This is a genomic window from Deinococcus metallilatus (genome assembly GCF_004758605.1).
Classification (GTDB): domain Bacteria; phylum Deinococcota; class Deinococci; order Deinococcales; family Deinococcaceae; genus Deinococcus; species Deinococcus metallilatus.
In genome coordinates, this window is record NZ_CP038512.1 from 1 (window position 1) to 56,965 (window position 56,965).

48 protein-coding genes (1 of these 48 cut by a window edge) are annotated in these 56,965 nt (G+C 71.1%); 28 read left to right on the forward strand and 20 right to left on the reverse strand.

Annotation, left to right across the window (positions count from 1 at the left end):
* The 4 genes from dnaA (at window position 1) to pyk (ending at window position 5,743) form a co-directional block, all read left to right on the forward strand.
* Window positions 1-1,368 carry a chromosomal replication initiator protein DnaA gene (dnaA, locus tag E5F05_RS05875; RefSeq protein ID WP_146719921.1) on the forward strand — a complete coding sequence of 456 codons (1,368 nt, stop codon included), beginning with the start codon at window positions 1-3 and terminating at the stop codon, window positions 1,366-1,368.
* Window positions 1,369-1,728: 360 nt separating this feature from the next.
* Window positions 1,729-2,811, forward strand: coding sequence for a DNA polymerase III subunit beta (gene dnaN, locus E5F05_RS05880; protein WP_129117702.1), 1,083 nt, complete (start codon window positions 1,729-1,731; stop codon window positions 2,809-2,811).
* Window positions 2,812-2,942: 131 nt separating this feature from the next.
* The gene (eno, locus tag E5F05_RS05885; protein WP_129117703.1) at window positions 2,943-4,211 is read left to right on the forward strand and encodes a phosphopyruvate hydratase; all 1,269 of its coding nucleotides are present in this window, start codon (window positions 2,943-2,945) and stop codon (window positions 4,209-4,211) included.
* An 83-nt stretch (window positions 4,212-4,294) separates the two neighbouring features.
* Window positions 4,295-5,743, forward strand: coding sequence for a pyruvate kinase (gene pyk, locus E5F05_RS05890; protein ID WP_129117704.1), 1,449 nt, complete (start codon window positions 4,295-4,297; stop codon window positions 5,741-5,743).
* A 256-nt stretch (window positions 5,744-5,999) separates the two neighbouring features.
* On the opposite strand, the gene tyrS is transcribed toward pyk, so the two are convergent.
* Window positions 6,000-7,238, reverse strand: coding sequence for a tyrosine--tRNA ligase (gene tyrS, locus E5F05_RS05895; RefSeq protein WP_129117705.1), 1,239 nt, complete (start codon window positions 7,236-7,238; stop codon window positions 6,000-6,002).
* A 174-nt stretch (window positions 7,239-7,412) separates the two neighbouring features.
* Between tyrS and E5F05_RS05900 the strand changes: the two genes are divergently transcribed.
* The 7 genes from E5F05_RS05900 (at window position 7,413) to E5F05_RS05930 (ending at window position 13,748) form a co-directional block, all read left to right on the forward strand.
* Window positions 7,413-7,985, forward strand: a complete 573-nt coding sequence (locus E5F05_RS05900; RefSeq protein ID WP_129117706.1) for an MOSC domain-containing protein — start codon at window positions 7,413-7,415, stop codon at window positions 7,983-7,985.
* A 15-nt stretch (window positions 7,986-8,000) separates the two neighbouring features.
* On the forward strand, window positions 8,001-8,558 hold the full coding sequence (locus E5F05_RS05905; protein ID WP_129117707.1) for a YqhA family protein: 558 nt from the start codon (window positions 8,001-8,003) through the stop codon (window positions 8,556-8,558).
* Window positions 8,539-9,228, forward strand: coding sequence for a tRNA (adenine(22)-N(1))-methyltransferase TrmK (locus E5F05_RS05910; protein ID WP_129117708.1), 690 nt, complete (start codon window positions 8,539-8,541; stop codon window positions 9,226-9,228). The genes E5F05_RS05905 and E5F05_RS05910 overlap by 20 nt, the downstream gene beginning before the upstream one ends.
* Before the next feature lie 83 nt (window positions 9,229-9,311).
* On the forward strand, window positions 9,312-10,004 hold the full coding sequence (gene ddrC / locus E5F05_RS05915; protein ID WP_129117709.1) for a DNA damage response protein DdrC: 693 nt from the start codon (window positions 9,312-9,314) through the stop codon (window positions 10,002-10,004).
* 101 nt (window positions 10,005-10,105) lie between these two features.
* Window positions 10,106-11,161, forward strand: a complete 1,056-nt coding sequence (locus E5F05_RS05920; RefSeq protein WP_129117710.1) for an LptF/LptG family permease — start codon at window positions 10,106-10,108, stop codon at window positions 11,159-11,161.
* A gap of 10 nt (window positions 11,162-11,171) precedes the next feature.
* Window positions 11,172-12,278 carry an LptF/LptG family permease gene (locus E5F05_RS05925; protein WP_129117711.1) on the forward strand — a complete coding sequence of 369 codons (1,107 nt, stop codon included), beginning with the start codon at window positions 11,172-11,174 and terminating at the stop codon, window positions 12,276-12,278.
* 60 nt (window positions 12,279-12,338) lie between these two features.
* Complete coding sequence (locus E5F05_RS05930; protein WP_129117712.1) at window positions 12,339-13,748, forward strand: SAM-dependent methyltransferase; 1,410 nt, start codon at window positions 12,339-12,341, stop codon at window positions 13,746-13,748.
* A gap of 80 nt (window positions 13,749-13,828) precedes the next feature.
* Here the strand turns inward: E5F05_RS05930 and pta are convergent, their stop codons facing one another.
* The 6 genes from pta to E5F05_RS05960 all read right to left on the reverse strand — a co-directional run bounded on the left by pta (window position 13,829) and on the right by E5F05_RS05960 (window position 22,112).
* Window positions 13,829-15,931 carry a phosphate acetyltransferase gene (pta, locus tag E5F05_RS05935; RefSeq protein WP_129117713.1) on the reverse strand — a complete coding sequence of 701 codons (2,103 nt, stop codon included), beginning with the start codon at window positions 15,929-15,931 and terminating at the stop codon, window positions 13,829-13,831.
* A 191-nt stretch (window positions 15,932-16,122) separates the two neighbouring features.
* Window positions 16,123-17,307: an acetate kinase gene (locus tag E5F05_RS05940; RefSeq protein WP_129117714.1), complete on the reverse strand. Its 1,185-nt coding sequence runs from the start codon at window positions 17,305-17,307 to the stop codon at window positions 16,123-16,125.
* Window positions 17,308-17,375: 68 nt separating this feature from the next.
* On the reverse strand, window positions 17,376-17,825 hold the full coding sequence (gene tsaE, locus E5F05_RS05945; RefSeq protein ID WP_129117715.1) for a tRNA (adenosine(37)-N6)-threonylcarbamoyltransferase complex ATPase subunit type 1 TsaE: 450 nt from the start codon (window positions 17,823-17,825) through the stop codon (window positions 17,376-17,378).
* Window positions 17,826-17,834: 9 nt separating this feature from the next.
* A complete protein-coding gene (locus E5F05_RS05950) occupies window positions 17,835-19,769 on the reverse strand; it encodes a hypothetical protein (RefSeq protein ID WP_129117716.1) in 1,935 nt (644 codons plus the stop codon).
* Between the two features lie 28 nt (window positions 19,770-19,797).
* Window positions 19,798-21,402, reverse strand: a complete 1,605-nt coding sequence (locus E5F05_RS05955) for a superantigen-like protein SSL4 (protein ID WP_129117717.1) — start codon at window positions 21,400-21,402, stop codon at window positions 19,798-19,800.
* On the reverse strand, window positions 21,399-22,112 hold the full coding sequence (locus E5F05_RS05960) for a roadblock/LC7 domain-containing protein (protein ID WP_129117718.1): 714 nt from the start codon (window positions 22,110-22,112) through the stop codon (window positions 21,399-21,401). Before E5F05_RS05960 ends, E5F05_RS05955 begins: the two co-directional genes overlap by 4 nt.
* A gap of 90 nt (window positions 22,113-22,202) precedes the next feature.
* Between E5F05_RS05960 and E5F05_RS05965 the strand changes: the two genes are divergently transcribed.
* Genes E5F05_RS05965 through ubiE form a run of 3 tightly spaced genes read left to right on the forward strand, consistent with a single transcriptional unit; the run spans window position 22,203 to window position 24,561 of the window.
* A complete protein-coding gene (locus E5F05_RS05965) occupies window positions 22,203-23,393 on the forward strand; it encodes a glycine C-acetyltransferase (protein WP_129117719.1) in 1,191 nt (396 codons plus the stop codon).
* Window positions 23,386-23,781: a GNAT family N-acetyltransferase gene (locus tag E5F05_RS05970; RefSeq protein WP_206732988.1), complete on the forward strand. Its 396-nt coding sequence runs from the start codon at window positions 23,386-23,388 to the stop codon at window positions 23,779-23,781. The genes E5F05_RS05965 and E5F05_RS05970 overlap by 8 nt, the downstream gene beginning before the upstream one ends.
* A 57-nt stretch (window positions 23,782-23,838) precedes the next feature.
* Complete coding sequence (gene ubiE, locus E5F05_RS05975; protein ID WP_129117954.1) at window positions 23,839-24,561, forward strand: bifunctional demethylmenaquinone methyltransferase/2-methoxy-6-polyprenyl-1,4-benzoquinol methylase UbiE; 723 nt, start codon at window positions 23,839-23,841, stop codon at window positions 24,559-24,561.
* A 100-nt stretch (window positions 24,562-24,661) separates the two neighbouring features.
* Here the strand turns inward: ubiE and rpmF are convergent, their stop codons facing one another.
* Window positions 24,662-24,844, reverse strand: coding sequence for a 50S ribosomal protein L32 (gene rpmF / locus E5F05_RS05980; RefSeq protein ID WP_046843905.1), 183 nt, complete (start codon window positions 24,842-24,844; stop codon window positions 24,662-24,664).
* 166 nt (window positions 24,845-25,010) lie between these two features.
* On the opposite strand from rpmF, the gene E5F05_RS05985 reads away from it, so the two are divergent.
* From E5F05_RS05985 to glmS, 3 genes are all read left to right on the forward strand, one after another.
* A complete protein-coding gene (locus E5F05_RS05985; RefSeq protein WP_129117720.1) occupies window positions 25,011-25,661 on the forward strand; it encodes a trimeric intracellular cation channel family protein in 651 nt (216 codons plus the stop codon).
* Window positions 25,662-25,688: 27 nt separating this feature from the next.
* Complete coding sequence (locus tag E5F05_RS05990) at window positions 25,689-26,894, forward strand: trans-sulfuration enzyme family protein (RefSeq protein ID WP_375791555.1); 1,206 nt, start codon at window positions 25,689-25,691, stop codon at window positions 26,892-26,894.
* Window positions 26,895-27,266: 372 nt separating this feature from the next.
* Complete coding sequence (gene glmS, locus E5F05_RS05995; protein WP_129117722.1) at window positions 27,267-29,087, forward strand: glutamine--fructose-6-phosphate transaminase (isomerizing); 1,821 nt, start codon at window positions 27,267-27,269, stop codon at window positions 29,085-29,087.
* A 52-nt stretch (window positions 29,088-29,139) separates the two neighbouring features.
* On the opposite strand, the gene E5F05_RS06000 is transcribed toward glmS, so the two are convergent.
* The gene (locus E5F05_RS06000) at window positions 29,140-29,895 is read right to left on the reverse strand and encodes a polysaccharide deacetylase family protein (RefSeq protein WP_164973369.1); all 756 of its coding nucleotides are present in this window, start codon (window positions 29,893-29,895) and stop codon (window positions 29,140-29,142) included.
* Between the two features lie 255 nt (window positions 29,896-30,150).
* Here E5F05_RS06000 and E5F05_RS06005 point away from each other — a divergent pair, with 255 nt between their 5' ends.
* On the forward strand, window positions 30,151-30,825 hold the full coding sequence (locus tag E5F05_RS06005; RefSeq protein WP_129117724.1) for a YqhA family protein: 675 nt from the start codon (window positions 30,151-30,153) through the stop codon (window positions 30,823-30,825).
* 14 nt (window positions 30,826-30,839) lie between these two features.
* On the opposite strand, the gene E5F05_RS06010 is transcribed toward E5F05_RS06005, so the two are convergent.
* The 9 genes from E5F05_RS06010 to E5F05_RS06050 all read right to left on the reverse strand — a co-directional run bounded on the left by E5F05_RS06010 (window position 30,840) and on the right by E5F05_RS06050 (window position 41,993).
* Window positions 30,840-31,274 (reverse strand): response regulator, encoded by a 435-nt coding sequence (locus E5F05_RS06010; protein ID WP_129117725.1) that lies wholly within the window; start codon window positions 31,272-31,274, stop codon window positions 30,840-30,842.
* A 256-nt stretch (window positions 31,275-31,530) separates the two neighbouring features.
* On the reverse strand, window positions 31,531-35,553 hold the full coding sequence (locus E5F05_RS06015) for a VWA domain-containing protein (protein ID WP_129117726.1): 4,023 nt from the start codon (window positions 35,551-35,553) through the stop codon (window positions 31,531-31,533).
* On the reverse strand, window positions 35,550-36,437 hold the full coding sequence (locus E5F05_RS06020) for a DUF58 domain-containing protein (protein ID WP_129117727.1): 888 nt from the start codon (window positions 36,435-36,437) through the stop codon (window positions 35,550-35,552). Before E5F05_RS06020 ends, E5F05_RS06015 begins: the two co-directional genes overlap by 4 nt.
* A 1-nt stretch (window position 36,438) precedes the next feature.
* Complete coding sequence (locus E5F05_RS06025; protein ID WP_129117728.1) at window positions 36,439-37,437, reverse strand: AAA family ATPase; 999 nt, start codon at window positions 37,435-37,437, stop codon at window positions 36,439-36,441.
* A complete protein-coding gene (locus tag E5F05_RS06030; protein WP_129117729.1) occupies window positions 37,434-38,861 on the reverse strand; it encodes a hypothetical protein in 1,428 nt (475 codons plus the stop codon). The genes E5F05_RS06025 and E5F05_RS06030 overlap by 4 nt, the downstream gene beginning before the upstream one ends.
* A complete protein-coding gene (locus E5F05_RS06035) occupies window positions 38,858-39,490 on the reverse strand; it encodes a hypothetical protein (protein ID WP_129117730.1) in 633 nt (210 codons plus the stop codon). The genes E5F05_RS06030 and E5F05_RS06035 overlap by 4 nt, the downstream gene beginning before the upstream one ends.
* A complete protein-coding gene (locus E5F05_RS06040) occupies window positions 39,487-40,203 on the reverse strand; it encodes an ABC transporter ATP-binding protein (protein ID WP_164973370.1) in 717 nt (238 codons plus the stop codon). The genes E5F05_RS06035 and E5F05_RS06040 overlap by 4 nt, the downstream gene beginning before the upstream one ends.
* Window positions 40,200-40,994: an ABC transporter permease gene (locus E5F05_RS06045; protein WP_129117732.1), complete on the reverse strand. Its 795-nt coding sequence runs from the start codon at window positions 40,992-40,994 to the stop codon at window positions 40,200-40,202. The genes E5F05_RS06040 and E5F05_RS06045 overlap by 4 nt, the downstream gene beginning before the upstream one ends.
* A gap of 3 nt (window positions 40,995-40,997) precedes the next feature.
* Window positions 40,998-41,993, reverse strand: a complete 996-nt coding sequence (locus E5F05_RS06050; protein WP_206732989.1) for an ABC transporter substrate-binding protein — start codon at window positions 41,991-41,993, stop codon at window positions 40,998-41,000.
* A gap of 246 nt (window positions 41,994-42,239) precedes the next feature.
* Here E5F05_RS06050 and E5F05_RS06055 point away from each other — a divergent pair, with 246 nt between their 5' ends.
* From E5F05_RS06055 to E5F05_RS06090, 8 genes are all read left to right on the forward strand, one after another.
* Window positions 42,240-43,433 carry a helix-turn-helix domain-containing protein gene (locus tag E5F05_RS06055; protein ID WP_129117733.1) on the forward strand — a complete coding sequence of 398 codons (1,194 nt, stop codon included), beginning with the start codon at window positions 42,240-42,242 and terminating at the stop codon, window positions 43,431-43,433.
* A gap of 277 nt (window positions 43,434-43,710) precedes the next feature.
* Window positions 43,711-44,937 (forward strand): MFS transporter, encoded by a 1,227-nt coding sequence (locus tag E5F05_RS06060; RefSeq protein WP_129117734.1) that lies wholly within the window; start codon window positions 43,711-43,713, stop codon window positions 44,935-44,937.
* Between the two features lie 279 nt (window positions 44,938-45,216).
* Complete coding sequence (locus E5F05_RS06065; RefSeq protein ID WP_129117735.1) at window positions 45,217-45,807, forward strand: QcrA and Rieske domain-containing protein; 591 nt, start codon at window positions 45,217-45,219, stop codon at window positions 45,805-45,807.
* Window positions 45,808-45,910: 103 nt separating this feature from the next.
* The gene (locus tag E5F05_RS06070; protein ID WP_129117736.1) at window positions 45,911-47,575 is read left to right on the forward strand and encodes a PQQ-dependent dehydrogenase, methanol/ethanol family; all 1,665 of its coding nucleotides are present in this window, start codon (window positions 45,911-45,913) and stop codon (window positions 47,573-47,575) included.
* A 102-nt stretch (window positions 47,576-47,677) separates the two neighbouring features.
* Window positions 47,678-48,559, forward strand: a complete 882-nt coding sequence (locus tag E5F05_RS06075; protein ID WP_129117737.1) for a substrate-binding periplasmic protein — start codon at window positions 47,678-47,680, stop codon at window positions 48,557-48,559.
* The gene (locus E5F05_RS06080) at window positions 48,549-49,571 is read left to right on the forward strand and encodes an ABC transporter ATP-binding protein (protein WP_129117738.1); all 1,023 of its coding nucleotides are present in this window, start codon (window positions 48,549-48,551) and stop codon (window positions 49,569-49,571) included. Before E5F05_RS06075 ends, E5F05_RS06080 begins: the two co-directional genes overlap by 11 nt.
* Window positions 49,568-50,401: an ABC transporter permease gene (locus E5F05_RS06085; RefSeq protein WP_129117739.1), complete on the forward strand. Its 834-nt coding sequence runs from the start codon at window positions 49,568-49,570 to the stop codon at window positions 50,399-50,401. The genes E5F05_RS06080 and E5F05_RS06085 overlap by 4 nt, the downstream gene beginning before the upstream one ends.
* Window positions 50,398-51,174 (forward strand): type 2 periplasmic-binding domain-containing protein, encoded by a 777-nt coding sequence (locus E5F05_RS06090; protein WP_129117740.1) that lies wholly within the window; start codon window positions 50,398-50,400, stop codon window positions 51,172-51,174. The genes E5F05_RS06085 and E5F05_RS06090 overlap by 4 nt, the downstream gene beginning before the upstream one ends.
* 24 nt (window positions 51,175-51,198) lie before the next feature.
* Here E5F05_RS06090 and E5F05_RS06095 read toward each other — a convergent pair whose 3' ends face one another.
* The gene (locus E5F05_RS06095) at window positions 51,199-53,175 is read right to left on the reverse strand and encodes an AfsR/SARP family transcriptional regulator (protein WP_129117741.1); all 1,977 of its coding nucleotides are present in this window, start codon (window positions 53,173-53,175) and stop codon (window positions 51,199-51,201) included.
* Window positions 53,176-53,284: 109 nt separating this feature from the next.
* Between E5F05_RS06095 and E5F05_RS21875 the strand changes: the two genes are divergently transcribed.
* Both E5F05_RS21875 and E5F05_RS06100 read left to right on the forward strand, forming a co-directional pair.
* A complete protein-coding gene (locus E5F05_RS21875; RefSeq protein WP_260177130.1) occupies window positions 53,285-53,407 on the forward strand; it encodes a hypothetical protein in 123 nt (40 codons plus the stop codon).
* An 89-nt stretch (window positions 53,408-53,496) separates the two neighbouring features.
* Entirely contained in the window at window positions 53,497-54,390 is an 894-nt protein-coding gene (locus tag E5F05_RS06100; protein ID WP_129117742.1) for an AfsR/SARP family transcriptional regulator, read from the forward strand.
* Window positions 54,391-54,714: 324 nt separating this feature from the next.
* Here the strand turns inward: E5F05_RS06100 and E5F05_RS06105 are convergent, their stop codons facing one another.
* A protein-coding gene (locus E5F05_RS06105; RefSeq protein WP_129117743.1) for a peptidoglycan DD-metalloendopeptidase family protein crosses the window boundary here: on the reverse strand, window positions 54,715-56,965 show its 3' portion. It continues 503 nt past the right edge of the window; only the last 2,251 of its 2,754 coding nucleotides appear in the window; its start codon lies off the right edge, out of view; the stop codon is at window positions 54,715-54,717.

Below are 56,965 nucleotides of genomic sequence, written 5' to 3' on the forward strand. Positions count from 1 at the left end.
GTGCTGGGGTACGTCCGCAAAAACATCTCGGAAGTCGAGTATCACACCTGGTTCGCGCCGGTGAAGAATCTGGGCGTGCAGGACGGGGCGCTGGTGATCGGCGTGCGGAACTCCTTCGCGCAGGAGTGGTTCCGCAAACACTACCTGGAGCTGCTGGAAGATGCCCTCCGCGCGCTGGGGGCCCAGAACCCGCAGGTGAGTTTTCAGGTGCTGCCCGCCGCGCAGGACGCCCTGCTGCTGCCCAGCGACCCGCCGCCCGCCCCACCGGGCAGACCCCCCGGACGGCCCCCGGCAGGCGGCCCACCCACGGGCCTGCCCACCGAGAACCGCAAGACCCTGAACCCGAAGTACACCTTCGAGAACTTCGTGGTCGGCCCCAACAACAACCTCGCGCACGCGGCGGCGCTGGCGGTGGCCGAGTCGCCCGGCAAGGCGTACAACCCCCTGTTTATCTACGGGGACGTGGGGCTGGGCAAGACGCACCTGATGCACGCGGTCGGGCACTACATCATGGAACGCTTTCCCGAAAAGCGCATCGAGTACGTCTCCACCGAGTCCTTTACCAACGAGCTGATCAACGCGATCCGTGACGACAAGACCACCCAGTTCCGCAACCGCTACCGTTCGGTGGACCTGCTGCTGGTGGACGACATCCAGTTTCTGGCGGGCAAGGAGCGCACCCAGGAGGAGTTCTTCCACACCTTCAACGCGCTGTACGAGAACCACAAGCAGATCATCCTGAGTTCGGACCGCCCGCCCAAGGACATCCAGACGCTCGAAGGCCGCCTCCGCAGCCGCTTCGAGTGGGGCCTGATCACCGACATCCAGTCCCCCGAGTTCGAGACGCGCGTGGCGATCCTGAAGATGAACGCCGAACACAACCGCATCGACATTCCCCAGGAAGTGCTGGAACTGATCGCCCGGCAGGTCACCAGCAACATCCGCGAGCTGGAGGGGGCGCTGATGCGCGTCGTGGCCTTTGCCAGCCTCAACAGCGTGCCGTTTTCGCGCGCGGTGGCGGCCAAGGCGCTCAGCAACGTGTTCGCGCCGCAGGAAGTCAAGGTCGAGATGATGGACGTGCTGCGCTCGACCGCCGCGCACTTCAACATGCCGCCGGACGTGATTCGCGGCTCGGGCCGCGTCCGCGAGGTGGTCGTGCCCCGGCAGGTGGCGATGTACCTGATCCGCGAGCTGACCGACCACTCGCTGCCGGAGATCGGGCAGTTTTTCGGCCGCGACCATTCCACGGTGATGCACGCCGTCTCCAAAGTGACGGAACAACTGGGCAAAGACCCCAACTTGACGGCCTCGGTCGATGCCCTTCGGCGCCACCTTCAGGATGTGGAAGATGAGGAAAATGATACGTAACCTCATCAACATTTCTTTTGGTGGCAGAATAAGTTCCAAATTCCGTTCCAAATCCGTGTGCAAACTTTCACTTTCTGTGGATAACCCTGTGGATAACCTGTGGAAAACCCCGTTTTTCCTGTGGATAAAATTGTGGATAACCGGGTGGTCATTTGGGCCTGTGGAAAACCCCCCGAGTTATCCACAGGTTATCCACAGGGTTTGTTACTTATCCACAACCCCCCTGGGGATAACTTTTCCCTTTCTACACGGCGTCTAGGGCACTTTTCCACAGTTTCCACAGGCCCTACTACTACTACTACTATCTTTTTTAGTTTTAAGAACAGGTAAAAGATAGGGACAAACCCAGAGAGGGGAACCATGAGAGCGCATGTCACCAAGAAAACCCTGAGTGAAGGCCTCGGCCTTCTGGAACGTGTCATCCCCAGCCGCAGCAGCAATCCCCTCTTGACCGCCCTGAAGGTGGAGCCCTCGGAAGCCGGGCTGACCCTCAGCGGGACCAACCTCGAAATCGACCTGTCGTGCTTCGTTCCGGCGGAAGTGCAGGACCCCCAGAGCTTCGTGGTGCCCGCCCACCTGTTCGCGCAGATCGTGCGGAATCTGGGAGGGGAACTGGTCGAACTCGAAATCACCGGGAACGAACTCTCGGTGCGGTCGGGCGGCAGCGATTTCAAGCTCCAGACCGGGGACCTGGAAGCGTACCCGCCGCTCTCCTTCCCCGCGCACGCCGACGTGAGCCTCGACGCCGCCGAACTGGCCCGTGCCTTCAGCAGCGTGCGCTATGCGGCCAGCAACGAGGCTTTTCAGGCAGTCTTTCGCGGCATCAAGCTGGAACACCGGCCCGACTCGGCCCGCGTGGTCGCCTCGGACGGCTACCGGGTCGCCATCCGCGACTTTCCGGCCAGCGGCGACGGCAGGAACCTGATCGTCCCGGCCCGCAGCGCCGACGAACTGATCCGCGTGCTGAGGGACGGCGAGGCCCGCTTCACCTATGGCGAGGGCCTGCTCAGCGTGACGACCGACCGCGTCCGCATGAACCTCAAGCTGCTCGACGGCGAGTTTCCGGACTACGAGCGCGTGATCCCCAAGGACATCAAGCTCCAGGTCACGCTGCCAGCCACCGCGCTGAAGGAAGCGGTGGGCCGCGTGGCCGTGCTGGCCGACAAGAACGCGAACAACCGGGTCGAGTTCCTCGTCAGCGAGGGCAAGCTGCGCCTGGCCGCCGAGGGCGATTACGGGCGCGCGCAGGACACGCTGGACGTGACGCAGGGTGGCCCCGAACCGGCGATGAGCCTGGCCTTCAACGCGCGGCACGTGCTGGATGCCCTGGGTCCCATCGAGGGCGACGCCGAGTTGCTCTTCTCCGGCTCCACCAGCCCCGCCATCTTCCGCGCGAGCGGGGGGGGCGGGTACATGGCCGTGATGGTCACGCTGCGCGTTTAAGGGGCCAATCCGGCGCCGCACGGGCCATCCTCGCGCCTGGCTTAGACCGGATGCATCGACATCTGACCTGGGCCGCTTATAGTGTCCGGGCTACACCTACTGCCGTGGGTTTGAATTCTGGGAGGCAAAGCATGAACATCGAGAAAGTCATCGCCCGTGAAGTGCTGGACTCGCGTGGGAATCCGACCGTGGAGGCCGAGGTGTTCCTCGACAGCGGCTTCTCCGGCCGCGCCATCGTGCCCAGCGGCGCCAGCACCGGCAGCCACGAGGCGCTGGAACTGCGTGACGGCGGCGAGCGGTACGGCGGCAAGGGTGTCTTGAAGGCCGTTCAGAACGTGAACGAGGTCCTGGGTCCCGCCGTGGTGGGCCTGGACGCTTCCGACCAGGGGGCAGTGGACGCCGCGATGCTCGAAGTCGACGGCACGCCCAACAAGGGCCGCCTGGGCGGGAACGCCATCCTGGCGGTCAGCCTCGCCACCGCGCGCGCGGCCGCCAACGAACTCGGCGTGCCGCTCTACCGCTACCTGGGCGGGAGCAACGCCAAGACGCTGCCGGTGCCGATGATGAACGTGATCAACGGCGGCGCCCACGCCGACAACAACGTGGACTTTCAGGAGTTCATGGTGATGCCGGTCGGTGCCCCCACCTTCCGCGAGGCGCTGCGCTACGGCGCGGAGACCTTCCACGCCCTGAAAAAAGTCCTCTCGGGGCGCGGCTACAACACCAACGTGGGCGACGAGGGCGGCTTCGCGCCGGACCTCAAGAGCAACGAGGAGGCGCTGGAAGTCCTGCTCGAAGCGATCCAGAAGGCCGGGTACGAGCCGGGCCGGGACATCGCCATCGCGCTGGACCCCGCCGTGACCGAGCTTTACAAAGGCGGCCAGTACCACCTGGAGAGCGAGGGGCGGACCCTCTCGACCGCCGAGATGGTGGACTTCTGGGCTGACTGGACCAGCCGTTATCCCATCGTGAGCATCGAGGACGGCCTCGCTGAGGACGACTGGGACGGCTGGCAGCTCCTCACGCAGCGCCTGGGCGACCGCGTGCAGCTCGTGGGCGACGACCTGTTCGTGACCAACCCCGAGCGCCTGGCGCGCGGCATCGAGACGGGCGTGGGGAACGCGATCCTGGTGAAGGTGAACCAGATCGGCACCCTGACCGAATCGATGGACGCCATCGAACTCGCCAAGCGCAGCCGCTACGGCACCGTCATCAGCCACCGCTCCGGCGAGTCGGAAGACGCCTTCATCGCGGACCTCGCCGTCGCCACCAACGCCGGACAGATCAAGACCGGCAGCGCCAGCCGCTCCGACCGCATCGCCAAGTACAACCAACTCCTGCGGATCGAGGACCAGCTCGGTGACCGGGCGGTGTACCCGGGCCGCAAGGTGCTGAGGTAGGAAGCGATCAGCCGTCAGCCATCAGCAAAACCTGAAAGCTGACGGCTGACCCCTGCAAGCTTCTTTGGAAGGGATTCCAACACATGAAACACTTTGACCGAGCAACCAAGATCGTCGCCACCATCGGCCCGGCGAGCCGCGACCCCCAGACGCTGGGGCGGATGATCGACGCGGGGCTGAACGTGGTCCGGATGAATTTCAGCCACGGGGAACCCGAGGACCACCGCCAGACGGTGCAGATGGTGCGGGAACTGGCGGCGCGCAAGGGCGTGACCATCGGCATCCTGCAAGACCTCCAGGGGCCGAAAATCCGGGTGGGCCGCTTTCAGGAAGGCTCGACCACGCTGGAGGCCGGGCAGAAGTTCACCATCACGATGGACGACGTGGAGGGGGACAACTCGCGCGTCAGCAGCACCTACAAGGGCCTCGCGCTGGACGTGCATCCCGGCATGATCCTGCTGCTCGACGACGGCAACCTGGCCCTCAAGGTCGATCAGGTGCGCGGCCAGGACATCCTGACCACCGTGGGGATCGGCGGCGTGCTGAAGAACAACAAGGGTATCAACGTGCCCCAGGCCGACCTCGCCGTGCCCGCCCTGTCCGAGAAGGACGTGCAGGACATGGAATTCGGCGCGCAACTGGGCGTGGACTGGGTGGCCCTGTCGTTCGTGCGCTCGCGGGACGACCTGCTGCTGGCCCGGCACTACCTGGCCCGCTTCGGCAGCCGCGCCAAGCTGATGGCCAAGATCGAGAAGCCGCAGGCGGTGGACCGCTTCGAGGACATCCTCCGGGAAGTGGACGGCGTCATGGTGGCGCGCGGTGATCTGGGCGTGGAGATGCGGCCCGAGCAGGTGCCGACCATCCAGAAGCGCCTGATCCGCCTGTGCCGCGAGGCCGGGAAGCCGGTGATCACCGCCACGCAGATGCTGGAGAGCATGATCAACCTGCCCCGCCCCACCCGCGCCGAGGCGTCCGACGTGGCCAACGCGATCTACGACGGCACCGACGCCGTGATGCTCAGCGCCGAGTCGGCCGCCGGGCACTACCCGGTCGAGGCGGTCGCGATGATGGACCGCATCGCGCGGGAGGCCGAGGCCAGTGAACACTACGTGTTGATGCAGCGGCAACTGGTCGTGGAAACCGAACTGGCGCAGGACGCCATCGCCTTCGCGGCCTGCTCCATCGGGGAGAAGCTGGAGGCCTCCGCCATCGTGACCTTTACCAGCACCGGTGGCGCGGCGGCCCGCGTGGCGAAGTACCGCCCGCCCCTCGCCATCCTGGCCCTGACGCCCAACGAGCAGACCCGCAACCAGATGGCCCTGCTGTGGGGCGTCGTGCCGATGCTCAGCGAGGACCCGCGCGACACCGACGACATGGTCCGCATCGCCAACGACGATCTGAAAAAGAGCGGCCTCGCGGATGTGGGCGACCGGTACGTGATCACCGCTGGCGTCCCCTTCGGTGTGCGCGGCACCACCAACATGCTGCGTGTCGAACGGCTCCGTGAGGAAGACCTGAGCGACCGGGTTTAATTCTTCACCGGACCTTTAAAAGAAACGGCCCCTCGCCTTCATGTGAGTGGCCTTCCTCGTTTTTATCCACAGGGAGCGGATTTTTCCACACCCGGAATGTGGATAACTTCGGGCGGCGACGAGATGGAATGACGTTCAGCACGTTATCCACAGAGGTCAGGGTTATCCACAGTCGCCTGTGTAAAACTTCTCCACTTGTTGAGCGGACAGCGGGCGACAGCAGCCCCGGGAAGGCCCCGCCCACGGACCGGATGGGTCAGGACCCCAGGACCAGCCTCGCGAAGCGGTCCTTGCCCTTCTGGAGGACCGCGCCGCCCTCTCCGGTGAAGTCTTCCTGACGGAGCAGGCCCTGCGGCTCGGTGTACGTCTCGCCGTTCAGCTTCAGGCCCCGGTTCTGGATCAGCTTGCGGGCCGCGCCGTTGCTGGGTTCGAGGCCCGCCAGCACCACCAGCCGCGCCATGCTGACGCCGTTCTCGCCCAGTTCCTCCCTCGGCACCGTCACGGTGGGGAGGTTTTCGGGAATGCCGCCCTTCGCCACGGCCCTGAAGCGTTCCTCGGCGGCGTCCAGGTCCGCTTCGGGGTGCAGCCAGGCGACCACCTGGCGGGCGAGTTCGCGGTGCGCGGCGACCGGGTGCCCGGCCAGCAGTTCCTGAATGCGTTCCTGCGGCAGGTCGGTCAGCAGGGTGAAGTAGTTTTCGAGCAGCGGGTCGGGCACCTTCATCAGCCTGGCGAACATCAGCTCCGGCGCGTCGGTCAGGCCGATGTAGTTGTCCAGGCTCTTGGACATCTTCTCGGTGCCGTCCAGGCCGACCAGCAGCGGCAGCGTCATCACCACCTGCGGTTCCTGGCCGTAGTCGCGTTGCAGCGCCCGCCCGACCAGATTGTTGAAGAGCTGGTCGGTGCCGCCGAGTTCCACGTCGGCGTGGAGCGCCACGCTGTCGTAGCCCTGCGTGAGCGGGTAGAGCAGCTCGTGGAGGCTGATGGGCGTCCCGGCGCCCAGCCGCTTGGTGAAGTCGTCGCGTTCCAGGATGCGGGCCACCGTGTACCGGCTGGCGAGGCGGATCACGTCCGCGTAGCCCAGCGGCTCCAGCCACTCGCCGTTGAAGCGCAGTTCCAGCACCTCTGGCTCGTCGCGCAGGATCAGCTTGCACTGCTCCAGGTAGCTCTGGGCGTTGGCGCGCGTCTCCTCCAGCGTGAGGGGCGGGCGGGTCTTGGACTTGCCACTGGGGTCCCCGATCATCGCGGTGAAGTCACCGATCAGCATGATCACCTTGTGCCCGAGGTCCTGAAACTGCCGCATCTTGCGCAGAATGACCGCGTGGCCGAGGTGCAGGTCCGGGCGGGTGGGGTCGGCGCCGAGCTTGACGCGCAGCGGCTGGCCCTCCTCCAGCTTGCGGCGCAGGTCGTCCTCGGTCACGAGGTCCACCACACCGCGCTTGAGAATCTCGATCTGTTGGTCGACGGGCAGGTTCGGGCGGATATCGGTTGCGGTCATGGACTCTCCAAAAGGCGGCGGCGCACTCGCTCTCGCCGGGTGCGCCGCTTCGGGGTTGGATTTCAGGCTGTGACTGACCCGCCCACCTCAGCGGCGGGGTCGATACGCACGTCGGGTCAGACGCCTCATGGGGGCAGTGTAGCAAGACCGGCGCCTTCCCGTACTCTGCTCCCCGTGAAGACCATTCAGGAATTGCGGGCCACCTTTCCCCGCGCGGGCCGTCTGGAGTGGATCGGGCTGCGTGAGGCCCGCCGCGCCCCCGTCCTCAGCGTGCCGGAGGCGGAGGTGCATCCATTGGTCGGATTGATCGGGGACCACGGCAAGACCGCCCCTCCCCGGCTGCGCGCCCTGACCGGCGAACCGGGTGAGGTGCCTACGCCCAGTGAGGCCACGCCCGTTCCCGGCGGACCCGGACGGCGTCAAGTCACGCTGCTCCAGGCTGAGCATCTGCCGGTGATCGCGGCGCTGGCCGGGCTGGAGGAGGTCCGGCCCGAGCACCTGCGCCGGAACCTGCTGATCGGCGGCCTTTCGCTGCTGGCGCTCAAGGACGCCCGCTTCCGGGTGGGCGAGGTGGTGCTGGAGGGGACCGGGGAATGCCACCCCTGCTCGCGGATGGAGGAGACGCTGGGCGAGGGCGGCTACAACGCGGTGCGCGGGCACGGCGGGCTGACGGCGCGGGTGATCTCGGGGGGCGTCATTCGCGTGGGCGACCCGGTCGAGTTTCTGGAGCCCGGGACGGCGGGCTGACCGTATGCTGGGCGCGTGAGCCGTTCCCGTCCGCCCGCCACTCCTGCCGCCTCCCGCACGGTGGCGCGGGCCTTCGGCTTCACGCGGCTGATCGTGGAACTGGGTGTGCTGAGTTCCTTCGCCTTCAGCCTGGCGCTGTTCATCGCGGCCATCTTTCAGGCGTATTACACCATCGGGGACGCCTTCCGCCATCTGGGGGAGGCGAACACCACCAAGCACCTGCTGGTCGCCGCCGTCGAGCAGGCCGACACGCTGCTGGTGGGGATGGCGCTCCTGATCATCAGCCTGGGCCTCCAGGCCCTCTTTATCGGGCAACTCCGCAACGTGCCCGCCTGGCTGCACGTCCGCACCTTCGACGACCTCAAGCAGAAGCTGATCGGCGTGGTGATCACGGCGCTGGCGGTCAACTTCTTCGCGGTGGCGCTGGAATGGACAGGTGGCACCGAGATTCTGACCTACGGGGCCGCCGTCGCCGCCGTGATTCTGGCGGTGGGGGCCTACAGCGTGGTGCTGCGCGGCCAGGCCCCGGCGCAGGTGGAGGAGGGGAGGCCGGATGAAGGCGCCCACCCTTGACGCCCGCCTGGAGGCCGTGCTGGAGCTGATCCGCGCCGACGTTCACGCGGATATCGGCTCCGATCACGCGAAGTTGCCCATCCGGCTGCTGCGCGAAGGCCGGGCGGAGCGTTGCGTGGTCGTGGAACTCAACCCCGGTCCGCTGGCCCTGGCCCGGCGAAACGCCGCCCGTGCCCGGCTGGCAGGCCGCCTGGAGGTGCGCGCTGGCGACGGCTTCGCGCCCCTCGTGCCGGGGGAAGTGGACAGCGCCAGCCTCACCGGCATGGGGGCGGGCACGGTGGCGGGCATCCTGCGCCGGGCCGGGGAACGGCTGCCGCCCGCGCTGGTTGTGCAGCCCAACGATTCGCCGCGGCCCCTGCGGGTCTGGGCACGTGAGCACGGCTACCACCTGACGGCGGAGCGGCTGATTCCCGGTTACTGGCCCTATCCGGTGCTGCGCCTGGAGCGCCGCGACGGTCCCGACCCGGCCTACGCGGGTCTGCCCTCCGCCGCCGCGCTCCGCTACGGCCCCCACCTGTTGCGCGAGGGCGACAACCTGCTGGACGAGCAGGTCCGGGCCGATGTCGCCCGGCTGACGCCGCTGGCGGCCCCCGGGCGCACGGCGCAGACGGAACTGGCGGCAGCCCTGGCCGCGCTCGCCGTGCTGGAAGGGCGGGGTGAGGGAGGCTGAATCAGCGGCTGGACGTAAAAGAGGGTAGGTGCCCATCTGCGGATGAGTTATGTTTCTAGCGTAAAAGGTGCTAAAATATACGCATGAAGACCGCTCCTATCACTCTGGAATTCGGCACGCAGCGCCTGCCCGCCAGCGCGGACGGCCTGCTGCACGCCGCGACCGCCCTGAATACTCTGGGGGTGCCCATGCCCGAAAACTGGGCCACCTTCGCTGACGAATACGACCTGCACAGCCCCGAACGGGACTTCGGCCTCGGGCTGGAAGCCACGCTCGATCCCGGCGAGTTTGCGCGGCTCGCCTTCACGCTCGACACGCCCGAGGCGCGGCGCTGGCGCAAGCGGGCGCAGACCCTGCTGGCCCGCGCCCTGACCGGCGACGTTCGCCTGGCCGCGCAGATCGCGGAGCGCAACGCCGACCCCGAAGCGCGGCGCTGGCTGGCCGCCCGCCTGGAAAGCACGGGTGCCCGCCGCGAACTGATGAGCACCGTCGCCCGGCACGGCGGTGAGGGGCCGGTCTACGGGCAACTGGGCAGCATCAGCAACCGCAGCGTGCTGGGCACCGACTCGGCCACCATCCGGCGCGAGCGGGGCGTCAAGCAGACCCGCGACGGCCTGCGGACCGACGAACTGCTGCGCCTCGCCTACCTCGACACCGCCACCGCCCGCGCCATCGCCGAACGGGGCGCGCAGGGCAACGCCGCGATCCTGAGGCTCCACGAGGAGGTCGCCCGGCGTGAGCGTTCGCTGTGGGACAGCCCGGCGCAGGCGGGGTGAGGGGGGCGGAGGGCCAACGGTCGGGGCTGGGGCGGAGGCTCCGGCCCTTTCGCTTTTTTCCCGCTGGTCCTCTGTCTCGTCCTCATCTGTCTCCCGCTAGAATGCCGCCCGTGCCCTTCACGCTGAACCGCTACGTGCTGCGCGAGGTGCTGCGCTGGTATGCGGCGGGCCTGGCCCTGTTTCTGATCCTGCAACTGACCGACACCCTCAGCACGACCGTCAGCTACCTGCTGCTGTACCACGCGACGCTGCCCGAGGCGCTGGCGGCGTTCGGGGCCATCGCGCCCAACGTGCTGAACCGCTCGCTGGTGCTGGCCGTGCCGTTCGCGGTGCTGCTGGCCTTCGGGCGCTTGCAGGGCGACAGCGAACTGAAGGCGATGTTCGCGGCGGGAGTGCGGCCGCTGGGCCTGGTGTGGCCGCTGGCGCTGCCGTTCCTGCTGGTGGGCGCGGTGGCCTTTGTGAATGCCGGGTATGTCGTGCCGGGCGGGCAGGAACGCTGGGACCGCGCCTGGTACACCATCTACGGCCAGACGCCGCCGCCGCCCAGCCAGGAGAACTACACCTTCGCGCCGCCGGGCGCGCTCTTCTACGCGGGGCGCGTCACCAACAACGCGGGCGGCCACGTCGCGCAGCTCGAAGGGGTGCTGGTGCAGCGCGGGCAGGAGACGGTCACGGCCAACAGTGGCACCTGGGACACCCGGGCGCACACCTGGACGCTGCCGAATGCCTGGATTACCCGCCCCGGCGAGGACCCCCGGCAACTGAAGACCCCGCTGGTCCTGTCCCAGGCCGACACCCTGGACCCGCCACAGTCCCCCGCCGAGCAGGTCAGCACGCCCGAACTGCGCACGCGGCTGGCGTCCGAACGCGGCACGCCCCAGGAGCGCCGCGACGACGCCTTTCAGCTCGCCCGGCGGTACGCCGATCCGGTCACGCCGGTGGTGTTCGCGCTGGCGGCCGGAATGCTGGGCCTGCTGCTGCGGAGCCGCGCGGCGGGCTTTGCGGCGACGGTGGTGTTTCTGGTGATGTTCTACGTGCTGTGGATCAGCGTGCCGCAGCTCGCGCGGGTGGGGGCGCTGGCGCCCACGCTGGCCGCCTGGCTGCCCAGCCTGGCCTTTTTGCTGCTGGCGACCGTGCTGGCCTGGAGGCTGCGGTGAGGTTCCCGCGATGAGGCGCTTCGAGCGTTACGTCCTGGCCGAGATTCTGCCGCCGCTGGTGGGGGCGCTGGCGGTCGTGATCGTGCTGCTGCTGCTGGCGCTGCTGGAGGGGGCCATCGCGCCGCTGCTGGCCAAGGGTGCGAACCCGCTGCTGGTCGCGCGGCTGGTGGCGCTGAACATTCCCGAAGCGGTGGCGCAGGCCCTCCCCATCGCGCTGATGTTCGCGGCGCTGCTGGGCCTCTCGCGCCTGGCCGCCGACTCGGAGATCAAGGCGGCGCTGGCGAGCGGCGTGCCCGCCTCGCGCCTGTTCCGGCCGGTGCTGCTGCTGGCGGCGGGCGTCGCCCTGGTGTCCTTCGGGCTGAGTGAGGTGCTCGTCACGCGCGCCAAGGTGCAGGCCCAGGCCGTGCAGCGTGAGATCGTGCTGGACAATCCCCGCGTGATCGGGCTGGGGGCGCGGGACGGTCAGTCGGGCGGGCTGGTGCTGCGTGACGCGCTGAACCGCGCCATCAGCGTCGGGGAAGCGCTGCCGGGCGGCGAACTGCGTGATCTGCGGATCGTGACCATGCAGGCGGGCCTGCCCCCCCGCGAGGTGATCACGGCGCGGCGGGGTCGCCTGGAACCCGGCAGCAACGTGCTGGAGCTGGAGGACGGGCAGCGGGTCACCTTTCAGAATGCCCGGCCCGTCACGGTCCTGACCTTCCAGCGGGGCACGTTGCCGGTGCAGGACGTGCAGGCCAGCTTCGACGGCGGGGACGCCAGCCTCAAGCCGATCTACCTGCCCCTCCCCGACCTGATCGCGCGGACGAACACCTACCGCCAGCAGAACGTGCGCGCACCTGCCGATTTCACCGCGCTGCACCGCAAGTTTGCTGAACCGCTGGCCGCGCTGGCCCTGGCCTTTTTCGTGGTGAGCCTCGCCGTGTTTGCCTTCCGCAGCGGGCAGAACCTGGGGCTGGTGTGGGCCCTGCTGCTGTCTTTCGCGTACTACGCCACCTGGAGCGTCTTCCGGGTGATGGGCGAGAACGGCGCCGTGCCGCCCGCCCTGGCCGCCTACGCGCCGGACCTGATCGCGGTGCTGGCCGGAGTGGTGTTGCTGGGGTGGGCAAGTAGACGATGAACGTCCGCTGTTGAACGTCTCAAGTTCTGGTCAGAGGAGCGGGCCTATGCTCCGGCTACTATGTCTGCTTCAGCGCGGAATGGTCGGCTCAGCCCCGTTCGTTCGCCTTCCGGACAGCAGGTGGCCTGGCTGGCCGCCGGACTGACCGCTGCTGCCCTGGCGGCCCGGCAAGCCCGTCAGACGCCCCCCACATCCGAGCAGCTTCGCGCCGCCGCCCTGGACGTGCTGGAAGCGGCGCTGCCCCAGAAGCGCCCCTTCGACGTGCAGCTCTGGGACGGCACCGTCCTGCCCGCGACCGTGCAACCCGCGGCGGCGCGGCTGATCCTGAACAGCGAGCATTCCCTGGGCCGCATGCTGCGCCTGCCGCTGGACATCGCGCTGGGCGAGGCCTACCTGCGCGGCGACTTCGAGATCGAGGGGGACGTGAGCGCGGTGGCGGGCCTCACCGAGGCCTTTGACAAGCCGCTCAGTGCCGCACAGATCGCGCGGCTGCTGGGGGAGGTCCAGACCCTGCGCCGCCATGCCGGGCCCGCGCCCCACCCGGTCACCGCGCAACTGCATGGCGAGCCCCACACCCGCGAGCGCGACCAGCAGGCCGTCACCTACCACTACGACATCTCCAACGACTTCTACAAGCTGTGGCTGGACCACCGCATGGTGTATTCCTGCGGCTATTTCCCGACCGGGGCCGAGACGCTCGACCAGGCGCAGGAGGCCAAGCTGGAACACATCTGCCGCAAGCTGCGCCTGGAGCCGGGCGAGCGGCTGCTCGACATCGGCTGCGGCTGGGGCGGCCTGGCGATCTACGCTGCCGAGCATTACGGGGTCGAGGTGCTGGGCGTGACCCTCTCCGAAGCGCAACTGCGCGAGGGCCGCGCGCGGGTGGAGGCGGCGGGCCTGGGCGACCTCGTCCGCCTGGAACTGCGCGACTACCGCGACGTGCAGGGGCAGTTCGACAAGATCAGCAGCGTCGGCATGGCCGAACATGTGGGCCGCCGCAACATGCCCGAATATTTCGCCACCGCCTACCGCGTGCTGAAGCCGGGCGGTCTGATGATGAACCACGCCATCGCGGCGGGCGTCCAGCAATCGAAACTCCCCAAGTGGGTGCAGGTGCTGGCCTCGGGCAACTTCAACCAGAAGTACGTCTTCCCCGACGGCGAACTGCTCCCTCTCTGGGAAACCCTCCAGCACGCCGAGCAGGCCCAGTTCGAGGTCCGCGACGTGGAGAACCTGCGCGAACACTACGCCCGCACCCTCGCCAACTGGTCGCGCAACCTCGAAGCCCACCGCGACGAGGCCCGCGCCTTGGTCGGCGAGCAGCGTTTCCGGCTGTGGAGGTTGTACCTGGCCGCCTGCGTGAACTACTTCCGCAACGGCCAGCTCGCCATCTTCCAGAGCCTCCTCGCCAAGCCGGACGAGGAAGGACGGGCAGGGGTGCCGCTGAGCCGGGGGGACGTGTACCGGTGAGTGGGAAGTGGTCAGTGGTGAGTGGAAAAGCGCAGTGGAGGCTCTAGCTTCTGCTCCCACTGACCACTCACCACTTCCCACTAACTGCCCTGCGTCGCCTGAATCGCCGTCAGCGCAATCGTGTACACGATGTCATCCACCAATGCCCCGCGCGAGAGGTCGTTCACGGGCTTCCTCAGGCCCTGGAGCATCGGCCCGACGGCGACCACGCCCGCCGCGCGCTGCACCGCCTTGTACGTCGTGTTGCCGGTGTTGAGGTCGGGGAAGATGAAGACGGTGGCGCGGCCCGCGACGGGGCTGTTCGGGGCTTTCTGGCGACCCACGCTGAGGACCGAGGCGGCGTCGTATTGCAGGGGACCGTCCACCGGGAGGTCGGGGCGGCGTTCGCGGACGAGCTGGGTGGCGACCTTCACTTTCTCCACGTCCTCGCCCGCGCCGCTCTCGCCGGTGGAGTAGCTCAGCATGGCGATCCTCGGCGGGATACCGAACGCCCTGGCGCTGTCCGCCGACTGGATGGCGATGTCCGCGAGTTCCTCGGCATTGGGGTTGGGGTTGATCGCCGCGTCGCCGTACACCAGCACCTGCTCGGGCATCAGCATGAAGAAGATGGAGGAGACGAGCCGCACGCCGGGCGCCGTCTTGATCAGTTGCAGGGCGGGCCGCACGGTGTTCGCGGTCGTGTGCACCGCGCCCGACACCAGGCCGTCCACCTCGCCCAGCGCCAGCATCATCGTCCCCAGCACGACGTTGTCTTCCAGTTGCGCCTCGGCCATCGGGGCGGTGAGCCCCTTGCTCTTGCGGAGGTCCACCATCGGGGCGACGTAGTTGGCCCGGATACTCTCGGGGTCCAGCACCTCCAGCCCCTCCGGCAGCGTGAGGCTCTGCCCCTCCGCCACCTGCCGCACCTTCTCGGGTTTGGCGAGCAGGACGCAGCGGGCGATCCCCTTCTCCACGCAGCGGATCGCGGCGCGCACGGTGCGCGGCTCGTCCCCCTCCGGCAGCACGATGCGCTTGCCCGCGGCGCGGGCCTTCTGGATCAGCTCGTAGCGGAAGGCGCTGGGGGGCAGGCGGCGTTCGTCTCCCCCGGGCGCGCGCAGCCGGGTCCCGAGGGGCACCGTGTCCAGCCGGTCCGCGATGAAGTCGATGATGCGTTCCATCCGTTCCAGGTCGTCGTGCGGCACGCGGGCGTCCATCCGGGAGAGGCGCGAGGCCGTGTTATAGGAGTTCGTCTCCACCCGCAGCACCGGGAGGGTGCTGGTGAGCGCGGCCCGGCACAGCTTCTCGATGGACGCCTCGGGGGCGCTGCCGGACGTGAACATCAGGCCCGCCAGCGGCACCCCGCTGAGGTGCGAGAGGGACGCCGCCATCACCACGTCCTCGCGGTCACCGGGGGTGACGACCAGCGCGCCCGAAGTGAAGAGGTCGGCCATCTTGGGGACGCTGCGGGCCGTGACCACCGTGCTGGTGACGCGGCGCAGCCCCGCCTCGCCCTCGTTGAGAATCTCGGCCCCCAGATAGCGGGCCACGTCCAGCGTGCGGGGGGCACCCAGTGCCGGGGACTGCGCGATCACGCCCAGCAGCGGCAGCTCGCCGCTTGCCAGGACGCGGCTGCGCGCCCGCAGTTCGGCCAGCAGTCCCCCGAAATCCAGTTCCAGCGGCGCGAAGTTCAGCACGTACCCGGCCAGGCCCGAGCCGTCCGAGCGGCGGTAGGCCTGCACGGCGATCTCCAACTCGTCGGCCAGTGCGGCGGGCGTGACCCCGGACAGGCTGGACACCAGCACCACGTCCGCTTCCAGGTTGCGCGCCAGGCTGGCGTTCAGCCGCCCGGCGTAGTTGTTGCGCTCATTCAGCGCCAGGCCCTCCGCGACCAGCACGTCCGCGCCGCCCGTCACGCCCGCCGCAGCCTCCCGCGCCAGCGCGACCACGCTCTCCATCAGGTCTTCTTCCTGCCCCTGGCTGAGCTGCTCTTCCGCCACCGACAGCGGAATCGGGTCGGGCGTGACCGCGTGGGCCAGCGTGCGCGCGAAATGCACCGAGTCGTCGGGTGCGGTCTCGTGCGTCTGCGCGATGGGCTTCAGAAAGGCGACCTTGAGGCCCTGCCGTTCCAGCGCGCGCAGCAGCCCCAGCGCGGTGCTGGTGAGGCCCACGCCGTTGCGGGTGGGGGCGACGAAGAGAGTTTTCATGGGGAGGCTCCTTCGGAGTGGTCTGAGGGTCTAGGCAATGGTGAAGACAGTTCCATTATCTGGGAGGTTTTCCGGCAATGGGACGGCGTTGTCGTCCACCCCCCTCTCCCCTTGCGGGACTCGTAGAGCTGCGAAGCAGCGGGGTGAGGGGGTACGCAGATGGGATGACCGATCCTTCACCCGCAAGCTACCTATGCTCCACCCGCCACCACCCACGCCGTCTCGCGGGCGATCATCAGCTCCTCGTTCGTGTTCACGACCAGGGCGGGCACGCCGCCGGAGGTGATGACGCCCCCCTGGCCGCGCACTGCCTGCGCATTCGCCGCCTCGTCCAGCCGGAAGCCCAGCAGGCCCAGGCGGGCGAGGGTGGCCGCGCGCACGGTGGCGCTGTTCTCCCCGATCCCGCCCGTGAAGACGAGGGCATCCAGCGTGCCCAGCACGGTCGCCATCCCCGCAATGGCCTTGGCGAGGCGGTAGACGAAGATGTCCACCGCCAGCCGCGCGTTCTCGTTCCCCTGCCGGGCGGCCTCCTCCAGTTCGCGCATGTCGTTGGTGAGGCCCGATAAACCCAGCAGCCCACTTTCCCGGTACAGGGCCGCCGTGATCCCGGGGAGGCTCAGGCCCGCCTCCCGCGCGAGGTAGTCGGGCAGGCCGGGGTCCACGTCGCCGCTGCGGGTGCCCATCACCAGCCCCTCCAGCGGCGTGAGGCCCATGCTGGTGTCGATGCTGCGCCCGCCCTGCACGGCGGCCACGCTGCACCCGTTCCCCAGGTGCGCCGTGACGAGGTTCAACCCGGAGGGGTCGCGGCCCAGCCGCCGCGCCGCCTCGCCCGCGACGTACTCGTGGCTGATGCCGTGAAAGCCGTAGCGCCGCACGCCGTAGTGCGTATACCAGTCGGTCGGCACCGCGTAGCGGTAGGCGACGGGGGGCATGGACTGGTGAAAGGCGGTGTCGAAGACCGCGACCTGCGGCAGGTCCGGGAAAGCCGCCCGCGCCGCCTCGATCCCGGCCAGGTTCGCCGGATTGTGCAGCGGCGCGAGGGGGATACAGGCGCGGATGACCTCCACCACCTCGGGCGTGATCAGGACCGGCGTGTTGAAGCGGTCGCCGCCGTGAACGACCCGGTGCCCCACGGCCCGCACGTCCCGCCGCAGCCCCAGCGCGTCCAGTTCGGCCAGCAACACGCCGAAGGCTTCCGGATAGCTGCCGCGCGGCAGCGGGACCGTCACCCGTTCGTTCTCCCGGTCCACCCGCACCGAGGCCAGGTCCGACCCCAGCCGCTCGGCCAGGCCGGAAAGCGGCGTCTCACCCGTGGCGGAATTCAGCAGCGCGAATTTCAGGCTGCTGCTCCCGCAGTTCACCACCAGCGTCCACATGCGTGCATTCTGGCTCAAGCGGCGAAGCGGGGCAGGGGAGAACGCCCCGCCGTATCAGGACAACCGGGTCAGCGGAGCCGGGTGACCCGCCGCACCTCCGGCTCGCCCGCCACATGCTCCAGAAGCAGGATCGGCGCGCCGGGGTAGTCGCCATAAAGGCCCTCGCCCCACTCGATCACGGTGAGGCGGCTCCCCAGGATCAACTCCTCCAGGTCCATCTCGTACAGTTCGGCCACGTCGCGCACGCGGTAGGCGTCCACGTGCAGGACGCGGCCCGCCGCTGCCGGGTAGGCGTGTATCAGGGCGTAGGTGGGGCTGGTCACGGCGTCACCGAAGCCCAGCGCGGCCACCAGCCCCCCCGTCAGCGTGGTCTTGCCCGCCCCGAGTTCGCCTTCCAGAAACAGCACCGCGCCCGCGGGCAGGGCCTGAGCGAACACCGTCCCGAGGGCGCGTTGCTCGCCTTGTCCGTGCAGCAGGCGCGTCTCACCGGGGAGGAGGGGCAGGGCGGGGGCCGTCATGCCCGCAGGCTAACGCCGGACCTCGCCGGTTGCCAGCCAGTCCCCCACCCGGTCTTCGAGGAAGGCGGCGTTGGGGCCGCGCGCCAGCCGCCAGCCGCCCGCGCCGTCCTGCCGCGCCGCCCAGGCCCCCTGTGCGTCCTCGAAACGCAGGACCCGCACGTCCAGCAGCGTCGCCTGTTCCAGCAGGGCCGCGACACCGGGCACCGCCGGGTCGGGGCGGCCCGCCGTGACGGTGCTTCCCCGGATCAGCCAGGTGTCATCGGGGAGGTCGGACGATTCGGGCGTCTGCTCGGCGGGGGCCGCCGTACCGAACAGGTCACCCCCCGTGCCACCCCCGAAGTCAAAGACATCCAGCAGACCGCTGAGGGCGTCCGCGCCGAAGCTGGCGGTCACCTCCTGGGCGGCCTGGTACTCGGCGCGGGCCTCCGCGAGCAGGGCCTCGGCGCCTTCGAGGGACTGGGCGTAACGCTCGCGGGCGTCCGCCGACATCGGCCCCAGGCGGCGCTGGGCGCGCAGGGCGTCGGCCAGGCGACCCAGCTTCTGGGTGGTTTCGCCCGCCAGATGCCGGACCGTGTCGTACTCGCGGATCACATGGTAGGCGCGGGCGTCGAAGTCCTGACGCTGCTGCGCGGCCTCGCCCATGCGGCGTTCCAGGGCGGCCCAGAGAGCATCGATCTCCACGTCCTCGCCCCGGCCCAGCGCCTCACGGGCGGCGGCGAGGTGCGGGGCGAGGTCGTCACTGGCGCCGGGCACCTCGCGGGCGGCACGCTCCACCTCGGACAGTTCGCGCTGTCCGGCCAGCAGGCGCGCCGCCAGCGCGGGGGCCGCTTCCAGCGCGGCGAGGGTGCCCCCCAGGTCGCGCAGTTCGTCGGTGGCGAGGCCGCCTCCCGCCAGCGTGAGCCGGGCCACGTCCAGCGCGGTGCGGGCTTCCGTCAGCTCGGGACTGTCCGGCAGCGTGGTCAGGCGGGCCTCGATGCCCACGAGTTCCTCCCGCTGGGCGGCCAGCACCGCGTCACGGACGGCTTCCAGTTCCGCGCGCCAGGCGTTCACCGTCTCGGCCTTCACCGTGCCGCTGGCGTGTTCGGCGCGCAGGGCGTGGACGCGCTCTTCCAGCTCCGGGCGGGCGCGGACCACCGGCCCGAACTCGCGCGCCAGGTCGGCCAGTTGCCGGGCGACGTGTTCCTGTTCCAGCGCTAGCACGCGCGCCTGCGCCTCGGGGTCGAGGGGCGCGGGGGCTTCGCTGGATTCGAGCGGCTGCACCACCGACGATTCCAGCAGCTTGCGGAGAGTGAAGGTGATGTTGCGCGCGCGTTCCACCTCGGCGGGGAGCAGCACGCTCTGGCCCTGCGCCTCCTCGATCTGCGCGATCAGGCTTTCCAGGCGGCGCACGTCCTTGCCGCCCATCCCCTGCACCCGCCGGAAGGCGGCCTGCAACTCCGCCAGGTCCTGCGCCTGCGTGACCAGCCCTTCTTGCAGGCGGCGTTCCATCAGCGTGATCAGGTCCTGACCCTCGCGGATCAGCGCGGTGATGTCCTGCCCGGCCTGCTGCTGTTGCCGCGCCACGCCCAGCACGCCGCGCAGCCGCTGCGTTTCCGGCCAGTCGAAATAGAGGGTAAAGCGCCGCGCGCCCTCCTCCAGCACGCCCAGCGACTGTTCCCCGCTGGCCTGCATGGGAGGAGCCGGGGTGGCCTCCAGCAGCTCCTTGATCACGTCCGACACCCGGCGTTTGGCGAGCGCGGCGGGCACGCTGAGTTGCAGCCGCTTGAACACCTCGCGCTTGAGGATGTCTTCCAGGGTGGGGGCGTCGAGCGTCTCCGGCGTCTGTCCTCTGGCCTGCGCCGCGTCTTGCAGGATGCGTTCCAGCGCGCGGGGCGAGACGAGGTCGCCCAGCAGCCGCACCGGGAGGCGGTAGAGGGGTTCGGAGGAAGTGGGGGCGGCCGTCACGCGCGTTCTCCGGCGTCAGGGAGCTGAATCATGTCGGTTCCTCGTCCCAGTCCAGGCTGGGTTGCGGCGCCATTTTGGCCGGGCTGTTCCGGCCCAGCAGGCCGAACTGCACGCACAGACCCCGGAAGCCGTAGGCGGCCAGGGCGATGGCGAGCGCGGTGAAGAGCGCCCGCAGCGGCAGCCCGTACACGCCCTGCCAGAGGGTCAGGCTGGGCGCGGCGCGCAGGAAGGCCACGCCGCTGAGGTCGCCCACCCAGCCCAGGAACCCGAACACGCCTTCCAGAAACACCGGCAGCAGCAGCAGTGCCAGCGCGGCGGTGATCGCCCGCCAGTAGGGATTGCGGCCGCCGAACGCCAGGTTCAGCAGGTACAGCGGCACCAGCCCCAGCAGCGCCAGCAGCAGAAACACCACGGCGCGCAGGCCGCCGCTGAAGGTCCGCGCCACGCCCGCCGACAGCGCGTCCACGGTGCTGCGCCCCTCCCCGGTGACGCCGCGTTCCAGCCCCCCCAGTTCCGCGATCAGCGCCTGCACGTCGCCGGGCCGCAGCCCCCGCCGTTCCTGCGCGGCGGCCAGGTCCCGCACGAAGGTGTCGTAGCCCGCGGCATTCCGCAGCGTCGCGGGGAGAGCGGCGAGCGCGGCGGAAACGCGGACCAGTTCGCCGCGTGCGGTTTCCGGGTCGCCGTGTCCGGCGGCGGTCAGGGCACGGCCCAGGGCGGTGTAGGCGGCGTCCACGCCACCGGAGGTGGGATCTGCCGCCGGAGCCTGAGACTGAACGGGGGCCGTAGGCGTGGCCGTCTTGGCCGGGCTGGATTCAGTCGCCGGAGAGGGGGTGGGCGTCCGGGCCGCCGCTGTGGGCTTCTCCGCCTTGCTGACAACGGCAGGCGGCGTGGCCAGCGATTGATTGAGGGCGGCCGTGCCCTGCCGCAACGTCTTCAGCGAGGCTGTCAGCGCCGGGAGGTCACCCGCCGTGAGCTGCTTCAGCGCGTCTTCGAACTGCGCGACCTTCAGCTCCCGCGCGCCCGCGTCCTGCACCACCGTGAACCAGCTCGCCCCGCGCGCCAGCTTCACGTAGGCGCCCGTGCTGCGCTCGGCGGGGGTGGCTTGCAGCGCAGACGCCACCTTCAACGCCGCCGCGCCCTGGAGCCGCCACGCGACGCGCTCCAGATGCCCCGCCTGGGCATCATTCAGCAGGGCCGCCGCCGGGGCACCCGTCAGGCCGAACTCGTGGGCGAGCAGCTTCACCTGCGCCGCACTGTTTTCAGGCGACGGGTCCGGTGGCGTGTGGGCGAGCCGGGTGAGGGTCTGATCGTAGAGGGCCTTGCGCATCAGGCCGCGTGCGAGCAGCACCTGGGCCTGCACCTCGGCGGGGGTGCGGGCCAGGGCGCCCCGCGCGCCGTCCAGGGTGCCTCGCAAGCCCCCCAGGAGCTGCTTGTTCTGGAGGGTCGGCGCGAGCTGGGCATACGCGGCCTCGGCGCGGTCCAGTTCGGCCAGGGCACGCTCGGCGCTGCTGGGCCGCACCTGCGCGGCGGCTTCCAGACTTTGCGCCAGCGTGCGGTAGGCGGTGAGGTCCTGCGCGCCCGCCGACCCGGCGGCCAGCGCGGCGAGCAGTGCCAGGCGGCGGGCTGTGCTCACGCCGCCTCCCGCACCTGCTGGAGTTCGGCCAGCAGCCGCCCGATGTTCACCTGCGGCCCCGCCACCACCGCCACGCAGTACGTGCCCAGGGGCCGCATACAGACGGTCTGCCCGCCCATGTCGGCGGACATCAGGTTCAGCGCGCGTTTCTGGAACAGCATGGCCGTCGCGGCGATCACGCCGCCGAGGTTCTTCGTGTCCGTCAGCGCCCGCTCGCGCAGCACCTCGCCACTCGCGCGGCAGACCAGCACGCCCTGCACGCCCGGCATCCTTCCCAGGTCCTGAATCAGCGCCTCCTGCCCGGCCGCCGTGTCCAGGGCATAACACCGTTCGGCGGCAGCGGCGGTGTACTCGGGATCGTCGAATTCGAAGTCGTCGGCGCTGAAGTCCTCGGCGTCGTCCCAGCGGGTGCTGTTCGTCTCGTCCCAGGCGGCGGCCGGGGCCGCGAAGAGGGTGGGGGCCTTGGGGTCGTGTTTCTGGAGCTGGGCGGCCAGCGCCCGCAGTTCGGCGCGGGCACGTTCGGGGGGCAACACGCCCGCGAGGCGGGTCAGCAGCGGGCCGGAGAGGAGGCGCTGCATCTCCCGGGCGGACACGCCCTCGGCGGTGAGGCCCTGCTCGCGCAGGGCGGCGCGCAGCAGGGTTTCAGCGGCGCGTTCGGACACGATGCCGGACAGGGCGCGCACGATCAGGGTGTACACGGCATTCGTCATGGGAAACCTGGGGGCAGTATAGGAAGGCGCCCCTTACAGAAATCGGACTGCAAAAATCGGGCGCGTCAGCCACCGCGCTAGACTGCGCGCATGGCAACTTCCCTCTCTGACCGCCTGGGCGCGGAACTCGCGGGCCTGCGTGACAGCGGCCTGCTGATTCACCCGCGCGTGCTGGAAGCTCCCCAGCGGGCCCGCACCCGCGTGGACGGGCATGACGTGGTGAACCTCGCCAGCAACAACTACCTGGGCTTTGCCGACCACCCCGAGATCAAGGCCCGGGCCGAGCAGTACCTGCGCGAGTGGGGCGCGGGCGCGGGGGCCGTCCGCACCATCGCCGGGACGCTGCAAATCCACGAGGACTTCGAGCGGCAACTGGCCGAGTTCAAGCACACCGGGAGCGCGCTGGTGCTCCAGAGCGGCTTCACCACCAATCAGGGCGTGCTCGGAACACTGCTGAGAGAAGGCGACCTGGTCGTCAGCGACGAGCTGAACCACGCCAGCATCATCGACGGGCTGCGGTTGACCAAGGCCACCAAGAAGATCTACAAGCACGCCGACCCCGAAGACCTCGACCGGGTCCTTTCGGAGAACGACACCGGCGGCCTGAAGCTGGTCGTGACCGACGGTGTGTTCAGCATGGACGGCGACATCGCGCCGCTCGACCGGCTCATCGAGGTGGCCCGCAAATACGGCGCCGTCACCTACGTGGACGACGCGCACGGCTCCGGCGTGCTGGGCGAGGCGGGACGTGGCACGGTGCATCACTTCGGCTACGAACACGCCGACGACGTGATTCAGGTCGGCACGCTCAGCAAGGCGTGGGGCGCGGTGGGCGGTTACGCGGCGGGGCACCACGACCTGCGCGAGCTGCTGATCAACCGCGCCCGCCCCTACTTGTTCAGTACCGCGCAGCCGCCCGCCGTCGTGGGCGCGCTCTCGGCCGCGCTGGAACTGGTGCAGCGCGATCCCTCCTTCATGGAGCGGCTGTGGGAGAACACCCGCTATTTCAAGGCCGAACTCGCCCGCCTGGGCTTCGACACGATGGGCAGCCAGACGCCCATCACGCCGGTGCTGTTCGGGGAGGCCGGGGCCGCTTTCGAGGCCAGCCGCCGCCTGCTGGACGAGGGCGTCTTCGCCGTCGGCCTGGGCTTTCCGACCGTGCCGCGGGGTCAGGCCCGCATCCGCAACATCGTGACCGCCGAGCATACCCGCGAGGACCTCGACCAGGCGCTGGCCGCGTATGAGCGGGTGGGGCGGGCGCTGGGTGTGATCGGTGGCTGAACCGGATTACCGCATCCGGACCGAGGTGGACTTTGCCGCCCTCGGACGGCTCCGTGAGGCCGCCTGGGGCGGTCAGGATGACGGCAGCGGCTGGCCGAACATCCTGGCCCGCAGCCTCACCTGGGTCACCGCATATGAGGACGAGCGGCTTATCGGATTCGTGAACGTCGCCTGGGATGGCGGCGCGCACGCTTTCCTGCTCGACACGACTGTCCACCCGGACGTTCAGAGGCGGGGCATTGGAAGCGCGCTGGTCTGGGAGGCCGTGCAGGCCGCCCGTGCGGGTGGTGCCCACTGGCTCCATGTGGACTTCGAGTCTCACCTGCAAGGGTTCTACGCCGCGTGCGGCTTCCGGCCCACGGCGGCGGGGCTGCTGCGGCTCGTCTGACCCTGTCTGTCCCGGTCCGGCCCCCCTATCATCGGCAGCATGACCCTTCCCCCAGAGATGCCTCCCGTCGGTGACCGCCAGACTGGCGCACGCGACAAGGGCCGGGAGGTGCAGGCGATGTTCGCCGCCATCGCCCCCCGTTACGACCTACTCAACCGCGTGCTGAGTCTGGGCGTGGACCGCCTGTGGCGGCGCGAGGCGGCCCGCGAGGCGTTGGCCCGTCACCCCCGGCGCATTCTGGATGTGGCCACCGGCACCGGAGATTTCGCCCTCGAACTGAAAGCCCGTGCACCCCAGGCCGAGGTGGTTGGCAGCGACTTCGTGCCCGAGATGCTCGATCTTGCGCGTGAAAAGGCCCACGCCCGTCACCTGAATCTCCGGCTGGAGGAGGGGGACGCGCTGAACCTCCCGTACCCGGATGGGTCTTTTGACGCCGTGACCTGCGCGTTCGGCTTTCGCAACTTCGCGGACTACGCACGCGGCCTGGCCGAAATGTGGCGGGTGCTGGCTCCGGGGGGCCGCCTGGTGATTCTGGAATTCCCACCGCCCCGCCCCGGCCTGTTCGGGAGCCTCTTCCGCTTCTACTTCCGCCACCTGCTGCCGCGTGTCGGCGCGCTGGTCAGCGGGAACGCGGGCGCCTACACGTACCTGCCCGAAAGCACCCTGGCCTTTCTGGACCCCGACCGCCTCGCCCAGCTTATGCGCGCCACCGGCTTTCACACCCGGCACCGCCTGCTGACCTTCGGCATCGCGGCGATTCACGTGGGCGACAAAGGGTAGGCGGGGTGCGGGACGCAGGGCGCGGTCTTTTCCTGCATCCCGCGCCCCAACAAAAAAAGGCCCCCTTGCGGGAGCCTCTTCTCTACGCCTTCTCCGGTCCTCAGACCGCGAGCACCTGGCGGCCGTTGTAGTAGCCGCAGCTCGGGCAGATGTGGTGGCTGAGCTTCTTGGCGTGGCACTGGGGGCACTCGGTCAGGTTGGGGGCCACTAGGGCGTGGTGGCTGCGGCGCATGTCGCGCTTGCTCTTGCTGGTCTTCTTCTTGGGAACGGGGTGCTTCGCCATGATTTCTCTCCTCAGGCCGCGCGGCGCTGCTGTTTTGATGTCGCCGGGGCGCGCTCTGCCCCCCTGGCGTGCCCCCTGTCGGTGACACCTGGGCCGGGCGAGACAACAGCGGGGAGTATAGCACGGGGGACGCCCTGGCAGGAAGGGCACGGTAGCATGCCCCCTGATGCATGAGCTGGCCGTGCCCCCGGTGACGCTCCAGACCGGGCTGCACTGGCTCGATCTGCTGGGCGTGCTGGCCTTCAGCCTGTCGGGGGCGCTGCTGGCGGTCCGCAAGAAATTCGACCTGTTCGGCGTGCTGGTGCTGGGCTGCGTGACGGCGGTGGGGGGCGGCGCGATCCGCGACACGCTGACCGGGCAGACGCCGCCCCTCTTCCTGCGTGACGAGACGTACCTGTGGGCCGCGCTGCTGGGCGCGGGGCTGGCCTTTGCCTTCGGGGAGCGCCTGGCCCGCTTCGAGCGCGCGCTGAGCGTGTTCGATACCGGGGGCCTGGCCCTGTTCGCGGCGTCGGGGGCGCTGGGGGCACTCAACTTCGGGCTGGGACCGCTGGGCGTGATCTTCGCGGGGATGCTCAGCGGGGTGGGCGGCGGCATCATCCGCGACCTGATCGCCAACGAGGTGCCCGAGGTGATGTACCGCCGGGAACAGCTCTATGCCACCGCCGCCGCTGCCGGGGCCGCTGCGGTCTACCTGCTGCACCCGTACCTCACGCCCTTTCAGGCCCAGCTCGGCGGGGCGCTGGTCGTGATCCTGCTGCGCTGGCTCTCGCGCCGGGGTTGGGTGAGATTGCCGGTGCGGCGGCTGCCCGGCGAGTGAAGTGGGGGCGGCAGGAGTCGCGGTAGAATGCCCATCATGTCTAAACAAGAAATCCAGGGGTTCCGGACCCGTGCCGTTCACGCGGGGCACGGCCTCGACCCGGTGACGGGCGCGCACGCGGTCCCCATCTACGCGACTTCCACCTTCGGCTACGGCAATGCCGAGCGGGGAGCACGCCTCTTCGCCGGAGAGGAACCCGGCTACTTCTACTCGCGCCTCTCCAACCCCACCGTGCGCGCCTTCGAGGACAAGGTCGCCAGTCTGGAGGGGGCGGCGGACGCGGTCGCCTTCGGCAGCGGCATGGGGGCGGCCAGCGCCGTCGCCCTGACCTTCCTGAAGTCCGGCGACGAGGTGGCCTTCGTCGGTCCGCTCTACGGCGGCACCGAGGGGCTGCTGCGCGACATCCTGGGCCGCTTCGGCGTGACCGTTCATGAGGCCCGCGACGTGGAGGAGCTGCGTGCGGTGGTGACCGAAAAGACCCGGCTACTCTGGCTGGAAACGCCCACCAACCCCACCCTGAAGGTGGTGGACCTCCAGGCGGCTTCGGAGGTCGCGCACGCGGTCGGTGCCCTGGTCGTGGTAGACAACACCTTCTCCACGCCGTACCTGACCCGCCCGCTGGAGTTCGGGGCCGATCTGGTGATGCACTCGGCCACCAAGTACCTCGGCGGGCACGGGGACGTGGTGGCGGGCGTGGTGGCCGGGAGCGCCGAACTGACCACGGAACTGCGCCTGCACGGGCTGCGGCACGTCGGCGCGGTCCTCGGCCCCTTCGAGGCGTACCTGCTGCTGCGCGGCCTCAAGACCCTCCCGCTGCGGATGGAGGCCCACTGCGCGAATGCCCAGGCCCTCGCGGAAGCCCTGCAAGGCCACCCGGCCATCAAGGCCCTGCACTACCCCGGCCTGCCCGACCATCCCGGCCACGACGTTGCTGCCCGCCAGATGCGTGCGTTCGGCGGGCTGGTCAGCCTCGACCTCGGCTCGCAGGAGGCCGCGTTCGCCTTCCTGAACAACCTCAAGCTCTTCACGCAGGCCGTCAGCCTGGGCGACGTGGAAAGCCTCTCCAGCCACCCCGCCAGCACCACCCACCAGCTTCTGGGGGAGGAGACGCTGGAGCGCCAGGGCGTCACCCCCGGCCTGGTGCGCCTCTCGGTCGGCATCGAGGATCAGGAGGACTTGATCCGGGATGTGCTGGGGGCGCTGGAGAAGGTGCCGGTGGGCGCGGGCCGCTGAGCAGAGAGCGGAGGCAGAGGGCAGGAGCTTTCCCCGGCTCTCTGCCCTCTGCCCGCATGAGCATCATGCACACGTCACTCAAGCAAAGGTGCTATTCTGCCCCTGAACCGTTGGTGTCCGGTTCACGCAAAACGGGAAGCGCAAGGTCTGTCTCACGCCAGAGGCAGAAGACGAGGTGGAGGTGAGCGAGTTTCTGCGGATGCCTCCAGGTCCGGCACGGACCTCCCCGACTTCCACAGTTCTTAAAGGCTGGGAAGGAAGCGCGGCGATAACCCCCACGGCGACGTGGACATAAGGCCGCGCGGTGCCACAACCCAAATCCAGACACCTCCCGCCCTGGCCTCCCTGCCGGGTGCGGGTCAAGGAGTACGCATGTGCGGAATCGTCGGTTATATCGGCAGTCGGCAGGCGCAGGACGTTCTGATCTCGGGCCTCGCCAAGCTGGAATATCGCGGCTACGACAGCGCGGGCGTCGCGGTGGGCGACGGGGCGTGCATCGCCGTGAAGAAGAAGGCGGGGAAGCTCGCCAACCTCAGCGGTGAGCTGGAGCAGTCGCCACTGGCGGGCACGCTGGGCATCGGCCACACCCGCTGGGCCACGCACGGCCTGCCCAACGACACCAACGCGCACCCCCACGCCACCGAGGACGGCAGGATCGTCATCATCCACAACGGGATCATCGAGAACTACCTCAGCCTCAAGGAAGGGCTGCTGGCGCGCGGGCACACCTTCAAGAGCGAGACGGACTCGGAGGTGCTGGCCCACCTGATCGAGGAGGCGTACCAGGGCGACCTGTATGAAGCCGTCCGGGCTGCCTTGGGGCAGGTGCGCGGCGCTTACGGCATCGTGGTGACGCATGTGGATCACCGCGAGATCGTGGCCGCCCGCACGGTCAGCCCCCTGGTGATGGGCGTCGGGGAAGGCGAGATGTTCCTGGCGTCGGACGTGCCCGCCCTGCTGCCCTACACCCGCAAGATGGTCTTCCTGCACGACGGTGACATGGCCGTGCTGAACGACGACGGGTACCGCCTCACCGATCTGGCGGGGAACCCGGTCGAGCGGCCGGTGGACCTGATCGAGTGGGACGCCGAGGCGGCGGAAAAGGGCGGCTTCGACACCTACATGCTCAAGGAAATCTACGAGCAGCCCCAGGCCCTCACCAACACGCTGATCGGCCGCCTGCACGACGAGACGGGCGAGGTGAACCTCGACATCAACCTCGACCCGCAGAGCTTCAAGCGCATCAGCATCATCGCCTGCGGCACGGCCTATTACGCCGGGCTGGTCGGTGAATATCTGATCGAGCAGCTCGCGCGGATTCCGGTTGAGGTGGACGTGGCCTCGGAGTACCGCTACCGCAATCCCCTCGTCAGCGAGAACACCCTCGCCATCGTGGTGAGCCAGTCGGGCGAGACGATTGACACGCTCGAAGCCCTGCGCGAGGCGAAGAAGGGCGGCGCGAAGACCCTGGGCGTGATCAACGCCAAGGGCAGCTCGATGACCCGCGAACTCGACGACACGCTGTACATCCACGCCGGGCCGGAAATCGGGGTGGCGAGCACCAAGGCGTACACGTCGATGGTCAGCGCCTTCGTGCTGCTCGCTCTCTGGCTGGGGCGCGCGCGCGGCACGCTGACGGAAGAGCAGGCGCAGGAACTCCTGCACGCCGCCCGCGAGCTGCCCCGCCTGGTGGAAGAAGCTCTCGCGCCCGAGCGGGTGGAGAGCATCAGGCAGGTGGCCGAGAAGTACGCCCACGCCCGCGACTACCTGTTCCTGGGACGCGGCGTGAACGCGCCGACCGCCTTCGAGGGTGCGCTGAAGCTCAAGGAGATCAGCTACATCCACGCCGAGGCCTACGCGGCGGGCGAGATGAAGCACGGCCCCATCGCCCTCATCGACGCGAACCTGCCGGTCGTGGTGGTCGCCACCGAGAGCCGCCTGCTCGAAAAGACCATCAGCAACGTGCAGGAGGTCAAGGCCCGCTCCGGCAAGGTGATTGCCCTCCTCAGCGACGGCGATACGGAAAACGCCCGCCACGCCGACGACGTGCTGTACGTGCCCCGCGCGCACGAGATGGTCAGCCCGGTGGTGAACGCGGTCGCCATGCAACTGCTGGCCTACTTCACCGCGACGGCGCTCGGCAAGGACGTGGACAAGCCGCGCAACCTGGCGAAGAGCGTGACGGTGGAGTAATCCCGGGGTTTGGCGGAGGGGCCGCAGGGGCACAGGCCTGCCGCCCCTTTTCTTACCGATGTGCCGTGGCGGTAGGCCCCAGCAATTCCTGCACCGTCACGAACGAATAGCCCCGGGCCTTCAGGCCGGAGATGATGGCGGGCAGGGCCAGCCCCGTGGCGGGCGCGTGGCCGCCGCTGACATGCAGCACCACGATGCTCCCCGGCTGCACCCGGTCCAGCACCTGGCGGACGATCCGGGCGGGGTCGGGCTGGTTCACGTCGCCGCCCACCACGTCCCAGTGGATCACCTGGAGGCCCTGCGCTTCGGCCAGTTTCACGTCGCTCTCGGTGGCGCAGCCGCCCGGAAAGCGGAAGTACCGGGGGGTCACCCCGGCGGCTCCCCGGATGGCCGCCTGCGCCCGCTCGATGTCGGCCGCCTTGTCAGACCGGGCGACGGCTTTCAGGCCGTAGCAGGGCTGCGAGAATCCGGGGTGGTCGAAGCTGTGGTTCTCGATCTCGAAGCCGGGGTGCTGCGCCAGGGCGCGGGCCTGCTGGGGGTAGACCTGCGCCCACATCCCGGTCAGAAAGAAGGTGGCGGGCGTGTGGGTGCTTTCGAGCGCCTGCACCACCCCCGCGTTGTAGAAGCTGCGGACCTGCCCGCGCCGGAGTTCGCCTTCCATCCCGGGCGTCATGTCGGCGTCGAAGGTGAGGGCCACCTCCCGGACCGTGCGCGGCCCGTGGGTCACGATGCCGGGCGCGTCCAGCGAGGGCGTCAGGGCCTGGGCCGGGCCGAGCAGGCCGAACAGCAGGCAGCAGAGGCGCTTCATACCTTCCAGCATGTCCAGCGAGATAACGGGCAGATGAAGCGGGCGCTGGCCGGGGGCGGAGAGCCAGTTATTCCGCCCCGGCCAGCACCACGTACCGTTCCTCACGGTAGGGGAGGCCCCTGGCGGTTGCCTGCCTCCAGCACCCGGGTCTGGTAGCCGCCCAGCTCGCGGCTCAACCGGGCGTACCACTCACGCGAATGCGGCCTAAGCTTCATGTGAGGCGCAGCGTACCGCGCAGGCAGGCAAGATGGAGACGTGAGTCGGCACTCTTCGGGGGAGCTTTCCAAGCGTGAGTGGTTCAGCGAGGTCATCGGGCGGACCCGCTTCGTGGTGCTGATCGCCGTGATCGCCGTGTTGCTGGTGTCCTTCAGCCTGTTTCTCCAGGGCACCGTCCTGGCGCTGCAAACCATCTATGGGACCTGGCGCGACCTGATCGCGGCGGGAGGTGACACCCCCACCGGGCCACTGTCGGTCCAGTTTCTGGAGGTGGTCAGCACCATGCTCAAGGCGGTGGTGTTCTACATCATCGGCGTGGGCCTGTACTCGCTCTTTATCAAGCCGCTGAACCTGACCTCGGCGCTGGGGGTGGAGAGCCTCAGCGACCTGGAGCAGAAGGTCGTGTCGGTGGTCGTCGTGATTCTGGGCGTGACCTTTCTGGAACACTTCATCCGCTGGGAGGACCCGCTGGAGACGCTGTACTTCGCCGGGGCCTTCGCGCTGGCGGGCGGGGCCCTGGTGTTCTTCCAGCGTGTCCACAGCGGAAAGGGCAGTGACCTCCAGCAGCCCGAGGCCAAGCTGCGCGCCCGCCGCGAATTGTTCGAGCACGACACCGAGCAGCGCGAGATCCGGGAAGAGGACGTGCAGCGGGCCGCCGACACCACGGACGCCCAGGCCGCCGGGAAGGTCGGTGCCGGGGAGGGCAGCGGCTGAGCGCCGGGCACGCCTCAGGACGGGGCAGCCTCGGGCCAGGAGGTCAGGCGGACCTTGGTCCAGAATTCCAGGAACCCCTCGACCTGGGCCACGAAGTCCTGAAAATTCATGCGCTTGATCAGATACGAACTGGCGTGCAGCGTGTACGCCTGGGTAATGTCCTGGTCGTGGCTGGAGGTGGTCAACATCACCACCGGAATCCGGACGAGCCGGGGATGCTCCTTCATCGCCCGCAGCACCTCGAAACCGGACAGGCCCGGCATGTTGATGTCCAGCAGGACCACGTCGGGCAGTTCGGACTGCGCGCCCAGCATGGCGTCCAGCGCCGCCTGACCGCTGGCGACGGTGGTGACGGTACACAGCTGGGCGTACTCGGCGAACACCTCCTCGGCGAGGTGCCGGTCCATCAGGCTGTCGTCGACCAGGAGCAGGCGGAGGGGACGGGTCACGGCCAGTCCACCCGTCCCCGCGCTGGGGGACACGTCTGGAAGAGCCGGGGCAGTCGTGTCATGGGCTGCCCCCAGTGTACTCGGCCCGCAGGCCTCGTGGGGAGGCGGTTGTCTGTTTTCCCTGGCTCCGATCATGCCCCAGTCTAACTTGGCCTCGGGGAGAAAAGCTCCCCGGAACTTGCCTGAGAGCGAAAAGAAAACTGTCCCGCTCCCCCAGCCCGCTCCCCAGACGATGGGGGCTGGTCCCGGCCGGTCTTCAGCCCCGGCGCTGGCGCACGGGGAACCAGGCGGCGCGGGGGAAGCGGAAGCGGCCTTCCGGGAGAGAGCGGAACGCGAGGCCCAGCAGGAAGGCCAGGAGCGCCAGCAGGGCGAAGGCGGGCCAGGCCGGGCGCCAGGCCCACCCCCGGCCAGAGGCGGCGGGCAGGGCGGGCGTATCCAGCCACCCGCCCCCCGTCGCGGCGACGATGCGCTGGAGGAGGGCCGGATCACGGACCGGGGCGGGCAGACCCAGCGCCGCGTCCGGCGTGCTGTACCCGCCTGCTCCCGGCGTCTCCAGACGACCCACGAAGCCGCCCGTCCCGTCCGCATGAAGGGCCACGGCCCGGGAACCGGCGGGGCCGTCCAGGGTCAAGGTCGGCCCCGGCCCGCGCACGATCAGGTCCAGGCCGTCGGCTTCCAGCGTCCGGGGGGCGCCGCCGCTCTCCCCCTCGGCCCGGATGAGGGCGGCGAGCTGGGCCGGGTAGGTGGGCCGCGCGGTCCAGCCGTTCACCCAGCCACCTGCCAGTTGCGTGCCCAGCGCGGTCACCCGGCCCAGGCCCACCCGCCAGGAGGCCGCCAGCGGGTCGCCGCTCCCGGTGCGGGCCAGCAGGGTCGCCCCCGGCTGGAGGCTGGTGTGGGTGTACCCGCCGACCTGTTGCGGGCGGCCTGTCCCGTCTGTGCCCGGCCACTGCACGGGGGTGGGGGCGCTCGTCACGGCGGGCTGGCCCTGGTCGAGCGCGTCCTGCGCCAGCAGACTGGGCACGTTGCGCCAGTCCTGGGTGAGGTGGAAGGTGCCCTCGCCCCAGCGGGCGATGTCGCGCATCAGGGGAATGTGCATCCCGCTGCCCACCGAGACGGTGCTGACCGTGATGCCGGTCGCCCGGATGCGGCGCACCAGTTGCTCGTACTGGTCGGGGTTGAAGATGCCGCCGTCGATGCCGTCCGACAGCAGGATCAGGTGCTTGCTGGACGCGCCCGACGCCTGGAGCTGCTTCAGGCCCGCCTCCAGCGCGCGCCACACCACCGTCCCGCCCTCGGCCTCGATGCGCCCGATCTGGGCCCGCAGCCGCGCCGGATTATCCGCCCGCTGGAGGGGCACCGCGACTTTGGGGGCGGTGTCGAAGGCGATCACGGCCACGTCGCTCTGCGCGTGGAGCAGGCCCGCCGCCGTCAGCGCCGCCGCCTTGATCAGGTCGAGCTTGGTCACGTTCCCGGCCACCGTCTCGTTCATGCTGCCGGACTTGTCGAGCAGGAGGCCCAGCGCGAGGCGCGGCGCGTCGCGGGGCACGCGGCTGGACAGGGGCGAGAGGGCCTCCAGCGGCGTGCCCAGGTAGCCGCCCGGCCCGAAGGCGTGCGGGCCGCCGCCGATCACCAGGTGTCCGCCCCGCCGCACCCAGGCTTCCAGGGCCGTCCGGATGTCCGCACTCAGGTCGCGGGCGGGCACGTCGAGCAGCGTCACACTGCCCAAGCCCTTCAGATCGCTCGCCCCCAGCGCCGCCGGGGCAAGGGGCACTGCTTGCAAGCCCTGCACGGCCAGCGCGCGGCCGAGCAGGGTGCGGGCTGCCGCGTCGCCCCCCACCACGGCCACGCGGGGCGGTGCGGTCACCTGGGTGGCGGCCTGGCCCTCCACCCCCGCCGTCTCCCCCCGCAGGGTCAGCGTGTACCCGGCAAGCCCCGGCCGGTCCTCGCGCAGGGGCAGGGCGAGGCGCGTGTCTCCGGCAGGCACGGTCAGGGTGTCCTGGACGATCAGTGTCGCGCCCCGCCGCAGCGTGACCCGCAGGGTGGTCGGCTGCGCGCTCCGCACGGCCGCCTGGAGGGCGAAGGCCTGCCCGGCGGGCACCTGGGCCGGGACCGTCAGGGCGCGCAGTTCGAGGGCCGGTGCCCCCGCGCTGCGGACCGCGTGAACGGTCACGCCCTGGCCACGCAGCGCGGCCAGCACGTCCGGCAGCCGGGACGAGGCGGGCCAGCGGTCCCCACTCAGCAGCACCGTGCGCTCGGAGGCGGCGGGCAGGGTGGCGGCAGCGAATTCCACGGCGTCGGCCACGTCGCCTGTACGGGCGGGCGCGGCCCCGGTGGGCGTCAACCGGGGAACGGCAGTGCCCCACACGCGGGTAATGTTCGGCAGCCCCGCCGGGTTCGCGGTGTCCGGGGGCAGCACGAGCGCCGCCGCCCGGGGGCGGCCCGGGGCCGGGAGCGGCACGTTCAGCAGGGCCAGCCCCAGCAGCACGGCCGCCGCCGCGTGCAGCGCCAGCATCCGCCGCTGGGCGGGGCGCAGCCTGCCCCAGCGTCCCCGCCGCAACGCCGGTTCGGCCCGGACCGCCAGCACCCCCTCGGCCAGCAGCAGGACCAGGGCCAGGGCCAGCAGCCCCGACCAGAGCGGCCACCCGCTGGGCAGGGTCAGGGAGCGGGGGAGGAGGGCCGTCTTTCCTGCCCCCGCCGTCAGATCGGCTTCCGGCCCGGCGAGGCGGTTCACCGCGAGGGGTTCGCCGCCCACCCGGTACACCCCTGCCCGCAGTGGCGTGAAGCTGTTCGGCGTCCCGAGCGCCTGTCCCTCCGGGCCGGTAAGCGGCCGACCGGGCGGCAGTGGGCACGGTTCGCCCACCGTGCAGGGCGGGACCACCCGTTCGCCCGCATCTGGCTGCGCGGCGAGCGCCACGTTCCGCAGGAAGGTGGGCCAGGCCGGGGTCCGCGTCCACGAGGCCGCCTCGACGGGGAAGTTCACGCGCACCTCCGGCGCGCCCCCCGCGCCGCGCCGCTCGATGAGCGGACCCTGCGGGCCGGACAGCAGCGCCTCCCCGTCCGGCCAGGGCTGTACAGGCGTGGCGGGAGCGCCCAGGGTGAGGTCGGCCCACGTCACCCCCCGGCTGAGCGGGTCGCGGTCATTCCAGGTGGTCGGCGTGACCGGCAGCCCGGAAGTCTGCGGGGCGTTCAGCCACAACGTCGGGCGAACGGCCTGTCCCGTCACGCCGGGGGCCGTCACCACCACCAGGTCCGCGTCCGCCGCCAGGGTGCGCGTGGGGGAGAGGACGACCCCGGGCAGGGCCAGCAGCGCGCGCCGCACGTCGCCCGCCGCCTCCCCGAGCAGGGCCACCCGCAGCGGCAGGGGTGTGGGCCGCAGCACGGCCTGCGCGGCATCGTCTGCGGGCAGGCCGTCGGCGTCGAGGGCCGCGCGCAGCACGCCGCCGCGCCCGGGGGTGAAGGTCAGGGCGAAGGGCACCTCCTGCCCGGGAACCAGCGTGAGGGTCCGCCGCGCGAGGGGCTGCCCGTCCAGCGTGACGGTGAGGGTCCGCTGGCCGGGGGAGCCGTACAGGCGGGCCGCTCCCCGCAGTGTCCAGGCCGCCCCCACCGCACCGGGCATCACCTCGAAGCGGGTGAGGGCCGCGTTGGTCAGGGGACCCCCGACCGTTCTCACCTCGGCGTTCAGGCCCGCGAGGGCTGCCTGGGCGGCGGCGAAGGTGGACGGCGCGGCAAAGGCCAGCACGCGGGGATGGGCTTTTCCCTGGAAGGTCTGCACCGTTCTTCCCGCTGTGGCCCAGTCCGCCAGGCCGTCGGTCGCCTGGGCGCTGAGCAGTGCCCGGCGCACCGCGTCGCGGTCGTCGCGGTTCACGGCGAGCGGCGTGACGTGTTCGCCCACCAGCAGCACGGTGACGCGCCCGCCCAGTTGCCGGGCGGTGTCCCGCGCGGCGGCGGTGAAGCGGTCCGGGCGGACGTCCGCCGCGCGCATGGCGCGGGAAGCGTCCAGCAGCACCAGCGTGTCCGCCCCGCCCGCCGGGTCCCTCCCCAGGCCGGGCCGGGCCAGGGCCAGCGCCAGCAGGCCCAGCACCAGCAGTTGCAGCAGCAGCGCCGCACTCAGGCGCGGCAGCCGCCTGGCCCGTTCGGGGACGTGTTCGGCCGCCAGCCGCCGCCACAGGTGCAGGCTCCCGACCTCCGCCGCCCGGTGCGCCCGGCGCTGCCGGTGCAGGAAGACGAGCAGCGCCGCCAGCAGCCCCAGCAGCAGCCAGAGGGGCTGACCGAAGCTCACCTGATGATGCCGCGCGCCAGGAACTCACGCAGCATCACCTCCCCCAGCGGCTGGTCGGCCTGCACCTGGACCAGTCGGCCCCCGTGCCGGGCCAGGGCGGCGCGCAGTTCGGCGGTCCAGGCGGCCAGCGCCCGGCGGTAGCGGTCCAGCGTCGCGTCGTCCAGGGTGACGACCGCGCTGCCCCCGCCCTCCACGTCGTCCAGGCGCAGGGGGTCGGCCCGGCCCGGCGCGGCGCGCAGGCGTTCCGGTTCCCGTTCCTCGGGGGCCAGCACCTGCACGGCCAGCACCTCCTGCGCCCGGGCGTGCGCGGTGTCCAGGGCGCGCAGGGCGTCTTCCGACAGGAAATCGCTGACCAGGATCACCAGGGCGCCCCGGGGCGCGCGGGAGGCGGCGCGGCCCACGGCCTCCTCCAGCGTGCCCGCTCCCTCCGCGTGTGCCTGACCCAGCCAGCCCAGCAGTTCGGTGGCGCGGTTCACGCCCTGCAAGCGCGCCGAGACGCGCACGCTGCGCCCGAAGGTGAAGGCCTGCACGGCGTCGCCCCCCGCCAGCGCCACGAAGGCCAGCGCGCCCGCCACGCCCGCCGCCAGCCCGAACTTCGGGGGCCTGCCGATCCGCATGCTCGCGCTCGCGTCGAGGACCACCAGCACGGGGAGCTGCTGCGCCACCACGAATTCCCGCACGACCGGCGTGCCCAGCCGGGCGGTGACCACCGCGTCGAGGGCGCGGATATCGTCGCCGGGCTGGTAGGGGCGGTGGTCGGCGAACTCGATCCCGGCCCCCTTCGCCCGCGAGGGCCGCTCACCCACCCCGCCCTGTGCGCGGGCGTGGGGCGCGGTCAGGCGGCGGCGGGCGAGTTCCTGCTGGAGGGCGGGCGGCAACTCCATCTCACTTCACCTGCGCGTCCAGCAGGCGCGTCAGCAGCGCGTCCTTGTCCACGCCCTCGGCCACGCCCTCGAAGTTGAGCTGGAAGCGGTGGCGCAGGGCGGGCAGCAGCACCGCCCGCACGTCGGTCAGGCTGACGTGCGCGCGGCCCGCCAGCATGGCCTGCGCCTTGGCCGCCAGCACCAGCGTCTGCGCGCCGCGCGGGCTGACTCCGAAGCGCACGAAGCGCCGCACCTCCGGGCCGCTCTCGGGCCTGGACGGCTGCGTGCTCACGATCAGCCGCGAGATCGTGTCCACCACGTCTGGCGACACGGGCAGCGCCCGCACCGTCCGCTGCGCCTCCAGCAGTTCCGCCGCCGTCAGGCACGCCCGAGCCTCCACCCCGTGCAGCCCGGTCGTCTGCGCGAGGATGCGGCCCAGCACCCCCGCGTCGGGGAACGGCACGTCCACCTTAAAGAAGAAGCGGTCGAGCTGCGCTTCCGGCAGCAGGTAGGTGCCCTCCTGCTCGATGGGATTCTGCGTCGCCAGCACGAAAAAGGGCCGGGGCAGCGGGCGGCCCTCCCCCGCGACGGTGACGGTGCCTTCCTGCATCGCCTCCAGCAGCGCCGACTGGGTCTTGGGCGTGGCCCGGTTCACCTCGTCGGCCAGCAGGAGCTGCGCGAAGATCGGCCCCGGCATGAATTCCAGGCGGTTCACGCCCCGCTCGTCGGGCGAGAGGACCAGCGTGCCGGTGATGTCGGCGGGCATCAGGTCCGGCGTGAACTGGACGCGGCCCATCCGGAGGCCGAACACGTCCGCGACCGTCCGCACCAGCAGCGTCTTGCCCATGCCGGGGGCACCTTCCACCAGCACGTGCCCGCCCGCCAGCAGCGCCACCAGCACCTGATCGACCACCTCGCCCTGCCCCACCACGACCTCGTGAATGGCGGCCTTCGCGCGGCGCAGGGCGTCCAGCCGCTCGTCGAGGCGGGCGAGGATCGAATCGGGGGCGGTCTGGGTCATGGCGTCCTCCGGAAGTAGGCGCGCACCGTGTCACGGGCGGCGTCGGGAATGTGGTCGGGTGTGAGGGGCGGTTCGGGCTGGGCGGTCCAGGGACCGGCGGTGGCCGCGCCGGGGGCCGGTTCGGGCGGGGATGCCCCCGGTGCGGCCAGCACCCGCACCCGCTCGGCGTTCCGGGGATTCCCGGCCAGGAGCTGCTGCCGGTAGCGCACGGTGATGTCGGGCAGCCGCCCCGACCCCAGGCCCACGCTGCTGGTGCTGCCCGCCGCGCCGCCGCCGCTGTCGCTGGTGCCGCTCTGGGGGTGGCCTTCGGGGTCGGACGGCTTGCTGGCGCGCGGCGTCTGCCCCCGGTTCATGTCGTTGTTGGTGAGGCAGCCCTGCACGCAGCGGTCCCGGCCCTCGCTCTCCACGCCGCGCCCGCCGGACGCCTGCCGCAACTCGGGCGGGCCGCTGTTCTTCTGGTGTTGCGTCTGGCTGCCCGGCCCGCCGGGATCGTAGGGGGCGGCCGCCAGCGCGTCCGGGTTGCTGCGAAGCTCTTCCGGCGGGACATGGCCCCCCTCCCGCGAGCCGAAGGGCGTGTCCCGCGTGCTCCCTCCCCCCGGCCCCGCCGAGCCGGGCGAGCGGGCCTCCTCGACCAGAGAGGTCTGGGCCTCGCGGGGGCGGTCCAGGCCGGGCGCGCGACTCCGCGTGCCTGCCGCCCCACTGACTGCCACGCCGGGACGCTCCTTGCCCGCGTTGGCCTGTGCGGTGACCGCTGGCGTTTTCGGCTGCGTTCCCGTGGGAGGCGCCGCCGGGGAGGCGGGTGAGGGAGAGGGGGAGAGGGTCGCCGGGGCCACTTTTTCCCCGGCCGTGGCCCTGACTGGCTCCGGCGTGCGGAGAACCTCGGCGCGCGCTTCGGCAGGCGCGGCCAGCCGCACCGGGGCAGGCAGGGGAGGCAGCAGCCAGACGAGCAGGGCGAGCGCGGCCAGTCCGGCGGGAACGCGCGCCCAGGTGGGAGAGGGGGGAGGCACCACGTCCGCCGCCTGCCGGGGCCGCGCCGCTTCCTCCGCCTGCGCGCGGATGCGGGTGTGCAGGGCCACCTCCAGCGGGTCACCTGTCTGCCCAGGGAGGGTCAGGGCCGTGCCCAGCAGGTCGTGCAGCCCCAGTCGGCGGTCCGCGAGGCGGGCGGCCTCCTGCGGGCCAGGGGGCGTGGCCCGGACCTCCAGCCCCAGCGCCGTCAGCCCACCGAGCAGCCCGGCGAGGCCCGCGGTCAGCGCCGGGGATGGGGACGGCACCCCCAGCGGCGCGTGCAGCAGGTACGCCAGACCGCCCAGCGCCAGCGTGCCCAGGCCCACCGTCACCGCCCAGCCCAGCCGCCGCCAGCGCCGCCGCCCCGCCTCCCGGCGCTGCACGCCCCGCAGCAGCGTGGTCAGGGCCGGGCCGGTCACGCGCCCCTCCCCAGGAAGGAGCGGCCCAGCACCGCCAGCAGGACCCGCCCCAGCAGCGCAAAGGCCAGCCACAGCAGCCCGGCGAGCAGCAGGTAGGCGGCCAGGTGATCGAACTGGGTGAACAGCGCGTAAAAGCGGATCTTGGCCCCCAGCCCGTCCGTGCGTGCCAGCAGTTCGCCCGCCATCACCGCCAGAAAGCCGTACCACAGGGCGCGGCGCAGGTACGCCTCCCGCCGTTCCTCCAGCTTGCGGCGGCCCAGGGCGAACACCTGCACGGCGGTGGCGAGGGCGGCGACGCCGATGCCGGTCGTCTCGCGCACGCCCAGGGTCGGGATCAGGTTCAGGGCGACCAGGATCAGCACCCAGGGCACCGCCAGCAGCGCCAGCACCCAGGGCGTCAGCCACGCCTCCACGCGCGGGCTGCTCCGCATCAGCGCGGCGAGCAGCGTGCCTGCGGCCAGGCCCAGGCCCAGGGCGAGGCCCAGGCGCGCGGCAGTCACCCCCAGCGTCTGCACCATCACGCCACGCTCGTCCGCCAGCCAGCCGAGGTTCACCCCGGGCAGGACACCCTGCGCGGCGGCTCCCCCGGAGAGCAGGGCCAGCGGGAGCAGGGCGCGGAGGAGCTTCATACCGGCACCCGCTCCCCGCCGAGCAACTGACGCACCTCGCGCACGGCGCGGGCGGCGGCGGGGTCGTCGGGGTCACGCGGGCGGGGCAGCGTGACCCGGACCTCGCCCCGGACGGCGGCGGGCGTTCCGGCCAGGGCCACCACCCGGTCGGCCAGGAAGACCGCCTCGGCGGGGTTGTGCGTCACCAGCAGCGTCGTGGGCCGCGTCTCACGCAGCAGTCCGGCGAGTTCGGCGCGCAGTTCGCTGGCGGTCAGCTCGTCGAGGGCGCTGAAGGGCTCATCGAGCAGCAGCAGGTTCGGGCGCAGCAGCAGGGCGCGGGCGACGGCGGCCCGCTGCGCCATGCCCAGGGACAGCTCGCCCGGGTAGCGCCGCTCCTGCCCCCGCAGCCCCACCCGCGCCAGCTCCGCCGCGATGTGCCCGTGACGGTCGGGCGGACTGGTCAGGCGCAGATTGCCTTCCAATGTCAGCCAGGGCAGCAGGCGCGGTTCCTGAAACACGTACCCGGTGCGAACCTCGCCGCCGAAGGTCACCTGCCCGGCCTGGGGAACCAGCAGCCCGGCGGCCAGGTGCAGCAGGGTCGTCTTGCCGCACCCGCTGCGGCCGATCACCGCCACGACCTCCCCGGGCGTCACGGTCAGCGTCAGCCCGGCCAGGACCGGCGGGGCCGCGCCGTAGCGCACCGTCACATCCCGGAAGTCGAGGCTGCCCGTCACCGGGACCTCCGCCACGCGAACGCCCGCTCGCCCAGCGCGGCCAGGCCGTAGTCGATGGCCGACAGGATCAGCGTCATCACCAGCCCGTAGGCCAGGATGCCGCGCATCTCGAACTGCTGGAAGTAGAAGGCGATCAGGTACCCCACGCCGCTGGTGCGCCCGAACACCTCACCGAACACCACCATCTTCCACGAGAGGCTCAGCGTGACCCGCGCCGCGCCCAGCAGCGACGGCCAGAGCTGCGGCAGCGTGACGTGGCGGAGAGTTTGCGCCGGGGAGACGCGGAAGGCGCGGGCCATGTCCGCCAGTCGGGGGTCGAGCGCCCGCACCCCCTCGCGGACCTGCACCGCCACCGTGGGCAGCAGGATCAGCGTGATGGCCGCCACCAGCGCCCGTTCGTTGAGGCCGATCAGCAGGTACGCGGCCAGCAGGATCAGGATGCGCGGCACCGTCAGGCCCACCGCCAGCCAGGGGGCTGCCAGCGCCGCGAAGCGCGGGTGGGTGCCCAGCGCCCAGCCCAGCGGCGTGCCGATCAGCAGCGCCAGCGCGAAGGCCGACAGCACCCGCCAGAGGGTGATTCCCACATTCGTCCAGAGGGTGCCCCGCGCCGCCTCCCGCGCCAGGAACCGCAGCGTTTCAGCGGGACCGGGAAACACGTCCGCGCCCAGCAGCGCGCTCGCCAGCGGCCACGCCAGCACGAGCAGCAGCAGGCCCGCCGCGGGCAGCACCCAGCGGCCCCACCCGGGCCGGACGGGGGGCGCGGCGCTCAGGCGGCGGGCCGTGCGCTGCATCGCTCAGGGCCGGAAACGGGTGTTGAAGGCGCGGGTGTCCAGCCGGGTCAGGCCCACCACGTCCGGCCCGGCCACCTCGATCATCTTGCGGGTCAGCAGCAGCGTGTTGTTCAGGTCGGCCGAACTCCACCCTTTCGGGAGTCCGGCGGCCCACTGCGCGCGCAGGGCGGGGAGTTGCGCCCGGTCAGGGAGGTTGTAAAGACCTTCTTTCAGCATCGCGTCCCAGTACCCGTCGTCGCGTTTCATGCGGTCCTCGGCCAGCAAGGCGGCCTTCACGAACAGCCGCAGCGTCTCGGGGTCGGTGTCGTTGCGGGCGATCAGGTACAGCAGCGGCACGTTCGGCGCCAGGCCCAGGCCGCGCAGCAGGTCGGCGCTGGAAATCAGTTGCCGGTACTTGCCGGTGCTCACCATCCGCGCGCCGTGGTGCCAGAAGGGAATCCCCGCCTGAATCTCGCCGCGCGTCATGAACTGCTCCATCAGCGGACTCGACACCGAGGCGACCTGGCTGGCCGTCTGGGGATCGAAGCCCGCCCTGGCGCGGGCGTAGGCGCGCAGGATCAGCAGCGTCTTGTCGGTGAGGCTGGTCGCGCCGATGGTCTTGCCCTTCAGGTCCGCGACGGTGCGGATGTCACTCGCGGCGGGCACGATTACGCCGCCCGTCAGCAGGCTGAAGGGATACACGGCCGTCACGTCGAAGCCCTTCTGGCGCAGCAGCGTGACCTCCAGAAAATCGTCCACCACGACCTGCGCGTCGCCCGAACGTAGCGCGACCCGTGTGGCGTCCTTGCTGGCGTAGGTCTTGGCGTTCACCTTGAGGCCCAGGTCGCGGTCGATGCCGAAATACCCGATGGCGTACGTGACCCAGGAGAGGGTGCCGCCCGCCTGAAGGCCCACGCTGATGCTGCGCTGCGCCTGCGCCTGCCCTGCCAGGAGCAGCGCCCCCGCCAGTGCCCACCGGGCCGCCGCTCCCCTGCCCCGCTGATCCCCTTGACGAGCCACATCCACCTCCACGCGAGAATGGTGATGCTTTGCCCCCCGCACCCTGCGGCCCGGGCAGCCTGACGCTGTGACCTGGTTGGCTTCACGCTAGCCCCCGGCCCCCCCGCATTGCAACTTTGCAAGCTGCGTCGCAGACGGGGCCAACCTCTTTCCAACCTGCCCGGGGGGTGCTAGCTTGGATGGACCTTTCAATCTTCAGCGGTTTGGCGGTGGCAGTCGGCAGGCGTCTTGGGGCACAGGGGCAGCATGGACGAACGGCTCATTCGGGAGCGGGAGCGGCTGGAACGCGCCTGGCAGCAGTACATCACTTCGGGAGCGCGGGTCCCGGTGACCGAGGACCTGCTGGCCTCCTGGGCACGTTCGGCCCGGACGGTGCCGCCCGAACGGGTGTCCGCCCCGGTCGAGAACGACGCCGACGTGCAGCACGCCTGGCGCGAATCGCGGCTGGAACACGCCAGCCGTCCGCTGCTGGCCGAACTGTCCGCCCTGGCCGAGGACGGCGACCTGATCGTCGCCATCGCGGACGCGGGCGGGCAACTGCTGTGGACCAGCGGCAGCGACCGGATGCACCGCCTGGCGCGCGGCATCAACTTCGTGCCCGGCGGCCACTGGGACGAATCCAGCGTCGGCACGAATGCCCTGGCGCTCGCCTTGCGGACCCGCCAGACGGTGCGCGTCTTCGCCGCCGAACATTACGTGCAGACGGTCCACGACTGGGTGTGCTACTCCTCCCCGATCCGTGACCCGCGCACCGGGGAGGTGCTGGGCGTGCTGGACTTCAGCACCACCTGGGAGCGCAGCACGCCGCTGGGGCTGACCAGCACCCGGCACTACGCCGGGCTGATCGAACAGGGCCTCGGCGCCGGGCAGGGCCGCAAGGAGGGCCTGACGCTGTACCTGTGCGGCCCGCCGCGCGTGACCCTGCACGGCCGACGCCTGCACCTGACGCCCCGGCAACATGAGCTGCTGGCGGTCCTGGCCCTCTGCCCCGGTGGGCTGACGCTCGACGCCATGCACGCGCACGTCTACGGCGACCAGCCGGTCAGCCTCAGCACCCTCAAGTCCGAGATCAGCACCCTGCGGACCCTGCTGGGCGGGGGGATCGCCTCACGCCCCTACCGCCTGTCGCTCCCGGTGCAGTTCGACGGCGCCATCAGCGAGGCCGCGCTGCTGGCCGGGCAGCCGGGCCGGGCACTCGACGTGTACAACGGCCCGCTGCTGCCGCACAGCGCCTCGCCGTTCCTCACGTACTGGCGCGAGTACCTGGACGCCGCGCTGCGCGAGGCCGTCTTCCGCTCGCGCGACCCCGAACTGCTGTGGCGCTACGCACTGCGCTTCGAGGACCCCGAACTGCTGCTGGAACTCGAAACTCTGCTCGCGGCGGGCGACCCCCGCCTCCCGCTGGTCCGCGCCCGCCGCGCCGCGCTGGGCGACCCGTGACGGAGACGCGATTTTTCTCCCTCTCCCCTTGCGGGAGAGGGGTGGCAGCCGCAGGCTGCCCTCCAGGCGCCGCCTCAAAAGTGGAGCCTGATTCTTCCCATTGGCCTCTGACGCCCGGCCCGTTCACCCCCACCCGGCCTCCCCCCTCAAGGGGGAGGAGCAAAAAGCACGGTGGCGGGCTTTTTCGCCCGGCCCGCCAGGAGGAGGGGAGAGGTCTTCACCGGCCTGCGGTTTCCGGCTGTGCCCCGTCCCCCAGTGCCGCCTTATGCTGCGCGGCATGACCTCCTCCGTCCCTGAGGCAGCGGCTCCCGGCCGCTGGTCGGCGCTCACGCGGCTGGCCGTCGCGGTCGTCCTGGCGATGGCGCCCTGGTTCTCGGCGGCGGCGGTGCTGCCGCAACTGCGGGCGGCCTGGGGGCTGAGCGATACGGCGGCGGCGTGGCTGACGCTGGCCGTGCAGCTCGGCTTCGTGGTGGGCGCGGTGCTGAGCGCGGCCCTGAACTTGGCCGACCGGGTGCCGCCCCGGCGGCTGATCCTGGCGGGGGCGGTGCTGGCTGCTGCGGCGAACCTGGGGCTGCTGGTGGCGGGCGGTCCGGTTCTGGCGGGCCTGCTGCGCGCGCTCACGGGGGCGGCGCTGGCGCTGGTCTATCCCCCCGCCCTCAAGGCCATGTCGGCCTGGTTTCGCAGCGGGCGCGGCGTGGCGCTGGGCGTGATGGTCGGGGCACTCACGCTCGGCTCGGCGCTGCCGCATCTGGTGAACGGCCTGGGCGGCGCGAACTGGCGGACGGTGATCCTCACGACCAGCCTGCTCGCCGCGCTGGGTGGGGGCATCGCCTCCGGGGTGAGGGAAGGGCCGTACCGTTTTCCGCCCGCCGCCTTCCGGCCCGCGCAGGCGTGGCGCATCCTGACCGGGCGGGGCGTGGGGCTGGCCACGCTGGGCTACCTGGGGCACATGTGGGAGCTGTACGCGATGTGGGCGTGGTTCGCGGCGTTCTTCACGGGCGTGCTGACCGCCCAGGGCCTGCCCGATCCGGCGCGTGGGGCCGCCTACGCGACCTTCGCGGTGGTGGGCGTGGGGGCGCTGGGCTGTTACGTGGGCGGCGTGCTGGGCGACCGCTGGGGCCGCACCCGGCTCACCGCGCTCGCGATGCTGCTCTCGGGCGGATGCGCGCTGGCCCTGGCGGCGTTGACACAGGCGGCCCCCCCCGCCGTGCTGGCCCTCAGCCTGCTGTGGGGCTTCTGGATCATCGCGGACTCCGCGCAGTTCTCGACCATCGTGAGCGAGATCGCTGATCCCGCCTACGTCGGTACGGCGCTGACCGCGCAACTGGCCCTGGGCTTCACGCTGACGGCCGGGAGTATCGCCCTGGTGCCGGTGCTGGTGCGCGCCGGGGGCTGGCCGCTGGCCTTCACGGTGCTGGCCGTGGGGCCGCTGCTGGGGGCCGCCGCGATGCGCCTGCTGGCCCGGACCCCCGAGGCGGCCCACATCGCCGGTGGGCGCGGCTGAGGGCCAACCCTCCCCACCAACCTTTCCCCAACCCCGCGGTCCGTACACTGGACGGGATCAGACAACCCGCTCCGCTCAGCCAGGCCGTTCCCCTTTTCCCGCCCGCCTGCGTTTGACACCGCTCCCCGGAGTTTCTATGTTGGAGGTCCACCCGAATCTCAGCCGCTCCGCCCGCCGCCCCACCCGGGGGTGCCCCGGAGCTGTCCTGCTCCCGCGTTTGCCGCTTTGCACCTGCGTGCCGGTCCGCCCGGCGCTGCCCCTGCCCCGGAGGACCTCTGCATGACCGAGAAGCCCATCACGGCCAGCCCCATGACGGAGATGCCCAGCCGCCGCAGCTTTATCAAACTGGTCGCCGTGACCGGGGCGGCCGTCACGCTCGGCGGGCGTGTCGCCGCGCAGACCGCGAGCAGCCCGGCCAAAAGCGGCGACCTGCTGGTCTACCAGGATGGCCCCCAGAAGGGCCAGGTCGTGAAGGTGGCCGACCTGAAGGAAGGCGCAGCGGTCTGGGCGCAGGCCGTGGACCCCGCCACCAAGAAACCCCGGGACGCCATGAAGTCCGGCGTCGTCATCGTGCGGCTCAAGCCGTCCGAGATCAAGGCGAGCAGCCAGAAGAACGCGGTGAACGGGGTGGTCGCCTACTCCAGCGTCTGCACCCACCAGGGCTGCCCGGCCAAGGAGATCGGCTCGATCGGACAGGGCAAGGGCAACATCATCTGTACCTGCCACGGCAGCATCTACGATCCCCGGGACAACGCCACCGTCCTGGGTGGCCCGGCGCCCCGCCGCCTCCCGGCCCTGCCGCTGAAGACCGACGCGGCGGGCGAGCTGGTCGCGGCGGGCGAATTCACCGGCAAGATCGGCCCCAAGTAACGCCGGTTTCAGTCAGACCCGTTCCCGAGGAGCGTCCGTTCACAGCGGTCCATGCGGCGCAGTTTCCGTCCACCATTCACTTCTGTTCGCAAGGGGAGGCAGTATGCGGAAGATTCTGACGGCGATCCTGGCAATGGCAGGCACCTGGGGCGCGGCGCAGGTGGCGACCTACAGCAGCGTGACGGACGCGCGGCTCCAGAACCCGGAGGCCGGGAACTGGCTGATGTACCGGGGCAACTACAACAACTGGGGCTACTCGCCGCTGAACCAGATCACGGCGGCGAACGTCGCGCGCTTGCGGCCGGTGTGGGCCTTTTCCACCGGACAGACCGAGGGGCACGAGGCGCCCGCCATCGTGAACAACGGGGTGATGTTCATCACCGCGCCGATGAACAAGCTGTTCGCGCTGAATGCCGCGACGGGGCAGCTCCTCTGGAAGTACGAGCGCGAACTGCCCGACGACGTGGTGAGCTGCTGCGACGTGGTGAACCGCGGCGTGGCCGTGTACGGCGACATGGTGTATATGGGCACCCTCGACGCCCACATGCTGGCCTTTAACGCCAAGACCGGCAAGATCGCCTGGGACCGCACCATCGAGGACTACAAGAAACGCTACACCATCACCTCCGCGCCGCTGCTGGCGAACGGCAAGCTGATCACCGGCGTCCACGGCGGCGAGTACGGCATCCGGGGCTTCCTGGAAGCGATGGACCCCAAGACCGGCAAGTCGCTGTGGAAGACCTACACCACCGTGGACGCCAGCTATCCGGCGGGCAGCGCGGCCCAGGGCGGCGCCCCCACCTGGCTGACCGGCAGCTACGACCCGGCCACCAAGACCGTGTACTGGGGCGCTGGAAACCCCAGCCCCTGGATGGACCCCCGGCGCAAGCCGACCGATGATCTCAAGTGGTCCTCGTCGGTGCTCGCCTTCGACGTGAACACTGGCAAGATCAAGAGCGGCTTCCAGTACTCCCCCAACGACGCCTGGGACTACGACGGTGTGAACGAACAGATCATGTTCGACGCGACCGTGAACGGCAAGCCGATCAAGGCGATGGCCACCGCGCACCGCAACGGCTACCTGTACCTCTTCGACCGTGCGGGCGGCGGCGTGACCTACAAGGGCGCCCACGAGTACGTGACCAACACCGCCTACAAGGGCCTGGACGCCAGCGGCCGCCCGATCTGGGACCCGCAGCACCGCCCCGACATCGGCAAGCAGGTGAACGCCTGCCCCAGCTTCCTGGGCGGCAAGAACTGGCAGCCCGCCGCCTACAGCCCGCAGACCAAGCTGATCTACATCCCCAGCAACGAGTGGTGCATGAACATCAAGGGCGCCCAGACCAAGTACGCGGCGGGCGAGGCCTACGTCGGCGCCGAGTTCGAACTCAACCCGGTGCCCAACCTGGGCTACGTCGGCAAGCTCCAGGCGGTCGATCCCGTGACCGGCAGGCAGGTCTGGAAGCAGACCTGGCAGGCCCCGCTGTGGGCCGGGGTGCTGACCACCGGGGGCGGCCTGGTCTTTACCGGCAACACCGCCAACCGCGACTTCATGGCCTTTGACGCGCGCACCGGCAAGCAGCTGTGGTCGTTCAAGACCAACTCCGGCATCGTCGGCACGCCGATCAGCTTCTCGGTGAACGGCAAGCAGTACGTCGGCGTCTTCAGCGGCTACGGCGGCGCGATTCCGCTGTGGGCCGGGCCGATGGCGCAGCTCACCAAGGACACGCCGCGCGGGGGCGTCTTCTGGGTGTTCGCCGTCGATTGAACGGGGAAGTCAGTCAGACCGGCGGGGGCCTGAAGGGTGGGTCCCCGCCCCTTGCCATGACCCCGGTCCCCGTCCCCTGCCTGACCCCGCAAGGAGAGCGTCATGAAGCGTTTCCGACCCCTGCTGGCCCTGCTCGCCCTGGCCGCGTCCGGCGCGGCGCTGGCCCAGGAGGACCCCAGCTCCCCGACCAGCACCAGCGGCTTTCTGCGCTCCGGCACCACCCTGCGCTTCTGCCTGGACCAGCAGAATCCGATCTGGCGCTTCGAACAGGACCTCGCGCTGGCGGTCGCCCGCTCGCTGGGCCGCCAGGCCGAGTTCTACGTCCACCGCCAGCCCCTCCCGGACCTCGACACGGCCCCGCAGCCGCTCGACCGGCTGGAACTGCTGCGCCTCTTCGCGCACCACTGCGACATCTACCCCGGCCTGGTCGGCAGCACCACGCCCGCCTTCGACTACCCCGCCGACGAGCAGATGTACGCCACCCGCCCGTATCTCCGGGCCAGTTACCTCTTCGTCAGCCGCGACCCCCGGGTGAAGACGCTGGCCGATCTGCCCCGGACCGCGCCGCTGAGCATGGAGCGGGGTGGGCTGCCCGCCTACCTGATGTACGCCACCCGCCGGGGCCAGTTCACCGACCGCCCGGTGGACACCGCCGCGCGGCTGGTGCAGGACCTGGTGAAGGGGCAGGCCAGGGCGGGCATCGTGTTCGCGCCGCAACTGTACGGGCGGCAGAAGGACCTGGCGAAAGTCGGCCTGTCGGCCACGCCCGTCACCACGCTGCCCAACATGACGTGGTACGTGATCTACGGCCTGCGCCGGGACCGGCCCAGCCTGCGGACGCAGCTCGACTCGGCCCTCGCCCGCCTGATCCAGCGCGGCGAGGTCCAGAAATTGCTCGTCAAGCACGGGCTGAACCGGCCCGGCATCACCGTGGCGGGCGTGAGCGACCGGCGGCCCACCTCGGAGTCGATGAATGACCGCTGAGGTGAGGCCGCTGGCCCGCCCGGAGGGGGCGGACGCGCCGCCCGTGATCGAGGTGCAAGGGGTCCGCTATGCCTACGGCGACATCGAGGCGCTGCGCGGCATTGACCTGACGGTGCCGCGCGGGACCTTCTTCGCGCTGCTGGGGCCCAACGGGGCGGGCAAGAGCACGCTGGTGGGTCTGCTGTCCACGCTGCTGCCGCTCCAGACCGGGGCGGCGCGGGTGGCGGGGTTCGACGTGCGCCGCCAGAGCGCGCAGGTGCGCCGCGAGCTGGGGCTGGTCTTTCAGGAACCCAGCCTGGACGAACGCCTGACCGTGCTGGAAAACCTCGACTTTCACGGGCGCATCTACGGCCTGCCCGCCCGCGAGCGCGCACGCCGGGCGGCGCACGTGCTGGACGTGGTGGAACTGGCTGACTGGCAGAACGCGACGGCCCGCATCCTCTCGCGCGGCATGAAGCGCCGCCTGGAAATCGCGCGCGGCGTGATGCATGGCCCGGCCCTCCTGATGCTGGACGAGCCGACCACCGGCCTGGACGTGCAGAGCCGCCGCGCGGTGTGGACCTACCTGGGCCAGCTCCGGCGCGAAACCGGCGTCTCGCTGCTCCTCACCACCCACCAGATCGAGGAGGCCGAGGGGGCGGACCTGGTGGCGATCCTGGACCGGGGCGAGGTGCTGGCCTTCGGGCCACCCGCCGAACTGCGCGAGCGGCACGGGGGCACGGTCGTCACGCTGCGCGGCCCCGGCCCGGCCCTGCGCGCCCGCCTGGAACGCCAGTACACCGGACAGGTGGAAGGCGCGGGCGACGAGCTGCGCCTGCGGGTCCCCGACGCCGGGGCGCTGCTGGCCGACCTCGCACCCGAGCTGGGCAGCCTGCGGGGCCTCAGCGTGCAGACGCCCAGCCTGGAGGACGTGTTTCTCGACCTGACGGGGCGGGCGCTGCGTGAGGACCGCCCCGGTCCGCACGAGGCCACCCTGGCCTTTGCGCGCGGGGGCGGGGAGCATACGCGGTGACGGTCCGCCCCGGAACCGCGCCGCTCAGCGGCCCGCGCTACTACCTGTCGTGCCTGTACGCGATCTGGTCGCGCGAGGTCAAGCGCAGCGTCCGCGAGAGCGGGCAACTGGTGGGGGCCTTCAGCCGACCCCTCCTGTGGGTGATCATCTTCGGGGTGGGCCTCACGCCCTACTTCCGCACCGGCCTGCGCGAGACGACCTTCGTGGTGCCGTTCACGTACATGCAGTACATCTTCCCGGCGGTCGTGGTGCTGAACATCCTCTATCCCAGCATCCAGTCGGCGGTCAGCCTGATCTACGACCGGCAGTTCGGCTTCTTCCGCGAGGTGTTCGCGTCGCCGGTGCCGCGCACGGCGGTCTTTTTCGGCAAGCTGCTGGGCGGGGCGACTGTCGCCACCCTCCAGGGCGGACTGGTGCTGCTGCTGGCGCCCTACGTGGACGTGGCGATCCCGCCCGCCAAACTGCCGGGCATCCTGGCGGTGATGGGGCTGGTGTCGCTGGCGTTCACGGCGGTGGGCCTCTTGATCGCCTCGCGGCTGCGGTCCTTCGAGGGCTTCGGCGTCTTCTCGAACGCGCTGATCCTGCCGCTGTACTTCCTGGCCAGCAGCGTCTTTCCGCTGGACCCCAGCCTCAGCGTGCAGCAGCAGCAGCAGGTGTTCCCGGCCTGGCTGGTGCTGCTGGTGCGGGCCAATCCGCTGACCTACGCCATCGACCTGCTGCGCGGCTTCATCATCGACTACCAGGAACACAGCACGGCGCTGGACATCGGCGTGGTGCTGGCCCTCAGCCTGATCGCCTGCACGCTGGCGTACCGGGAGTTCCGGCGGTGACGCCCCGGCCACCTGCCCCGCGCCGCTGGCGCCCCTCCGGCAGTACGGTGTTCATCGTGGTGGGGGTGCTGGCGTACCTGGGCCTGCGGCAACTCCCGCCCGACAATTCGCTGGCGCTGGTGCGGCAGGCGGGCGTGCTGAACGTGTGCGTGCCCGCCGAGCTGCCACCCTTCATCGTCCCGCAGGGGGACGGGGCCACGGGGCTGGAAGCGGCGCTCCTGCGGCGGGCGGCGGCGCGGCTCGGCGTGCCCCTCCAGTGGAACCTCCAGGCGGCCTGGGGCACCTCGCCCGACCCGGTGGACTGGGGCCTGCGCCCGGAGTCCTGCCAGGTGCTCGCGGGCGGCATCGTCGTCTCGCCGGAAACGCAGGCGCTGATGGAGCTGCTGCCCTATGCCGATACCGGCTGGGCCCTGCTGACGCTCGACCACACGAAACCGCTGGGCGTGCTGGCGAACCACTGGGGCCTGAACGCCGACGAGGCCTACGGCTGGGCCGACACGCACGGCGAACCCTTTACCGCCTACGACCAGGCGGGACAGGCCCTCGCCGCTCTGAAGGGGGGAGAGGTGGGCCGGGTCCTCGCGCTGCGGGAGGAGTCCGAGTGGCTGCGCGCACAGCTCCCCGGCGCGCGGGTGCAGGCGGTGCCCGACCTGCCCGGCCACACCCTCGCGCTGGGCCTCTGGAAGAACATGATCACCCTCAAGCGGGCGCTGCGCGCGGCGCTGCCTGCCCCGGCGGTGAAACGGGAGGGGACGGCTGGGGCGGCGCGCTAGCCTCCGTCCGGTGCCCGGCCCGCCTCAGTTCGCGGAGGCCCAGGCGTCCCGGCGCAGGGCGAGGAGGGGTTCGGGCACCTCGCCCAGTTCGCGCTGGAAGACCTGCGAGACGCGCTCCAGTTCCTGCCGGGCGGCCAGGCCGCCGTGCAGGGTGTGCAGGGCGCGCACCAGCAGGGCGCTGATGCCCACGTCGAGCGGGTGGATTTCCAGCAGGCGCTGCGCCAGGCCCACGCAGGCGGCGTGCTGGCCCTCGCGCTGGAGCCGCTCCAGCGTTTCCAGGCCCAGGCGGACCAGCGACCACTCCAGCTCGTCGCGCACGCCAGCGGCCCAGGCCGTGTCGGAGGCAGGCAGAAAACGGCCCGCGTAGAGGCCCAGTGCCCGCCGCAGCCCCACCTCCCCGCCCAGGCGCACGGCCTGGCGCAGTTCCTGCACGTCCCAGCCCAGGCGCACCCCGCAGGGCCGCAGGCCGTACACCCGGCGCGCCCGGTCGAAGGGCACCTGGAGCTGCGGCACCGCCCGGCCCAGCGCGTGGCGCGCCACGTGCAGGTAGCCCCGCGCCTGCCGGGGGCCCCGGTCCTCGAAGACGTGGGTCTGCACCTCCTCCAGCGTCGCCTCCCCCCGCTCCAGCAAAAAAGCCAGCAGCTCCACCGTGCGCGCCAGGCCCACGTTCAGCCGCACCCGCTCCCCGCCCAGCGTCAGCCCGCAGCCGCCCAGGGTGGTGAGGGTCAGCCGGGGGGGCAGTTGCCCTTCCAGCCCCTCCACGTCGCGGCGCAGCACGTCCAGGTACGCCGGGGGCGAGCGCAGTGCCTCGCGGACGGCGGGCAGGCTGTGCAGCTCGGCGGCCAGCACCGTGCCGCTCCCCAGCGCGTGCCGCAGATCCACGGCCAGGGCGAGGTGGTCCTGCGCCGCGCCCGCCCGCCCGTCCCGCAGATGCGCCTCGGCCAGATGCAGGTGGGTGAGGCCCAGCTCGCGGCCGAGTTGCAGCGCCCCGAAGCCCTGCCGCGCCTGGGTCAGCACCGCCAGGGCCTGCGGATCACGGGCGCGCACCAGCCAGGCCCCCTGCCGCAGCGCCAGGAACGCCTGCATCCGTGGGCCGTCCGCCAGCCCCCGCGCCCGGGCCAGGTGGGCGCGGGCCGTGTCCAGGTCGTCCTGGGCGGTGGCCAGGGCACCCAGGCGCAGCCGGGCGTAGAACTCGGTTTCCGGCTGGAGCGCGGCGCACGCGGCCTCGGCGCTGTCCCGGTACTGCCCGGCGGCCTCGGCCCACAGGCCCCGGGTCTGGGCCAGAACGCCCCGGTAGTAGCGCAGCAGCGGGAGCGCGTCGGGTGCCGTCTGGAGCGCGGCGATGCTGTCGAGGTCACGCTCCGCTTCCGCGAACTGTCCGCTGTGGACGCTGCTCAGCGCCCGCACCCACAGCAGCGGGGCACGCTGCGGCGGGCTGGCGTGGGGGAGGGCCAGGTTCACATACGCCACGGCGCTCGCGTCGCGGCCCAGCTCGCCCAGCACCAGCCCCAGCGCGGCGCTGAAGCTGCCCAGAAAGTGCCGGGCGACCGCGTCGCTGACCGCCGTTTCCCAGGCGTGCTGCAAGGGGGCCAGCGCCTCGCGCGGCCTTCCGGCCTGAAACAGCAGCATCCCGCGCTCGCGCCCGGCCACCGCCCGCCCGAACGCGGACAGCCGCGCGGGGTGCAGGCTCTCCAGCAGCCGCTCCGCCCGCTCGACCTCGCCCCCGAAGCGGTGCGCCACCGCCGCCAGCGCCCCGGCGTCCTCCTGGCCGCGCGCCCTGGCCCGCAGCAGCAGGCTCAGCCCCTCCACGCGGCGCTGGAGCAGCACCAGACACTGCCCGGCCCACAGGTCGTCCGCGGGCGTGGGGGCTTTCAGTGCGGCGTGATGCCGCAGCCCCTCCGCGAACTGTCCGGCGGCCAGGCAGCCCAGGATGGCGTTCGTGGTGGCCTCTGTGGCTGTCGGCTCTGCGGCGTCCGTGTCGGTCCTAAGCGGTTGCGGCATGGGTGCCCCCGTCGCCTAAGCGGCCTCTTCCTACACTTCAGAGAGATCGACCCTGCGCGCTGACGGTCATGCGGCACCCCAACTCTTCGCGAGGCCCCAGGAGGCGAGTATGCGTAGTCATTGTAGCTGGAAATACCGGCTGGCCCTGCTCCTGTTCGCGCTGTCCCAGTGCACGCTGATCCAGTTCGCGCTGGCCGATCCCACCACCGGCTCGGGCGGCATCGGGGGCTGAGCCGGACGGGCCGCCGGGCGCCTGCCCCTGGAAAGGCGGCCCGGCCTCGCCGCTCCTGCCTGGCGAGCACAGGCGCAAAGGAAGCAGACATGCTGGACGTGCGGTTGTTCGGGGTGTTCCGGGCACAGGACCGGGACGCCCGGCCGCTCCCCTTCGAGAGCCACAAGGCGCGGGAGCTGCTGTGCTTTCTGCTGCTGCACCGGGACCGGCCCCAGTCGCGGGAGGTGCTCGCCAGCCAGCTCTGGGGCGGCCAGACGACCGGGCAGTCGCTCAAGCAGCTCCGCCAGGCCCTCTGGCACCTGCACCTGGCCCTGGCGGAGGGGGCCGGACTGCTCCGGGTGGAAGCCGACTGGGTCGAACTGCGGGTCCTCCCGAGTCTCACCTGCGACGCGCTGGCCTTCGAGGAGGCTGTCCTGGCCCGGCACGGGCGGGCGGGCCACGCCCTCACCCCCGGTGAGGCCCGCGCGCTGGGGGAGGCCACGCGGCTGTACCGGGGTGATCTGCTGGAAGGCTGGATGCAGGACTGGTGCCTGCTCCAGCGCGAGCGGCTGCACAACCTCTACCTGGCCGCGCTGGAGAAGCTGGCCGACCACGCGGAAACCTGCCGCGACTGGGAAGGGGGCCTGACCCACGCCGCCCGCCTGCTGGAATTCGACCGCGCCAGCGAGAGCACCCACTGCCAGGTCATGCGCCTGCACTACCTCTCCGGCCACCGCACCGCCGCCCTGCGCCAGTTCACCCTCTGCGAACGCGCCCTGCGCGAAGAACTCGGCGTGAAGCCCTCGCACGCCACCCTGGCCCTGTACGAGTGCATCCGCGAGGACCGGCCGCTGGAAACGGAGGACCTCCCGCCACCCGCCCTTCCGGCCCGGCTCCCCGCGCCGTTCGACCTCGGGGCGGAACTGCTTCAGGAATTGCGGGGGGTGGTGGGCGAACTGCGAACGCTCCTCGCCTCCGAGCGTCGGCTGAGGGGAGGCCCTTGAGGGTGGCACGAAAAGCCGTGCCCCTTGAATGCCTGATGTACAATAGGAACTTATCGTTCCAGATGGGCTTTTTGCTCCCTCCTCCCTTGTGGGGGACTGGCACAGCTCGCACCGCGAGAGGCCGGGTGGGGGTGGGCGGGCCTGGAATCAGGGGCCAGTTGGGAGAATCAGAGTCCACTTTTGAGGTGGCGCTTGGAGGGCAGCCTGCGGCTGCCACCCCCCTCTGCTTCGCAGCTCTACGAGTCCCAGCCTCCCCCGCAAGGGGGGAGGAGCAACCCCCCGTGGCTCTGAGCAACCCCCACCCGCCCCTTTCCCCAGGACACCTCAAGCCGAGCGCGCCCCCGTCCGCGTCTCCGAGATGATCCGCGTGCCATTGTCGTTACGCTCGCGGTACGCTTCCAGCAGGGCGTCTTGCAGCAGGTCCGTGAAGCGTTCGGTGCCCGCGTTCCCCGCTGCGTGCAGGGCGGCCACCGTGCCGCGCTTGGCGGCCACCGGGAGGTTGTTGTAGGCCGCCTGGAACATCCCGCGCACCCGTGGGGAGGCGGCGTAGTGCCCGGTGAACACGCGGTAGGGCGCGGCGTCACCCAGGTAGGCCCGCAGACCCGCCAGGTGCCGCCGCAGGTGCTCGCGCGCCAGCTCCGCCTCCGCGACGATGGCCTCCTCGTCCAGCCCGGCATGGAAGAAGCGCTGCGCCCAGCCGTCCCAGCGCAGCTCGTCGCGGGTGGCGGCGCCCAGGACCGCGCCCTGCTCGCTGACGACCCGCCCGTCACGGGTCCAGGTGTAGACGCGCCCGGTGTCCAGCTCGATACCGTGCCGCCGGAAGGCCGCCTCGGCCCGGCGAATCCACTCCTGAAGCTTTCCGTGCTGGAGGGTCCACTGCATGAAGCCGATGCTGACCACGGCGCTGTCCCAGGTGTTCAGGCCCTGGATCAGCCCCCCCGTTTCGACGTTGGCGACGCGCTGAAGGGTGTCGATCTCGTCCTCGGGCAAGGTGGTGCGGCCCGCCTGGGCCAGGCGGCGCAGCGTCTCGTCCACCCGCCCGCCGCCGTAGCGGGCCAGGCCCCGCACGCTGCCGCGCCGCGCCACTGCCCGGAAGCCCGGGGGGACACGCGGGCCGGTCAGGGGGGGCAGGCCGTCCGGTGGGGCGGCGGGCGATTCTGCCGGAGCGTGGCTGCCTGGCGTCTGACCGGCTGGGGTCTGGTCGGCGCCGCCCTGGCCGCGCTCCTGCAAGAACAGCAGGTAGCGGGTCGGGTTGAGCAGGTTGCTGGGACGCGGGCGGTCCGGCCACCACTGGGCGCTGTGAACCGTATCCGGCGCGTAGGTTTCAAAGTGCAGCATGCCGGTGTCGCTCACGAAGGCGAGCGGCTGCCCGGCCCGCACCGTGTCCCCCACCGCCAGGCCGTGCCGGGTCAGGGAATCCTCGGTCACCTCCCCGTAATTGACGACCACGGCGGGATGGGCGACCAGCAGGCGGTAGGTCCGCTGGCCCGACTTCGCCCGGTAGAAAAAGGCGAACTCCACGATGCGCCCGTCCTCGCAGGCCACCACGGTGTCACCCGCATGGGCGTACAGGTCCACGCCCACATGGCGGCGGGGCAGGGTCTGGCCGCCCCGGGTGCCCTGGCGGGCCGCCAGGAAGGCCCGTCCGGCGCGGCCTACCATGTGCCCGTCCACCGTGATGTACGACACCAGCCGTCCCTCCGAATTTTCGGTCCGCAGCGGCCAGAAGCTGCCGGGTGGGGGCGCGGGGGCAAAAGGCACCGGCTCGTCGGGCGGCAGCGGGCGCGGTTCGGCCCGGACTGGGAGGGGTGGGGGCGCGCCCTCCGCCTCTTCCTCGTCGGGGAACTCGGAGGCTTCGGGGTCCTGGGCTTCTTGGGCTTCCGCGTCGGGGAACGCGGCCTCGCGGCTGGTACTGGGCCGCGCCGTCCCGCCCGCCCACTCGTCCAGTCTGGCCCAGGTCCGGGGGCCGATCACGCCGTCTGCGGCGCGCGGTTCGCCGGGAAAGGCGAGCTGCTGGAAGGCGACGGTGGCCGCCCGCATGTCCGGGCTGAAGGTGCCGTCCTCGGCCAGCGGGGCACCCGGCAGGCCGGGCCTTCCGGCAGCCAGTTCGCGGGCGTGGACCACGTTCAGTTTGCGCTGGGCCTCGCGCACCGCTTCGCCCCGGTCACCCGGGCGCAGGGTCGGCCTTCCCCCCGAAGTGGCCCGGCCAGGGGGGAAGGTGTCCGGCAAAGTCGCCCCCGCGTCTGCCAGCAGCCGCCAGCCGTAGCGGCGCGGGATTTCGCCGTGGGAGACGGAAGTGCGTTCCACCGCGTACCAGCGGTGCAGGGCCGGGTGGCCCGCCAGGGCGCGCTCCAACTGGCGGTAAGCTTCCAGGCTGTTTCCCGCGGTCCCGCCCCCCGAGGTGTACAGCACCCGCAGCGCCCCGCCCTGCTCGCGCATGTACGTTTCCAGGCTGGCCTCCGGCGCCGCCGCGTCGCGCCCGATGCGCCGCCGTGCCCAGCGCAGAAGAGGCTCGGGACTCTGGTAGAGCGCGTCGAAGACGTGGACCTCGTGCGGATCGAGGTCGTCCAGCACC

Excerpts from the sequence above, each read along its gene's own strand:
- E5F05_RS05985 (WP_129117720.1), top strand. The coding sequence starts at position 25,011 with ATGCATGAGCTGGCCGTGCCCCCGGTGACGCTCCAGACCGGGCTGCAC.
- dnaN (WP_129117702.1), top strand. The coding sequence starts at position 1,729 with ATGAGAGCGCATGTCACCAAGAAAACCCTGAGTGAAGGCCTCGGCCTT.
- E5F05_RS21875 (WP_260177130.1), top strand. The coding sequence starts at position 53,285 with ATGCGTAGTCATTGTAGCTGGAAATACCGGCTGGCCCTGCTCCTGTTC.
- E5F05_RS05920 (WP_129117710.1), top strand. The coding sequence starts at position 10,106 with ATGCCGCCCGTGCCCTTCACGCTGAACCGCTACGTGCTGCGCGAGGTG.
- E5F05_RS06020 (WP_129117727.1), bottom strand. The coding sequence starts at position 36,437 with ATGGAGTTGCCGCCCGCCCTCCAGCAGGAACTCGCCCGCCGCCGCCTG.
- pta (WP_129117713.1), bottom strand. The coding sequence starts at position 15,931 with ATGAAAACTCTCTTCGTCGCCCCCACCCGCAACGGCGTGGGCCTCACC.
- tsaE (WP_129117715.1), bottom strand. The coding sequence starts at position 17,825 with ATGACGGCCCCCGCCCTGCCCCTCCTCCCCGGTGAGACGCGCCTGCTG.
- E5F05_RS06065 (WP_129117735.1), top strand. The coding sequence starts at position 45,217 with ATGACCGAGAAGCCCATCACGGCCAGCCCCATGACGGAGATGCCCAGC.
- E5F05_RS05925 (WP_129117711.1), top strand. The coding sequence starts at position 11,172 with ATGAGGCGCTTCGAGCGTTACGTCCTGGCCGAGATTCTGCCGCCGCTG.
- rpmF (WP_046843905.1), bottom strand. The coding sequence starts at position 24,844 with ATGGCGAAGCACCCCGTTCCCAAGAAGAAGACCAGCAAGAGCAAGCGC.
- eno (WP_129117703.1), top strand. The coding sequence starts at position 2,943 with ATGAACATCGAGAAAGTCATCGCCCGTGAAGTGCTGGACTCGCGTGGG.
- E5F05_RS06000 (WP_164973369.1), bottom strand. The coding sequence starts at position 29,895 with ATGAAGCGCCTCTGCTGCCTGCTGTTCGGCCTGCTCGGCCCGGCCCAG.
- ubiE (WP_129117954.1), top strand. The coding sequence starts at position 23,839 with ATGCCTCCCGTCGGTGACCGCCAGACTGGCGCACGCGACAAGGGCCGG.
- E5F05_RS05940 (WP_129117714.1), bottom strand. The coding sequence starts at position 17,307 with ATGTGGACGCTGGTGGTGAACTGCGGGAGCAGCAGCCTGAAATTCGCG.
- E5F05_RS06035 (WP_129117730.1), bottom strand. The coding sequence starts at position 39,490 with ATGAAGCTCCTCCGCGCCCTGCTCCCGCTGGCCCTGCTCTCCGGGGGA.
- E5F05_RS06070 (WP_129117736.1), top strand. The coding sequence starts at position 45,911 with ATGCGGAAGATTCTGACGGCGATCCTGGCAATGGCAGGCACCTGGGGC.
- E5F05_RS05990 (WP_375791555.1), top strand. The coding sequence starts at position 25,689 with ATGCCCATCATGTCTAAACAAGAAATCCAGGGGTTCCGGACCCGTGCC.
- E5F05_RS05910 (WP_129117708.1), top strand. The coding sequence starts at position 8,539 with ATGAAGGCGCCCACCCTTGACGCCCGCCTGGAGGCCGTGCTGGAGCTG.
- glmS (WP_129117722.1), top strand. The coding sequence starts at position 27,267 with ATGTGCGGAATCGTCGGTTATATCGGCAGTCGGCAGGCGCAGGACGTT.
- tyrS (WP_129117705.1), bottom strand. The coding sequence starts at position 7,238 with ATGACCGCAACCGATATCCGCCCGAACCTGCCCGTCGACCAACAGATC.
- E5F05_RS06095 (WP_129117741.1), bottom strand. The coding sequence starts at position 53,175 with ATGCCGCAACCGCTTAGGACCGACACGGACGCCGCAGAGCCGACAGCC.
- E5F05_RS06055 (WP_129117733.1), top strand. The coding sequence starts at position 42,240 with ATGGACGAACGGCTCATTCGGGAGCGGGAGCGGCTGGAACGCGCCTGG.
- E5F05_RS06100 (WP_129117742.1), top strand. The coding sequence starts at position 53,497 with ATGCTGGACGTGCGGTTGTTCGGGGTGTTCCGGGCACAGGACCGGGAC.
- E5F05_RS06045 (WP_129117732.1), bottom strand. The coding sequence starts at position 40,994 with ATGCAGCGCACGGCCCGCCGCCTGAGCGCCGCGCCCCCCGTCCGGCCC.
- E5F05_RS05960 (WP_129117718.1), bottom strand. The coding sequence starts at position 22,112 with ATGACGAATGCCGTGTACACCCTGATCGTGCGCGCCCTGTCCGGCATC.
- pyk (WP_129117704.1), top strand. The coding sequence starts at position 4,295 with ATGAAACACTTTGACCGAGCAACCAAGATCGTCGCCACCATCGGCCCG.
- E5F05_RS06025 (WP_129117728.1), bottom strand. The coding sequence starts at position 37,437 with ATGACCCAGACCGCCCCCGATTCGATCCTCGCCCGCCTCGACGAGCGG.
- E5F05_RS05930 (WP_129117712.1), top strand. The coding sequence starts at position 12,339 with ATGTCTGCTTCAGCGCGGAATGGTCGGCTCAGCCCCGTTCGTTCGCCT.
- E5F05_RS06080 (WP_129117738.1), top strand. The coding sequence starts at position 48,549 with ATGACCGCTGAGGTGAGGCCGCTGGCCCGCCCGGAGGGGGCGGACGCG.
- E5F05_RS06075 (WP_129117737.1), top strand. The coding sequence starts at position 47,678 with ATGAAGCGTTTCCGACCCCTGCTGGCCCTGCTCGCCCTGGCCGCGTCC.
- E5F05_RS06060 (WP_129117734.1), top strand. The coding sequence starts at position 43,711 with ATGACCTCCTCCGTCCCTGAGGCAGCGGCTCCCGGCCGCTGGTCGGCG.
- ddrC (WP_129117709.1), top strand. The coding sequence starts at position 9,312 with ATGAAGACCGCTCCTATCACTCTGGAATTCGGCACGCAGCGCCTGCCC.
- E5F05_RS05965 (WP_129117719.1), top strand. The coding sequence starts at position 22,203 with ATGGCAACTTCCCTCTCTGACCGCCTGGGCGCGGAACTCGCGGGCCTG.